Source organism: Streptomyces sp. NPDC040410 (genome assembly GCF_055595715.1).
In genome coordinates this window covers 381,665-439,335 of sequence record NZ_JBVIVK010000001.1, presented here as the reverse complement: position 1 = coordinate 439,335, position 57,671 = coordinate 381,665, and the positions used below count along the sequence as shown (strand labels likewise).

Sequence of the window (57,671 nt, the reverse complement as noted above, 5' to 3'; positions counted from 1 at the left end):
CCTCCTGCCAGGAGCGGAAGACCTCGCGCACGTCGGTGACGGAGTCGACCTTCTCCAGGAGCTCCCAGCCCTCGGCGTAGGCCTGCATCATGGCGTACTCGATGCCGTTGTGGACCATCTTGGAGAAGTGCCCGGCGCCGACCTTGCCGGCGTGGACATAGCCGTACGGTCCCTCCGGCTTGAGCGCCTCGAAGATCGGCTGGAGCCGCGCGACGTGCTCCTTGTCACCGCCGACCATCAGGGCGTACCCGTTCTCGAGTCCCCACACGCCGCCGGAGACGCCCGCGTCGACGAAGCCGATGCCCTTGGCGCCCAGCTCCTCGGCGTGCTTCTCGTCGTCGGTCCAGCGGGAGTTGCCGCCGTCGACGACGGTGTCGCCGGCCTGCAGCAGGCCGCCGAGCTCGTCCACGACGGACTGGGTGGGGGCGCCGGCCGGGACCATCACCCAGACGGTGCGCGGGGCTTCGAGCCGGTCGACCAGTTCGGCGAGGCTCTTCACGTCGGAGAGTTCGGGGTTGCTGTCGTATCCGACGACGGTGTGGCCCGCGCGGCGGATCCGCTCGCGCATGTTGCCGCCCATCTTGCCGAGGCCGATGATTCCCAGCTGCATGGTCACTTCACTTCTCCTGAGCGTTCTTCAGCGCGCGGTACGCGGCCACGAGGGCGGTGGTGGAGGGGTCGAGGCCGGGGACGTCGGCGCCCTCGGTGAGGGCGGGCTCGACACGCTTGGCGAGGACCTTGCCGAGCTCGACGCCCCACTGGTCGAAGGAGTCGATGTTCCAGATCGCGCCCTGCACGAACACCTTGTGCTCGTACAGGGCGATGAGCTGGCCGAGGACCGACGGCGTGAGCTCGGTGGCGAGAATGGTCGTGGTGGGCTTGTTGCCCTTGAAGGTGCGGTGCGGCACCTGCTCCTCGGGCACGCCCTCCGCCCGTACCTCCTCGGCGGTCTTACCGAAGGCGAGCGCCTGCCCCTGCGCGAACAGGTTGGCCATCAGCAGATCGTGCTGTGCCTTGAGGCCGTCGCTCAGCTCGGCGACGGGCCTGGCGAAGCCGATGAAGTCGGCCGGAACGAGCTCGGTGCCCTGGTGCAGGAGCTGGTAGTAGGCGTGCTGTCCGTTGGTGCCGGGCGTGCCCCACACCACCGGGCCGGTCCGCCACTCCACGGGACGTCCCGCGCGGTCCACCGACTTGCCGTTGGACTCCATGTCCAGCTGCTGCAGGTAGGCCGTGAACTTTGACAGGTAGTGGCTGTAGGGCAGCACGGCGTGCGCCTGGGCGTCGAAGAAGTTGCCGTACCAGATGCCCAGCAGTCCCAGGATCAGCGGGGCGTTGGCGTCTGCCGACGCGCGCTGGAAGTGCTCGTCGACGATGCGGAACCCGTCGAGCATCTCCCGGAAGCGGTCCGGCCCGATGGCGATCATCAACGACAGGCCGATCGCCGAGTCGTAGGAGTAGCGGCCGCCGACCCAGTCCCAGAACTCGAACATGTTGTCCGGGTCGATGCCGAACCCGGTGACCTTCTCGGCGTTGGTCGACAGGGCGACGAAGTGCGCTGCGACCGCCTTCTCCTCGCCGCCGAGGCCGTCGAGGAGCCAGGACCGGGCCGAGGTGGCGTTGGTGATGGTCTCGATGGTGGTGAAGGTCTTGGAGGCGACGATGAACAGGGTCTCCGCGGGGTCCAGGTCCCGTACGGCCTCGTGCAGGTCGGCGCCGTCGACGTTCGAGACGAACCGGAACGTCAACTCCCGTGCCGTGTAAGCGCGCAGCGCTTCGTACGCCATCGCGGGGCCCAGGTCGGAGCCGCCGATGCCGATGTTGACGATGTTGCGGATCCGCCTGCCGGTGTGGCCGGTCCACTCCCCCGAGCGGACCCGGTTCGCGAAGCGGCTCATCCTGTCCAGGACAGCGTGGACCTGAGGGACGACGTTCACGGGGTTCTCGGGGTTCTCGCCGTCGACCTCGATCACCGCGTTGGCCGGGGCGCGCAGCGCGGTGTGCAGGACCGCGCGCTGCTCGGTGACGTTGATCTTCTCGCCGCGGAACATGGCGTCACGCAGTCCGAACACGTCGGTGGCGGTGGCCAGTTCCTGGAGCAGGGCCAGCGTCTCGTCGGTGACGAGGTGCTTGGAGTAGTCGATGCGCAGGTCGCCTACGTGCACGACGTACCGCTCCGCACGCCATGGGTCCATCGCGAACAGATCGCGCAGATGCGCGGTCCACCGAGCGCGGTGGTCCTCCAGGGCGGCCCACTCAGGTCGCCGTGTGAGCTTGGGGGAGTCAGACATGAGAGGAGATCTCCTTGGTGGACTCGCCGCGCAGGGCGACGGCGTACATCTCGTCCGCGTCGAGGCGCCTGAGCTCCTCGGCGATGAGTTCGGAGGTGGAACGGACCTTCAGCGCGAGGGTGCGCGAGGGCTGGCCCGGCAGGGACAGCGTGGCCAGCGGCCCCTCGGGACGGTCGATGACGATCTCGCCCTGCTCGGTGCCGAGGCGCACGGCCGTGACGACGGGTCCCGCCGTGACGATCCGGTCGACGCCGACGCCGAGGCGGGCCTCCAGCCAGCGGGCCAGCAGTTCGGCGCTCGGGTTCTCGGCCTCGCTCTCAACGGCCGCCGAGGTGACCTTCGCGCGGGCCTGGTCCAGGGCCGCGGCCAGCATCGAGCGCCAGGGGGTGAGCCGGGTCCAGGCGAGGTCGGTGTCGCCGGGCGCGTAGGAGGCAACCCGCGCCTCCAGGGCCGTCAGCGGGCGTTCGACGGCGTACATGTCGGTGATCCTGCGCTGGGCGAGGGCGCCCAGCGGGTCCTTGGCGGGCACCGCGGGCGCGTCCACCGGCCACCACACGACGACCGGCGCGTCCGGCAGCAGCAGCGGCAGCACCACGGAGTCGGCGTGGTCGGACACCTCGCCGTAGGTGCGCAGCACCACGGTCTCGCCGGTGCCCGCCTCCGAGCCGACGCGGACCTCCGCGTCCAGCCGGGAGGCGGTGCGCTCGCGCGGGGTGCGGGCGTGCCGCTTGATGACGACCAGGGTCCGCGAGGGGTGCTCGTGCGAGGCCTCCTCGGCCGCCTTGATCGAGTCGTAGGCGTTCTCCTCGTCCGTGACGATCACCATCGTCAGGACCATGCCCACGGCGGGCGTGCCGATGGCGCGGCGGCCCTGCACCAACGCCTTGTTGATCTTGCTTGCCGTGGTGTCGGTCAGGTCGATCTTCATGGCCTGCGCCAGCTCCGTCCGTCTCGTGCGAGCATCTCGTCGGCCTCTTTCGGTCCCCAGCTGCCCGAGGCGTACTGCGCGGGCCTCCCGTGCCGTGCCCAGTACTCCTCGATCGGGTCGAGGATCTTCCAGGACTCCTCCACCTCCTGGTGACGGGGGAACAGGTTGGCGTCGCCGAGCAGCACGTCCAGGATGAGGCGTTCGTACGCCTCGGGGCTCGACTCCGTGAAGGACTCGCCGTACGCGAAGTCCATCGTGACGTCCCGGATCTCCATCGACGTGCCCGGCACCTTCGAACCGAACCGGACGGTCATGCCCTCGTCGGGCTGGACGCGGACGACGATCGCGTTCTCGCCGAGCTCCTCCGTGGCGGTGGAGTCGAAGGGGGAGTGCGGCGCCCGCTTGAAGACGACCGCGATCTCTGTGACCCGCCGGCCGAGGCGTTTGCCGGTGCGCAGGTAGAAGGGGACGCCCGCCCAGCGGCGGTTGTCCACCTCCAGCCTGACCGCCGCGTACGTGTCGGTCTTCGACTCGGGGTCGATGCCCCCCTCCTGGAGGTACCCGGCCACCTTCTCGCCGCCCTGCCAGCCCTCCGCGTACTGCGCGAGAACGGTGTGCTCACCCAGGTTCTCCGGCAGCCGCACGGACCTGAGGACCTTGAGCTTCTCGGTGAGCAGTGACTCCGCGTCGAAGGCGACGGGTTCCTCCATCGCGGTCAGCGCCATCAGCTGCAGCAGATGGTTCTGGATGACGTCACGGGCGGCGCCGATGCCGTCGTAGTAGCCGGCGCGCCCGCCGATGCCGATGTCCTCGGCCATCGTGATCTGGAGGTGGTCGACGTACGACCGGTTCCAGATCGGCTCGTACATCTCGTTGGCGAAGCGCAGCGCCAGGATGTTCTGGACGGTCTCCTTGCCGAGGTAGTGGTCGATGCGGAAGACCTGGTCGGGCTCGAACACGTCGTGCACGAGCGCGTTCAGCTCGCGGGCGCTCGCCAGGTCGTGCCCGAACGGCTTCTCGATCACCGCGCGGCGCCAGGAGCCCTCCGGTGCGTCGGCCAGTCCGTGATTCTTGAGCTGCTGGACGACCTTCGGGAAGAACTTCGGCGGCACGGAGAGGTAGAAGGCGTAGTTGCCGGCGGTGCCACGGGAGCGGTCCAGCTCGTCGACGGCCGCCCTCAGCTGCTTGAAGGCCGTGTCGTCGCCGAAGTCACCGGGGATGAACCGCATGCCCTCGGCGAGCTGCTGCCACACCTCCTCATGGAAGGGCGTGCGCGCGTGCTCGCGGACGGCGTCGTGCACGATCTGCGCGAAGTCCTCGTCCTCCCAGTCCCGGCGGGCGAACCCGACGAGCGAGAAGCCCGGCGGCAGCAGACCGCGGTTGGCCAGGTCGTACACGGCAGGCATCAGCTTCTTGCGGGACAGGTCGCCGGTGACGCCGAAGACGACCAGTCCGGACGGGCCCGCGATACGGGGCAGGCGGCGGTCGCGCGGGTCACGCAGCCGGTTGGACCAGCCGGCCGGCGGGGTGGCCGGAAGGGCCGTCACGGCCTCGGCCGCATCGGACAGTTCATTGCTCATTCGTCGTCGACCCCCTTGCGGTTCAGTGACCTCGTGACGGCGTCCAGCAGAGCGAGTGCTCCCGCGGCCGCGGTCGCTTCGGTCACTCTGATCATCTTCTTTCTGGCGTCCGGATCAACCGTGTGCGGCGGCGAGGCCCGTCTGTGGATTGAGCAGAGCCCGCGCTGGCGCGGCGACCTTCTCGGCGGTGAGGCCGAACTCGGCGAACAGGGTCTTCGCATCGGCGGAAACGCCGACGTGTTCAAGTAAGACGATGCGTCCTGCGTCACCTGTGAACCGGTACCACGTCAGACCGATCCCGGCCTCGACCGCAACGCGGGCCCGCACGGACGGCGGAAGGACACTCTCGCGGTACACCGCGACTGCTCCTCGGACCACCGCGAGGTGGAGCCGCGTGTAGAGGGTCAGCGAGGTGTCGCCGGGGGACAGGACGAAGCGGTCACGGCCGGTCCACTCGGGATCGGCCGGGTCGTACCGCATCACCTTCTGAAAGATCGTGTACGCGGCGGGGCCAGACTCATCGCGGTGCCCGGGCGACCGTTCCCGGCCTGCTGCACAGTGTCGGCCGCCAGAAGGCGGGCGGTGTCGACGGCACGCCGGTCGAGTTCGGTCCATCCGAAGCCGGCCGGTGCCTGCGTGCTCATCTTCAAGAAATCCTAGACAGGAGGGCGATAGCTGCTCTAACGCGTTCAAAAGTAAAAGTCTGACTTTTACGTGGGAAGGTCGCCGTGTGTCAGCCTGTGGTGAAAGTGGGACACGGACGGCACGGTCGAGGCGGTATGAGAAGGACATGGCAGACAGAACCACCCAAGGCGAAGACGGTGACGACGGCGTCGGCGGCGACGACGGAATCAGAACATTCCCCTTTCCGGTCGAGATGAGCGTCGGCGGCGTCGGCATACAGGTCGGCCCGATGGGAACCGGCCACACCTGGCACGCCGCCGACGCGCCGCTGCACCGCGTCCACCGCATCGACTTCCACATCGTGATGCTCTTCGACCACGGCCCCGTCCAGCACATGATCGACTTCGCCGAGTACGAGGCGGCGGCCGGCGACCTGCTGTGGATCCGCCCCGGGCAGATCCACCGCTTCCCGCGCACCAGCGAGTACCGCGGAACCGTCCTGACCATGCAGCCCGGCTTCCTGCCCCGCGCCACCGTCGAGGCCACCGGCCTGTACCGCTACGACCTGCCGCCCCTGCTCCACCCCGACGAGGCCCAGCGCACCGGCCTCCGGTCGGCCCTCGCACAGCTCCAGCACGAGTACGAGGACACGACGACACTCCCCCCGAGCCTGCACACGGCGGTACTGCGCCACACCCTGACGGCGTTTCTCCTGCGCCTGGCCCACCTCGCCGCCGACTCCGCCGAGGCCGCGCGCAGGCAGTCCGACACGACCTTCACCCGCTTCCGCGACGCGGTGGAGCAGGGCTTCGCCACCAACCACAGCGTCAGCGCCTACGCCGACGCCCTCGGCTACTCCCGCCGCACCCTGGTCCGCGCGGTCCGCGCCGCCACCGGCGAGACCCCCAAGGGCTTCATCGACAAACGCGTGATCCTGGAGGCCAAGCGCCTGCTGGCCCACACGGACCTGCCGACAGGCCGCGTCGGCGCGGCGGTCGGCTTCCCGGACGCGGCGAACTTCTCCAAGTTCTTCCACCACCACACTGAGCTGACACCGGCGGCGTTCCGGGCGGAGCTGCGCTGAGCTCCCGACGGAAGGGGCGGGCCGCCACGGGCCCGCCCCCGCGGAAGTCGACCTGCCTTTCAGTGACCGAAGTTGAACCAGTTCACGTTCACGAAGTCCGCCGGCTGGCCACTGGTGAAGGTGAGGTACACGTCGTGTGTGCCCGTCACCGGGCTGATGTTGGCCGGAACCGTCCTCCATGACTGCCAGCCGCCCGTGCCGGCCACCGCGAAGCCGCCGACGGGCGTGCTGGTACGGCTGTCCAGGCGCACCTCGACCAGGCCGCTGACGCCGCCCGCCGCACCGCTCGCCACCCGCCCGACGAACTGCGTCGCCGCGGTCGAGCCGAAGTCGATCCCCTTGTAGAGCGCCCAGTCGCCGTTGGCCAGCGAGCCGACGTTCTTGCCGCCGCCGGTGTCCGAGGTGGTCTCGGTGCTCGTGCCCGACTGGCTGTCGTAGGACTCGGCCTGGATGGCGCCGTAGGCGTCACGGTTGCCGGACGGCGGGGGAGTGGTAGCGCTCCCTCTGCTCGACTGCAGCACCTGGACGTAGTCGACGACCATCGGGTGGCCGGGCTCCGTGCCGCTGTCCGGTCCGCCGCCGAACGCGTCCGGGAAGGCGCCGCCCATCGCCACGTTCAGGATGATGAAGAAGCCGTGGTCGGTGGCGTTGGCCCATGTCGTCGCGTCGACCTGGTTCGCCGTCACCGTATGGTAGCCGGTGCCGTCCACGGAGAAGCGGATCGCCTCCGGGCTCACCGAGCGGTCCCACTCCATGGTGTAGGTGTGGAAGCCGGCCTGGCAGGCCGTGCCCGGACACACCGTGTGGTTGCCGATTCCGGAGGTCTCGTTGCAGGGGCCGCCCGGGTTGGTGCCGCAGTGCATCGTGGCCCACACGCGATTCAGGCCCTGGACGTTCTCCATGATGTCCAGCTCGCCGACACCCGGCCAGTTCTGGTGGTTGCCGCGGTAGGGCGCGCCCAGCATCCAGAACGCCGGCCAGTAGCCTTCCGCGGCGGTGCCGGTGACGTTCGGCATCTGGATACGGGCCTCCACGCGCAGCTTGCCGCCGGAGGGGGGCTGGAAGTCGGTGCGGTTGGTCTCGATGCGGCCCGAGGTCCACTTGCCGGTCGAGTCGCGCAGCGGGGTGATGCGGAGGTTGCCATTGCCGTCGAGCGAGACGTTGTTCGTGCTGGAGGTCATCGTCTCGACCTCGCCGGTACCCCAGTTGGCCGGGCCGCCGGGGTACGAAGTGCCGGTGTCGTACTGCCAGTCGGCGGTGCTGACGCCCGTGCCGGCGGCGCCGTCGAAGTCGTCGAGGAAGACCTGGGACCAACCCGTCGGGGGAGTTGGGGCGGAGGCGTTCGCCGCCGGGGAGGTGACCGTGGCGGCGGCCGCCGCCAGGCCGAGTGTGCCGAGGACGGCGACGAGCGCGTGCCGCAGCGGACGGCGTCTGCGGTGCGCGCCAGGGACGGATATGCCGGAGGTGTCGCTCATGGGGGCCTCTCGGGTACGGAGTGAGTGCGGGGGTTCCTTCGAAAGCGCCCCGCGGGTTTGAGAGCGCTCTCAAAGTGGGCCCAATGTGCTCTCAGTCACTCCGGCCGTCAAGAGGTGTAACCGAGAAATACCCACCGCCCGAGGGGAGTTCACTCGATGAACACAGGTCGGTGCGGACAGTGGGGGCGTGCGTGGAGTCGACCGACACCTGCATACCGACACCCGACGTCGAGTCCGCCGCGGGCGTGAAGTAGCCGACGTACGTCTCACCGGGCGACTTCGTGGTGGAGGTCGCCGTCTCCTCAGCGGCGCCCTCCGCCCGGGCGGCGACCGTGTACCTCGTGCCCGAGTACGAGTTCGCTGCGCTCCGTGGAGATTGGGTCAATGGTTGAGCGGGAGCGAGCAAGGAAGGATTGAAGACGGCGAGTAATGTTCACGCTGTGCCGGCAGAACGACGCCACCAACTCATCCTGCGGGCCCTGCGCTCCGGCGGCCCCGCGGCTGTGACCGACCTCTCCGAGCAGCTCGGGGTGAGCCCCGCCGCCGTCCGGCGTGATCTGCTCACATTCGAGGAGGACGGCCTGCTCGTCCTGCCCGACAGCCGTACCACCGCCTGCAGCCCGGCCAGGCAGCTGCACGGCCGCCGGTTCACCGTGATCACCGGCAACCTGGTGGTGTACGAGGAGCTCGCCGACGACGAGGGCAAAGAGCTCGTGCTGCTCGACGGCGGGGTCCGCCGCGACTACCGCTCCCTGGTCGGCTTCCTCACCGAGGACAACCTGCGCGGGCAGCGGATGGCCGCGACCGTCGTCGCGGTGCCGGCCGAACGGGCCATGATCAAGGCCGGTGACAAGGGCGTCCTGCTCGCGGACTCTGCGAAGTTCCCGGGTACGGGCATGGCGAAGGTCTGCGGTCCCGAGGACCTGGACGTTGTGGTGACGAACGCGCCGGTGGACACGGCGACGCGGACCTCCCTGGAGGAGGCGGGCGTCGAGTTGGTCGTGCCAGGCGAACCAGGAGAGGCTGGTGCAGCGTGAAGCTGACGATTCTGGGCGGTGGCGGCTTCCGGGTGCCGCTCGTGTACGGGGCGCTCCTCGGGGACCGCGGCGAGGGCCGGGTGACGGAGGTCGTTCTGCACGACCTGGATGCCGGGCGACTGTATGCAGTCGCCCGTGTGCTGAATGAACAGGCCGTTGGTGTGCCGGACGCCCCCGAGGTGGCCGCTACCACCGACCTCGACGATGCGCTGCGCGGCGCCGACTTCGTGTTCTCCGCGATCCGCGTCGGCGGCCTGGAGGGGCGTGCGAACGACGAGCGGGTGGCGCTCGCGGAGGGGGTGCTGGGCCAGGAGACGGTCGGCGCGGGCGGCATCGCATACGGTCTGCGGACGGTCCCCGTCGCTGTGGACATCGCCCGGCGCGTCGCCCGCCTCGCCCCCGACGCCTGGGTCATCAACTTCACCAACCCGGCAGGCCTCGTCACCGAGGCGATGTCCCGCCACCTCGGCGACCGCGTCATCGGCATCTGCGACTCGCCGGTCGGCCTCGGCCGTCGTATCGCGCGTGTACTCGGCGTGAACCCGAGGGAGGCGTGGATCGACTACGTCGGCCTCAACCACCTCGGCTGGGTCCGCGGCCTGCGCGTCGCCGGCCGCGACGAGCTGCCGCGTCTGCTCGCCGACCCCGACCTGCTCGGCTCCTTCGAGGAGGGCAGGCTCTTCGGCGTCGAGTGGCTGCAGTCCCTGGGGGCTGTCCCCAACGAATACCTGCACTACTACTACTTCAACCGGGAAGCCGTCCGCGCCTACCAGCAGGCCGACAAGACCCGCGGTGCCTTCCTGCGCGACCAGCAGGCCCGCTTCTACGACGAGATGAAGCGCCCCGACGCCGCGCCCCTCACCGCCTGGGACCGCACGCGCGCCGAACGCGAGGCGACCTACATGGCCGAGAACCGGGAGACGGCCGGCGCCGGTGAACGCGACGCCGAAGACCTCTCCGGCGGCTACGAGAAGGTGGCCCTCGCACTGATGCGCGCCATCGCCCGCGGCGAACGCACCACGCTGATCCTCAACGTCCGCAACCAGGGCACCCTCTCCGTGCTCGACGCGGACGCCGTCATCGAGGTCCCCTGCCTCGTCGACGCCAACGGCGCGCATCCCGCGGCCGTGGCCCCGCTGCCCGGCCATGCGACCGGTCTCGTCTGTGCGGTGAAGGCGGTCGAGCGAGAGGTGCTGGCGGCGGCCGAGTCCGGTTCCCGTGCGACGGCCGTGAAGGCGTTCGCGCTGCACCCGCTTGTTGATTCGGTCAACGTGGCACGCAGGCTGGTGGAGGGGTACACAGAGGTCCATCCCGGCCTGGCGTACCTCAAGTAAGCGCACCGGCACCGCGCTCGCCCACCGTGTCGTCGGCGACTCACGGAGCCGTCGGGGGTGCCGGAGTCGACGAGGGTATGGAGGGCCTGTCAGGTGGGGTCGTCGACGTCGGTGCGGGTCCCGGCGTGGCGTAGGTCCATACGGACCTTCGGGAAGGCAGTGCGCAGTCGGTCCAGGGTCGGTCCGTTGAGCTTGGTGTGTTGCACGTCGACGGCTTCGAGGTGCTGGAGCTGAAAGAGTGACTCGGGCAGGGTCGTGAGCTCGTTGCAGGACAGGTCCAGTCGTCGCAGGCCGGGCATGCGGGCGAACGCGTCGTCGGGCAGCGCGGTGAAGGCCGTGCGTGTGACCTGATGGCCCTTGGTCTTCTCGCCCCAGCGGTCGATCTCCAGGTGTTCCAGGGTGGTGATCGCCCAGATCCCCGCCATCAGTTCGCGATCCGGCTCCGGCTGGAACGCCCAGTTGGGTTCGCCGTTCAGCCGCAGCATCCGCAGGCGCGGCAGCTGGGCCAGGTCGGGCAGTCCGGGTAGTTCGGCTGACAGACAGCCGCGCAGGTCCAGCTCTTCCAGGGCGGTCAGGGCCAGCAGTTCGTCAGGGACTGTCCTGAGCCACACGTGGGCGAGGCTGAGGGACCGCAGGCCGGTCAGCCGTGTGATGGCCGCCGGGAAGTCGACCATGTCGGCGAGCTCGCCCGGGCGCAGGGACGACAGGTCCAGCTCCCGCAGCCCGGTCAGCTCGCCCAGGGCGTCCGGCACCGGGCAGGTCAGGCGCGCGGCGCGCAGCACCTCCAGCCGGTGCAGGTCCGCGAGCTGCTCGGGCAGAGCTTTGATGTTGTTGTCGGAGATGTCGAGGACACGCAGCTTACGCAGGCCGCCGATGGTCTCCGGCAGCACGCTCAGCCCGGTCTCGGCGAGGTTCAGCTCCTCCAGGGCGGTCAGCTCCCCGAGGCGGTCGTCGAGGTGGCCGAGAGTGTCGTTGCCCGCGAGGGAGAGGACGCGCAGGTTGGGGAAGGCGAAGAGCTGCTCGGGAAGCCGCTGCAACTTGCGTTCGGACAGGTCCAGTTCGGTGACCTCGTCGGCCTGGGGCAGCAGCGCCTGCAGCTCGTCCGGCACCGCCGCGCGGCTGGGCCGTATGCCCGGCCGCAGCACCGGCCGCCCGGCCCGCAGCGCCGCGCCGATCTTGCGCTCGTCGGCGGTGCCGTGGTCGTCGAGCAGTTCCGGCAGTACGAGGCCGTCCAGCTCGTCGGCGTCGAAGTCCACCAGGCAGTCTGTGTAGATTCCATTCACGTGGTGGGGGTCCGCGATGAGCAGGGCCTCCGGCTGCTCGGCGAAGTTCATGCGAAAGTACAGCGTGCTGATGATGAACTGCGCCCGGGTGCCGCCGTCGACGCTCAGCACTCCGCCATCGTCGCCGTAGCTGCCCTGGATACCCCCGGACACGGTCATGTCGCCCCACACCACCACGTTCGGGCAGCCGGTCAGCAGCACATTGCGTGCCTGTACGTCACCGGTGATCAGCAGAAAATTTCCGTTGGCCGAGTCCCACCACGCCAGGTCGCCGGTGACGGTCAGGTCGCCGTCCACGATGACGTTGTACCGCACCCAGTGGGCGTCGGACTCGGCCTCGAAGTCACCGGTGACGCTCAGCCCGCCTTCGTAGAGGCGGATCTCCTGCTCGTCGGCGAAGTCCTGGTACGGATATTCGATCTCGGCGGAGGCCGGGAACCTCTCCGCCATCTCGGATGCGGTGATGACGCGGTAGCCCGCCGGCGAGGTGGGTGAGGCCGTGGTGGTCATATCGCCGGATACTAGAGGCCGCCACCGACAGCCACGCGGCTCCCATTCCCGCGGCCGGGTGCGACAGCGGGAGTGCCGTTTCCGCCGCGCAGCGCGAAGTACCTGTTCAGAGGGTGGTCGACGCCTGGAATCGCCTTGCCGAGGCCAGGAAGCAGGCGGCCTGCCCAGGTACCCTGCCGTCAAATTGCGTATCGGAATACGTAGTTCTACTGGTGGCTCGACGAGGGCCGGTCCGGAAGGCACATGACGAGACCGGTTGTCGGTAGTGGAGGAGGCACGCGGCACTAGCGGGTCAGCTCACCCAGACGGCAACGGGGGCGGGGAGGAGGGCCGCACGCGGACGTCGTTCGGGTCGGCCGGTCGCTCCCCGTGACAGCGGCCGACCGACCCGATCCCCCGTTCCCCCCGTTTCCCCCGTTTCCCCCGTCCCCCGTTTCCCCCGTCCCCCGTGGGCCCTTTCCCCGTGATCCCCCGTGACCCCCCGTGATCCCCGTGGGCCCTGTGCGGTCTTTCACTCATCAGGAGCCCGGACTCCGCGCCCTGATACACCCCCAGCGAAAAAGTCCCCCCGGCTTCCGAGCCGGGGGGACGTCGTGCCTGCGATCAGCCGGTGAATCCGGCCGTGATCGAGGTGAACTGCCAGGTGCTCTGGCTGATGCCGGAGCAGTTGCTCACCACTCCGCCGCCCGGGCACGGCCGGTCGCGGTTGACCGACCAGAAGGCGAGGCGGGCGATGTGGTGGGAGTTCGCCCAGTCGCGGATCTGGGTCCAGATCGCCGGCGAGGTGAGCTCCTGCTGGTCGCTCAGGCCGTTCATGCCGGAGATGCCGATGTGCGCGTAGGCCGTCGCGTCGTCCCAGCTGAAGGTCGACTTCAGCTTGGTCTTGAGGCCCTCCGTCGCGTTCACGGTGTTGCCGTACATGTCGGAGCCGCCGCCGAAGTCGAACGGCATGATCGTGAAGACGTCGATGCCGGCGCCCAGGGCCTTGGCCTGCTCGATGAGCCGGTTGCCCCAGTACGTCGGGCCGGTCGTCGACGTGCCGAAGGTCAGGATCGTGCGCAGGCCCGGGTTGTTCGCCTTGACGATCTTAAGCGCGTTCAGGATACGGTCCTGGACCGTCGCGTTCTCGAACTCGTCCGTGTTCTCGATGTCGACGTCGATCGCCTTGAGGCCGTAGGCGTCGATCACCTTCTGGTACGCGCCGGCCAGCGCCTCTGCAGTTGAGCAGTTCGGGCCGAGTTTGTTGCCGCTCCAGCCGCCGATCGAGGGGACGATGTCGCCGCCCGCGGAGCGGATGGAGTTGATGACGGTCTGGTCGTTGCCGCCGGTCAGCGGGCGCGTCCCGTCCCAGGCGGGGTTGCAGCCGCCGGAGGAGAGGATGAACGCCATCGTGTACCACTTGATCCCGGTCGAACTCATCACCGAGCTCGCGCTCGGCGGATCGCCCCAGCCGAGGTACAGGTAGGGCGCGGCCTGCTTGAACCCGGTGCCGCCGCCGCTGCCCGCGTCGGTCGTGACGGACACCGGGTTGGAGGCCGGTGAGGTGTTCCCGGCGGCGTCCCGCGCCTTCACGGTGAAGGTGTAGCCGGTGCTCGGCGACAGCCCGCTCACCGTGGCGGTCGTACCGGAGACGCTCAGTACCTGGTTCGTGCCGCTGTAGACGTCGTACGCGGTGACCCCGACGTTGTCCGTCGAGGCGTTCCACGCCAGGGTCACGCTGGAGGAGGTCTTGGCGGTGGAGCGCAGGCTTCCGGGAGCCGTCGGCGCCTGGCTGTCCGAGCCTCCGCCCCCGCCGGGTCCGTCGAGGCTGATGTCGTCGGCGTAGTAGGTGCCCTGCGCGTACCAGCCGTGGACGTACACGGTGGCGCTGGTCTGCGAGGCGCCCGTGGTGAAGGTGGCGCTCAGCAGGCTGTACGCCGACGGGGACGTCGTCCACGTGGAGGAGCCGCCGTCCACGCCGAGGTAGACGTGGCTGCCTCGCACCCAGCCGCTCAGCGTGTAGGTGGTGTTCGGCTTGACGGAGACGGTCTGGCTGCACTTGGCGGTGTCGCTGGAACTCACCGCCCCCGCCAGGGCCTTGGAGCCGCCGTGCACGGGGGAGGAGACGACGGAGCCCAGGTTGCCGGTGCAGGACCAGGGGGAGAGGCTCCCCGACTCGAGACCGGGGTTGGGAAGGATGTTGGCCGCGTGGGCCGTACCGGGCAGGGCGACGGCTCCGGCGAGGGCGAGGGCGGCGGAGCCGAGGAGGGCCAGAAGGCGACGTCCGGGACGTCTGAGTGGGTTGCGCACGCGATCTCCCTGAAGGAATGGGGGTGTTCAGGAGGACAGAGAGGTGCTGAACGGTGCGCAACCAAGTTGGTATGGACCAATCAGGGTGTCAAGGGTTGACGCCTTGATTGGTCCATACCGGTGAGCAAAGGCGCCCCTTGGGCGCGGGGAACTGTGCGAGCAACCACCTTCGACCGCAGCCGGACCGGCAACCTAGAGCGGCAGCACCTGAGCCGCCCCGACGTCGACCGCCGCAGGCACCTGCGCAGGAACCGCCGGCAGCAGAGCCTCGGCCTTCTCCAGCCGCTGCGGCGGAAACGACAGCGCCCGCAGCGGACGCGGCCCGGACACCACCGTGTAGTCCTGGCCCAGGAACGGCGGAACCACCTCGCCCGGGTCGTCGCCGAGCGCCAGCCGCACGGCGGCCCACGGGGCGTTGAGACCGCACAGGGACAGCTGGTGCAGTCCGCCGGCCGGACGCGTGTTGACGTCCATCAGTACGGGCGTGTCGCCGAACATCCGGAACTGGATGTTGGACAGGTAGTGCAGCCCGAAGCCCTCCGCGATCCGGCGCGCCGGCTCCAGCCACTGCTCGTGGAGCGTGAACCCGCGGCGACGGCCGTTCTTGGTGCGGCCCACGGCCAGGCGCACGCGGTCGTCGGGACCCGTGAGGCAGTCCACCGACACCTCCGGCTGCTCGAGACGCGGCATCACCATCCAGTCGACCGGCTCGTGGGCCTGCTTCAGCGCCTCCACGACCACGTCCAGCGGCACGTACGGGCTGGGGAAGCCGTTGAGGTGAACGAGGGAGAAGGGAGAGCGCGTGATGACGCGGAAGCCCACCCCGCCCGCACCGGACGCGGGCTTGAAGCACGCCCTGTGGCCGTCCGCCTCCAACTCCTCGACAGCCGCGACGAGTTGATCCGCGGTCTGCACCCGATGCCACGGAGGCACCGGCACGCCGATCGCCTGCACGGCCTCGTACGCGATCACCTTGTCCTCGAAGACGGCCACCGCCTCCGGCGGCGGCGCGAGCAGCGCCGTACCGACCGCCTCGAACTCGGCGCGGTGCGCCACGATCGCCGTCTGGTGCAGCCGGGGCACGAACACGTCGATGCCGCGCCGTGCGCACTGGTCCAGCGCGTACTCCACGTACGCGGCCGGGGACAGGCCCTCCGGCTCCAGGTGGGCGGTGTCGGCGGCGGCCAGCACGGGGGAGTCGGCGTCGCCGTGCGTGGCATGGATCTCGACGGCCCGGTCGCTGGGATTTCGCCGCAGCTGATCCATGAAGAACACGTTCTCCGCGTACGTGCGGTTGAGCCAGACGCGTACGCGAGAGACCATTCAGGCCGTCCTTTCAGGGTTCGCGGGCAGGGCGAAGCAGGCCATGCCCGGCCAGGTGGTTGGAGGGACACCGAACCGCCCTGCGCGAAGGGACAGTCGTGGCGGCGGTGTTGGGGGGATCATACGGCTTCGCGAGGGTCCGGCGTGCTACGTGGGTGTTACGGATTTCCCGATCACGGCCGGCCGGTTTCCGATCCGGCGCCGCCCGGCGCGTTCCGGGTGGCGCGGCGCCGCCTTGTACAAGGACCGCGGATGTGTTGTCGTGGTCCCATTCGTGAGCGCGGAGGGGGCGAAAGGTGATGTCGACGGCCGGTGGTGCCGGACAGCTGCTGGCCATCAGCGACCTGCACATCGGTTACGAGGAGAACCGCGCCCTGGTCGAGAAGATGCGCCCTGAATCGGACGACGACTGGCTGCTCGTGGCCGGTGACGTCGCGGAGACGGTGGCCGACATCCGCTGGGCCCTGGAAACGCTCGCGGGCCGCTTCGGCCGGGTCGTCTGGGCTCCCGGCAACCACGAACTGTGGACCCACCCGAGGGACCCCGTAACCCTGCGCGGCCTCGCCCGCTACGAACACCTGGTCGCCCTGTGCCGGGAACTCGGCGTGACGACGCCGGAGGACCCGTACCCCGTCTGGGACGGTCCCGGCGGTCCGGTGGCCGTCGCACCGCTGTTCCTGCTGTACGACTACTCGTTCCTCCCGGCGGGCTGCGAAACCAAGGAACAGGGGCTGGAGTACGCGCACGGAACCGGCATCGTCTGCAACGACGAGTACCTGCTGCACCCAGACCCCTACCCGACCCGCGAAGCCTGGTGCCGGGCCCGCGTCGAGGAGACCGGACGCAGACTCGCCGAGCTGCCCGACGACCTGCCCACGGTCCTCGTCAACCACTACCCGCTGGACCGGCATCCGACGGACGTCCTGTGGCACCCCGAGTTCGCCATGTGGTGCGGCACCCGGCTCACCGCGGACTGGCACCGCAGGTTCCGCGTGGAGACCATGGTGTACGGCCACCTCCACATTCCACGGACCACCTGGCACGACGGTGTCCGCTTCGAGGAGGTGTCGGTGGGATACCCCCGGGAGTGGCGCAATCGCCCGCAGGCGCCGGGCCAACCGCGCCGCATCCTGCCGACCGAGGTCGAGGACGCGTGATCGGGGAACTGCTGCCGGACACGGTGGTGAGCGTGGAGGCGCACGGCGACGAGGCGGCCGGCGAGGCGCACCTCTACCCCGAGGAGGCGGCCGTCGTGGCCCGGGCGGTGCCCAAGCGCCGCCGCGAGTTCGCCGCCGTGCGCTCCTGCGCCCGCCGCGCGATGGAGAAGCTCGGCGTGCCGCCGCAGCCCCTGGTGCCCGGTACACGCGGCGCCCCGCGCTGGCCGGCCGGCGTGGCCGGCAGCATGACGCACTGCGACGGCTACTGCGCGGCGGCCCTGGTCCGTGCGACCGACCTGGCCTCCCTGGGCATCGACGCCGAACCGCACGAGGCGCTGCCGGAAGGGATCCTGCCCACCGTCTCCCTGCCCGGCGAACGGGACCGGCTGCGCCGGCTCGCGCACGAGCACCCCCATATCCACTGGGACCGTCTCCTGTTCAGCGCCAAGGAGTCCGTCTACAAGGCGTGGTTCCCCCTCACCGGGCTGTGGCTGGAGTTCACGGAGGCCGACATCGAGGTCTTCCCGGAACCCGGCGAACGCCCGGGCGGCGCCTTCAACGCCGAACTCCTCGTACCGGGCCCGCTGGTGGGCGGCCGGCGGCTCGCCTCCTTCGAAGGACGGTGGACGGTGCGGCAGGGCCTGGTGGCCACGGCCGTCACGGTGCCGCACCCCTGACACGCGGCGGCCGGGCGGACCGCGGACCTCGGCTTGACGACGGCCGCCGTTGGCGCGGGCCCGCCTTCGGCCGATCCACGGCCGTCGGCCCGACCACGGCGCCGGCGGCGGCCATGCGGCCGGCCCCGGCCCTGTCGGCCCGCCCTCGTCACCCCTCGGGACACCAGTCCTTCAGCAGCCTGAAGAACGCGTCCTCGTTGCCGGCCAGGCCCGCGTCCGTCAGTGCCTGTTCCGCTTCGGCGAGCACGGCGGGCGGGACGACCGGTGGCCGACGGCCCTCCCGCGGGCCGTCCACGACGTCGAAGGCGGCCCGCACGGTGTGCAGCAGCCGCAGATAGGCCTGGACGGCTGTGCGCTCACGGTCGGTCAGTACGGCGGTCTGCATCGGTCGGCTCTCCCCGTGTCGGCGTCGTCATCTCCCGCGCCCGGTCGGCGCGCACGCTCCGGCACAACGACGGGCGCACCTCCAGCTTGCCGCCTGCCACTGACAGTCAGCAGGCTTGATCTCAGCAAGCCCGTTGATGTGAGCACGCCCGCCGGTCGGAACAGGCCCGCCGGTCTGAGCAGGCCCGCCGGTCTGAGCAGGCTCGCCGGTCTGAGCAGGCTCGCCGGTCTGAGCAGGCTCGCCGGTCTGAGCAGGCTCGCCGGTCTGAGCAGGCTCGCCGGTCGGAACAGGCCCTCCGGTCGGAACAGGCTCGCCGTGTGGACAGGGCCACGCCGGCGTCAGCCCTGTGGGCCTACGTAGCCCAAAGAAGCCTCGATGCGGCCTGCCAGGTGGTCGCGCTGCACCGGGCCCCGTAGCGACGAACCGGCCAGCCAGGTTCGGCACTTGCTTGCGAGGAGCAGGCCGAAGCTCTCGGCCTCCTTCTCGTCGGCGAGGTCGAAGCGGGTGCGGGCGGCGACCTTCAGCACCGTCGCCTGGAGGTCCGCCTCGTCGTGCAGCAAGCGGGCCGCGACGGCTGCGCCCTCGACGTGGTGGCTGCAGTGGCCGGCCTTCATGTGCCACAGTTCATGGCCGAGGATCACCAGCTGATGGTCGGGGGCCGTGCGCTCCTCGACGACGACGAGGTCCTGCTCGGCCATGTCGAGCCACAGCCCGCTGGCCGTCCCGGGCGGGAAGGCGGCCGTACGGAAGTGGACGGGGCGGCCCCGGCGTCTGCTCATCGCGGTGCACAGCGCGCCGTACAGGGCCGGGGGCGGCGCAGGTGCGGGCAGGGCCAGCTCAGCGACCAGTTCGCCGCACAGGCGGCGCATTTCCTTGCCGATGCCCACAGTTCTCCCCCGGATCACGACTCGGGCCGCTTGACGCTCTCCAAGAGCATGTCGAGCCACTCCGCTACCTTGTCGCGGTGCTGGTCGGTGGGCAGCTGCGCGGCCCGCCAGGCGATCCCGCGGACGCCGTGGTCCTGCAGCAGCCGCTCCAGCGGGTCCTCGGCGGCCTGGGCCGTCTCCCGCTCCGCGAGCTTCTGGAGGAGCTCCTGCTCGGTGCGCTGGAGGGCGCCCGCGAGCGCCTCGGGGTCCTCGGCGGTGAGGAACCCGGCGTGCACGCGGAAGAAGCGCTGGATGGCGTCGCAGTGCTCCATGGTGGGCCGCCGGTCGCCGTTGATGAGCGCCCCGGCCTGCTGGCGGGACATGCCCGCGCCGTCGGCGATCTCCTGCTGGGTGTACTTGCGTCCGTTGGGCTTGAGCCGGGTGCGGCGCAGCAGGTCCAGGCGCTGCAGAAAGCGGGCCTGCACGTCCGGTTCGCCCGCGGGGCGGCCGCTCAGCAGGGCCTTGACCACGGGTTCGGGGACGCCGGAGCCGACGGAGAGGCGGCCGGTGTGGAAGACCTCCGCGGGCGGCACGCCGAGCCGGTCGGCGAGGGCGGTGACGCGGGCCACGACCGCGGGCAGGACAGCCGATACCGCGTTGCCCGGACCCTCGAAGCCACCCGACACCGACAGATCTCCTACGTCTCTCACAGGCTTCTCACAACACGAGCGTTTGTCGTGAACTTCCCGGAGAGTAGCGGGTTGTTCGAACTCACATCCAGGTCTCGCCACAACTGTGGCCAATTTCAGCCGTCAACCGGCATGAAATGCCACGATAGTTGACATGCTTTGCGCGGGGCACCAGGATCAAGGCGCCGCGTGAAGGCCGCATAGGCAAGAGGGGTGACCTCCCGATGGCATATCAGGCAGGAGGGCAGCGGTCCGCGCCGCGGCCCGTCCCCGAGAGTCTCGAGGCCCAGGCGTATCTGCAGGACTACGCCACCCTCCTGGCGGCCGTCCCCCATCCGTCCGTCGTCCTCGACCGCGGCTGGGACGTGGTCTTGACCAACACCGCTTTCCAGTCACTTTTCCGCGGTGTCGGACCGCATCCGACGGCCATGCCCGGCGACAACTTCCTCAGGTTCGTCCTGTTCCACCCCGATGCCGGCTCCGTCCTCGGCGAGCACGAGTCGCGGTGGTGCCTGCCGATGCTCGCCCACTTCGCGGCCGCCGTGGAGCGGCACGGCCACGACCACGGGCTCCAGTCGATCCGCCGGGACATCGCCCAGGACCCGATCATGGAGGCCGCCTACCGCCAGGGCCTGCCGCACTGGATCCGCGCGGTCGGCCGGCGGGCCGTGGAGCACGACGGCGCGATCCGTCCGCTGCTGCATCCCGACCCGCGCTGGGGTGCCACCGAGTGCCGTGTCGTCGACGAAACGCCCCCGACGCTGCGGGACATGGGCTACACGAGGCTGACGCTGGTGCTGCGCCCGGCCCGTAGGCCGTCGCCCGTCCCGCGCGGACCGGGGCGCGCCCGCACCGCGGGCCATCTGAGCGTCGTACCGCCGCCGAAGGCCTGACGACCTCCGGTGCTCCGGCACCGTCGGCGTTCAGGTCGCCGACGGCGCCGGAGCCGTCCCGCACATACCCGCGCGGCGTCACTTCGGGGTCGATCACGAGTACCAGCGGCACGCCGTCGCACGGCACCAGCCGCAGCCCTCCGGCGTCCGCGGGCCGCCCCTCCGCAAGCGCCCGGCCGACGTCCGGCCTCGTGCCGAGCGAACCGGCCAGGTGCCGGGGGTCGGTCGCCGCGGCGACCCGGCCACGGGCGTTGACCCGCGCGCCCGTCCCGCGAGCCGGTGGAGCATCGGCATGACCGCGTCCTCGAAGTGCCGCAGGTACACGTCCGCGGCGGCCACTCCGGCGAACCGGCCTTCGGCATGGACCGGGGCGGACGGTCAGGCTGCATTCGCCGGAACAGAGGTAGTCGCGTACGGGCCGGCGACCGCGCGTTCCCCGATGTCGCGCCACGGCGTCGAACACCGGCGACCGCGCGTTCCCCGGTGCCGCGCCACGGCGTGAAACACGGTCTCCAGAGCCGAGCGGACCCGTGCCGCGACGGCTCCTCCGGTGCCGTGCCGAGTGTTGCCTTCGCGAGGCTCATGGGTGCCCTCCAGCGGACGGGACCGGAACCGGAGCGGCTCACAGGGCCAGCCGCAGGGCTATGAGCCGTGCCGTGGACTCCCGGACGCACCGTTCGGCCAGTTCCCCGGCCGAATCGTGGGCCCCGTCCTGCACCGCCGCGATCACGGAGCGGTGACGGGGTGCGACTCCTTCACGATATTCGTCGTCGCCGAGCACAAGACACAGCAGTGCCCCGACCTCGGTCTGCAGCGTGACCTGCTCCCGGGTGAGCCGGCCGGAGTGTGCCGCCGCCGCGAGCTCCACGTGGAAGCGCCCGTACGCCCGGCTGCGCGCCGCCGCGTCCTCGGCTTGCGCCAATTCTTCAGCCGTACGGCGTAGTTGTGCGAGGTCGCCGGGTTCCGCGCGCCGCGCGGCGAGCCGGGCGGCCGCGCCGCTCAGGGCGGCCCAGTGGTCCCCGAGGTCGCGGAGGCCGTCGGTGCTCCAGCCGCGCAGGCGGGTCCTGAGCCGCTCCTCGCCGGGGAGGCCGGGCAGGGAGACGAAACTGCCGCCGCCGCGGCCCCGCCGGGTGGTGACCAGCCCCTGCTGGCGCAGCGCCATGAGCGCCTCCCGCAGGGTGACCGTGGACACGCCGAGCCGGCCGGCCAGCTCGCTCTCGCCGGGCAGTTGCTCGCCGTCGCCGAGCAGCCCGAGCTCGATGGCGTCGCCGATCCGGCGCACCACGGCCTCCACTCGCGCGCAGATGTCGACCGGCGCGAAGATGGCTTTGCGGGCGCCGAGACCCGTCTGCTGCTCCTTCACGGCCACCACCTCGTGCGTTGACTCAAGCCTCACCCTGAGGGCGCCTAGAGCTTTGAACTATGAATTCATATATTTTTAGCAAAATGTCAAACGCGCGAGGGCGCCAGAAAGGTTCCCGCCCATGGAGGGGATTGCGATCCGGCTGCAGGATCTGCGGAAGTCGTTCGGGGAGACGACGGCCGTGGCCGGGGTCGACCTGGAGATCCGGGACGGGGAGTTCTTCTCGATGCTCGGCCCGTCCGGCTCGGGCAAGACCACCGTGCTGCGCATGATCGCCGGATTCGAGGCCCCGACGGAGGGCCGGATCGAGCTCGCCGGACAGGACGTCACCGGCCTCGCCCCCTTCGAGCGGGACGTCCACACCGTCTTCCAGGACTACGCCCTCTTCCCGCACATGACCGTCGAGCAGAACGTCGCCTACCCCCTCAGGGTCCGCAAGGTGCCCAAGGCGGAGCGGCTGGTCCGGGCCCGCAAGGCGCTCGCCGAGGTGCGCCTCGAAGGCTTCGGCAAGCGGCGCCCCGGCCAGCTCTCCGGCGGCCAGCGGCAGCGCGTCGCGCTCGCCCGAGCCCTCGTCGGCCGCCCCAGTGTGCTGCTGCTCGACGAACCGCTCGGTGCCCTGGACCTCAAGCTGCGCCAGCAGATGCAGGTCGAGCTCAAGGACCTCCAGCGCGAAGTCGGCATCACCTTCGTCTTCGTCACGCACGACCAGGAGGAGGCCCTGACGATGAGCGACCGCATCGCGGTCTTCAAGCTGGGCCGCATCGAACAGGTCGGCACCCCCGCCGAGATCTACGAACGGCCGGCGAGCCCCTTCGTCGCGTCGTTCGTCGGCACCTCGAACCTGCTGGACGGGGAGTCCGCCCACCGGATCGTCGGCGCCCCGGGCACCTACAGCATCCGCCCCGAGAAGATCCGTGTCCTGAAGGAGTCCGCCGAGGCCGACGAGCCCGGACACGCCACCGCCACCGGCACCGTCGCCGAGGTCGTCTACCTCGGCGACGCGACCCGCTTCCTGGTCGACCTCGACGCGGGAGGCCGGCTCACCGCCCTCCAGCAGAACCTGGAGACCTCCTCCGAGGACGTCGCCGCCTACCGCGGCACCCGGGTGCGACTGCAGTGGCACCGCCGCCACGCCGTCGCGGTTCCCGACACCCGCCGACCCTAGCCGCAAGGCACTCACCCCCATGGAGTACGTCGTGCGCCTCACCAGAACACTCCACACCGCGGCCGCCGCCGCGGCGCTGCTCCTCGCCGCCGCCTGCGGCTCCTCCGACTCCGGCAACGGCTCCTCCGCCACCACCGGTCTCAACCCGCCCGAGCTCAAGGCGCCGACCGAACTCGGTGCGACCGAGGGCCAGGTCAACCTGATCAACTGGGCCGGCTACGTCGAGGACGGCTCCAACGACCCCAAGGTCGACTGGGTCAGCGACTTCGAGAAGCAGACGGGCTGCAAGGTCAATTCCAAGGTCGCGGCCAGCTCCGACGAGATGGTCAAGCTGATGAAGACCGGCCAGTACGACGCCGTGTCCGCGTCCGGCGACGCATCCCTGCGCCTGATCGCCTCCGGCGACGCCGCCCCAGTCAACACGGACCTCGTGCCCAACTACAAGGACGTCTTCGGCGACCTGAAGGACGGCGCCTGGAACTCCGTCGACGGCCAGATGTACGGCATCCCGCACGGCCGCGGCGCCAACCTCCTGATGTACAACACCGACAAGGTCACGCCCGCGCCGACCTCCTGGTCCGCCGTCTTCGACGACGCGGCGAAGTACAAGGGCCACGTCACCGCGTACGACTCGCCGATCTACATCGCGGACGCCGCGCTGTATCTCAAGGCCACCCAGCCGGACTTGGGCATCAAGGACCCCTACGCGCTCGACCAGAAGCAGTTCGACGCCGCCGTGGCCCTGCTGAAGAAGCAGAACGCGAACATCGGCGAGTACTGGAGCGACTACCTCAAGGAGATCTCCGCCTTCAAGAGCGGCGACTCCGTGGTCGGCACCACCTGGCAGGTCATCGCCAGCCTCGCCGCCGACGAGGGCGCCAAGGTCGAGGCCTTCGTCCCGAAGGAGGGTTCGACCGGCTGGTCCGACACCTGGATGGTCTCCTCCAAGGCCAAGCACCCCAACTGCGCCTACAAGTGGCTGGACTGGATCGTGTCGCCGAAGGCCAACGCGCAGGTAGCCGAGTACTTCGGCGAGGCGCCCGCCAACTCCAAGGCGTGCGACCTGACCAGCGACAAGAACTTCTGCACCACGTACCACGCCTCCGACGAGGACTACTGGAAGAACATCGCCTTCTGGAACACGCCCATCGAGCAGTGCCTCGACGGCCGTACGGACGTCAAGTGCGTGCCGTACGCCAAGTGGGTCCAGGCCTGGACCGAGATCAAGGGCTGACCGATGGCTTCTGCCGCGCAGACCGCCGGACGCTCTCCCGTCCGGCGGCTCGCCGGGGTCCTGCACCGCCATCCGCGGCTGCGGTTGTCCCTGCTCCTGACCGCGCCGCTGCTGTGGCTGGCGGTGCTCTATCTCGGCTCGCTGAGCGTGCTGTTCATCTCCGCGTTCTGGACGACGGACACCTTCACCTCCGAGGTCGTGAAGGTCTGGTCGACCGACAACTTCCAGGCCCTGTTCACCACCCCGGTGTTCCGCCAGGTGATCGTGCGCAGCGTCGGAGTGGCGCTGGCCGTCACGGCCCTGTGCGTCGTGATCGCCTTCCCGGTCGCCTTCTACACGGCCCGGATCGCGAAGCCCAAGTGGCGCCCGCTGCTCGTGGTCACGATCCTCACCCCGCTGTGGGCCAGCTATCTGGTGAAGGTGTACGCCTGGCGGCTGATCCTCTCGGAGGGCGGGCTCGCCGACTGGATGCTCAAGCCGTTCGGGCTCGCAGGACCGGGGTTCGGCCTTCTCGCGGCGATCATCACGCTCACCTACCTCTGGCTTCCGTACATGATCCTGCCGATCCACACGGCACTGGAGCAGCTGCCCGCCAGCCTCCTCGACGCGTCGTCCGATCTGGGCGCGCGGGCCTGGCGCACCTTCCGCTCGGTCGTGCTGCCGATGGTGCTGCCGTCCGTGGCCGCCGGGTCGATCTTCACCTTCTCGCTCAGCCTCGGCGACTACATCACCGTGCAGATCGTCGGCGGCAAGACGCAGCTGATCGGCAACCTGGTCTACTCCAACATCGAACTCAACCTGCCCATGGCCGCCGCGCTCGGCACGGTGCCGGTCGTCGTCATCGTGCTGTACCTGCTGGCGATGCGCCGCACGGGCGCGCTGAGCAGCCTCTGAGGAGCCGTCGTGCAACTCTCCCGTTCCGCGCGTATCGCGCTGCGCGTCGCCGCCGGGTTCGGCTTCGCGGTGATCTACATCCCGCTCGTGCTCGTCGTGGTCAACTCCCTCAATCCGGACCGCAGCGCGAGCTGGCCGCCGCCCGGGCTCACCCTGCACTGGTGGTCGGTCGCCTGGGAGAACGAGGGCGCCCGCGAGGCGCTGTGGGTCTCTGTCAAGGCGGGACTCGGCGCCACCGCCGTCGCCCTGGTCCTCGGCACGCTGATCGCCTTCGCCGTCGCCCGCCACCGCTTCTTCGGCCGCGACGCGATCTCCTTCGTGGTCGTCCTGCCGATCGCCCTGCCCGGCATCGTCACGGGCATCGCCCTCAACTCGGCGTTCGGCACGGTACTCGAGCCGCTCGGAGTCGGCCTCGGCCTGTTCACCGTGGTGGTCGGCCACGCCACCTTCTGCATCGTCGTCGTCTTCAACAACGTGGCCGCCCGGCTGAGGCGCACCTCAGGCTCGTACGAGGAAGCGGCGATGGACCTGGGCGCGCACACCTTCCGCGCCTTCGCCGACATCACCTTCCCGCTGGTGCGCTCCGCGCTGTTCGCGGGCGGACTGCTCGCCTTCGCCCTGTCCTTCGACGAGATCGTCGTGACCACGTTCACCGCCGGGCCGGGGGTCGAGACCCTGCCCATCTGGATCTTCAACAACATGACCCGGCCCCAGCAGGCGCCGGTCGTGAACGTGGTGGCCGCCGTCCTCGTCCTGCTCTCCGTCATTCCGATCTACGTCGCCCAGCGGCTGTCGTCGGACACGGCGAGCCAGAGCCGGGTGTGAGGGCCGCTCCCACACCCTGTCCGGAGGCTGCTCACGCCCATGTCCAGAGCCATGGATATGTGACATAGTACTGCTGTGAGTCAGCCATTGACCTGCGATGTCGTAGTCGTCGGGGCCGGCATGGTGGGTGCCGCCTGCGCCCTGTACGCGGCCCGAGCGGGCCTGGACGTCGTCCTGGTGGACCGCGGCCCGGTGGCCGGCGGCACGACCGGAGCGGGCGAGGGCAACCTCCTCGTCTCCGACAAGGAACCGGGCCCGGAACTGGACCTCGCGCTGCTGTCGAACCGCCTGTGGGGCGAGCTCGCGCAGGAGTTCGGGACGGCCGTCGAGTACGAGGCCAAGGGCGGCGTGGTGGTGGCCGGCTCACCCGGCTCCCTCGCCGGGCTGGAGCGGTTCGCGGCCCGACAGCGCGCCGCCGGAGTGGTCGCCGAGCAGGTCGGGGGCGACGCCCTGTACGGCCTCGAACCCCACCTCGCCCCGGGCCTGCCGGGCGCCGTGCACTACCCCCAGGACTGCCAGGTCATGCCGGCACTGGCCGCCGCCCACGCCGTACGGGCCTCGGGCACCCGCCTGTTCACCGGCCGGACCGTGACGGCCGTACTGCGCACCCCGGCCGGGTCGGTACGCGGAGTCCGTACGGTCCAGGGCGACATCCACGCCCCGGCAGTCGTCAACGCGGCCGGCACCTGGGGAGCCGAGGTCGCCGCCCTCGCGGGCACCACCCTGCCCGTCCTCCCGCGACGCGGGTTCGTCCTCGTGACCGAACCGCTGCCGCGCATGGTCCGCCACAAGGTGTACGCCGCCGACTACGTCGCCGACGTGGCCGGCGACTCGGCGGCCCTGCGGACGTCACCGGTCGTGGAGGGCACGGCGGCCGGGCCGGTCCTGATCGGCGCGAGCCGGGAACGGGTCGGCTTCGACCGGTCGTTCTCACTGCCCGCCCTCCGGGCCCTCGCGGCGGGCGCGACACGGCTGTTCCCGTTCCTGTCGGACGTCCGCGCCGTCCGCGCCTACCTGGGCTTCCGCCCATACATGCCGGACCACATGCCGGCCATCGGCCCCGACCCCCGGGCACCCGGGCTGTTCCACGCCTGCGGGCACGAGGGCGCGGGCATCGGACTCGCCACCGGAACCGGGCACCTCATCGCGCAGGCGCTGACCGTGCAGACCCCCGACCTCGACCTGGCACCGTTCCGGCCCGACCGGTTCACCGAGGAGGCGGCGTGAGAACCCCGTTCGACCTGGCCCGGGCCCGGCCAGGGCCGGCCTTCACCGTCACTCTGGACGGCCGCGAGATCGAGGCGCTGCCCGGCCAGACCGTCGCCGCCGCGCTCTGGGCCGCGGGCGTCACGGCCTGGCGCACCACCCGGGGCGAGGACCGCCCGCGCGGGGTCTTCTGCGGCATCGGCGTCTGCTTCGACTGCCTGGTGACCGTCAACGACCGCCCCAACCAACGCGCTTGCCTCGTGCCCCTGCACCCGGGTGACGCGATCCGAACGCAGGAGGGGACGGGCCACGATGACTGAGCGACCACACCTCGCGGTGATCGGCGCGGGTCCGGCGGGCCTCGCCGCGACCCTGGCCGCCGCCGCGCGCGGCGTCCGGGTCACGCTGTTCGACTCGGCCGCGCAGGCCGGCGGGCAGTTCTACCGCCGGCCGGCCGGGGAGTTGCGCGCCCGGCGCCCCCAGGCCCTGCACCACCGGTGGCGGACCTGGGAGCGACTGCGGGACGGACTGGACGCCCACGTAAAGGCAAGTGATGTACGGCATTTGGCGGACCATCACGTCTGGTGCGCAGAGCGCGGCGCCGACGGCTTCACCGTGCACGCGCTGCTCGGACCCGACCAGGACAGCCCGGTGTCCGTACCTGCCGACGCCGTGCTCCTCGCCACCGGCGGGTACGAGAAAGTGCTGCCCTTCCCCGGCTGGACACTCCCCGGGGTCGTCACCGCGGGCGGGGCCCAGGCCATGCTCAAGGGCGCCCTGGCCGTGTCCGGGCGCACCGCCGTGGTCGCCGGGACCGGGCCGCTGCTGCTTCCCGTGGCGGCCGGGCTCGCCGCGGCCGGGGTGGAGGTGGCCGCGCTCGTCGAGTCCGCCGATCCCAGGGCGTTCCTGCGGCGGACCCCGGCGCTGGCGGCGCAGCCGGGCAAGCTCGCCGAAGGTGCCTGGTACACGGCCCGGCTGGCCCGGCACCGAGTACGTGTCCTCGCCCACCACACCGTCGTCGAGGCGCACGGCACCGAGCGGCTGGAGGCGGTGACCGTCGCCGCGCTCGACGGCGAAGGACGGGTCCGGACCGGCACCGAGCGCCGCATCCCCTGCGACACCCTCGCCGTCGGCCACGGCATGCTGGCGCACACCGACCTGGCGGACAGCCTCGGGTGCCGCGTCGACGGGCCGGGCGTCCGCGTCGACGACGAGCAGCGCGCCGACGTGCCCGGCGTCTGGGCCGCGGGAGAGACCACCGGCATCGGAGGCGCGGCCCTCGCGCTGGCCGAGGGCCACATCGCCGGACGGTCCGCGGCTGCCCGCCTGCACGGCGGCGCACCGGACCCGCGCGCGTGGGCCGCGGCCGCGAAGGCCCGTACCCGCCTGCGGGCGTTCTCCGTCGCGCTCGACAGCGTGTACGCGCCGCCCGCGCACTGGTCCGAGCAGGTCACCGACGACACCGTGGTGTGCCGCTGCGAGGAGGTCTCCGCCGGAGCGGTCCGCGAGGCCGTCGCAGACCTCGGCGCCGGCGACGTGCGCACGGTGAAGCTGTTCACCCGGGCCGGCATGGGCTGGTGCCAGGGCCGGATGTGCGCACCCGCGGTCGCCGGACTCATCGGCTGCCAGCTCACCCCGTCCCGGCGGCCGTTCGCGAGTCCCGTACCGCTCGGCGTACTCGCAGATCAGCACACCCACCGCACCGAGAGAGGACCCTCATGACCGACCACCGACCCTGGCGCGGCGTCCTCGTCGCCACCGCGCTGCCGCTCGACGACGACCTCTGCGTCAACTACGACAGGTTTGCCGAGCACTGCGCCTGGCTCGTCGACAACGGCTGCGACGGCGTCGTCCCCAACGGTTCGCTCGGCGAATACCAGGTGCTCACCCCCGAGGAACGCGTGAAGGCCGTCGAGACGGCCGTCGCCGCCGTCGGCGGGCAGCGCGTCATGCCCGGCGTCGCCGCCTACGGCTCCGCGGAGTCCCGCCGCTGGGCCGAGCAGGCGCGCGACGCGGGCTGCCGTTCGGTGATGCTGCTGCCGCCCAACGCGTACCGCGCCGACGAGCGTTCGGTGCTCGCCCACTACGCGGAGGTCGCGAAGGCCGGCCTGCCGGTCGTGGCGTACAACAACCCGGTCGACACCAAGGTCGACCTCGTACCGCAACTCCTCGCCAAGCTCCACGGCGAGGGGTACATCCACGCCGTCAAGGAGTTCTCCGGGGACGTCCGCCGCGCCTACCGCATCGCCGAACTCGCCCCGGAACTGGACCTGTTGATCGGTGCCGACGACGTCCTGCTGGAGCTGGCGATCGCGGGTGCCAAGGGTTGGGTGGCCGGCTGTCCGAACGCCCTGCCCGCCGCGAGCGCCGAGCTGTACCACGCGGCCGTCGACGGCGACCTGGCCACGGCGAACCGCCTCTACCGGCAGCTGCATCCGCTGCTGCGGTGGGACTCCCAGGTCGAGTTCGTACAGGCGATCAAGCTGTCCATGGACGTCGTCGGCCGGCACGGCGGGCCGGTCCGGCCACCCCGTATGCCGCTGCTGCCCGAGCAGGCGGCCGCCGTCCGCGCCGCCACCGAGAAGGCCGTCGCCGCGGGGCTCGCGTGACCCGTCGCGTACCCACCACGTTTCCGGCGCGTGCCCACGCGTAGTCCACAGGGAGACCGGTCATGCGCAGCAGACTCGTCCTGCACGCCGTCGACTCGCACACCGAGGGCATGCCCACCCGCGTCATCACCGGCGGGATCGGCACCATCCCCGGCGCGACGATGAACGAACGACGGCTCCACTTCCGTGAACACCGCGACGACATCAAGCAGTTGCTGATGAACGAGCCGCGCGGGCACGCCGCGATGAGCGGCGCGATCCTCCAGCCGCCGGCCCGGCCGGACTGCGACTGGGGCGTCGTCTACATCGAGGTGTCCGGCTGTCTGCCCATGTGCGGGCACGGCACGATCGGCGTCGCCACCGTGCTGGTGGAGACCGGCATGGTCGAGGTCGCCGAACCGGTGACCACCATCCGCCTCGACACCCCGGCCGGACTCGTCGTCGCCGAGGTCGCCGTCGAGGGCGGCGCGGCGAAGGCCGTCACGCTGAGGAACGTGCCGTCCTTCGCGGTCGGCCTCGACCGCAAGGCCACCCTGCCCGACGGGAGGACGGTGACGTACGACCTCGCGTACGGCGGCAACTTCTACGCCATCCTGCCGCTGGAGGAGTTCGGGCTGCCCTTCGACCGCTCCCGCAAGGACGACATCCTCAAGGCGGGACTGGCGTTGATGGACGCCGTCAACGCCGAGGAGGAGCCGGTCCACCCCGAGGACCCGTCCATCCGCGGCTGCCACCACGTCCACCTGTACGCGCCAGGTGCCACCGCCCGCCACTCGCGGCACGCCATGGTGATCCACCCCGGCTGGTTCGACCGCTCGCCCTGCGGCACGGGGACCAGCGCACGCATGGCGCAACTGCATGCGCGGGGCGAAATCCCGCTGCACAGCGAGTTCGTCAACGAGTCCTTCATCGGTACCCGCTTCACCGGACGGCTGCTCGGCACCACCGAGGTCGCCGGCCGCCCTGCGGTCCTGCCCAGCTTCACCGGCCGCGCCTGGATCACCGGCACCGCCCAGTACCTGCTGGACCCGGAGGACCCCTTCCCGGCGGGGTTCGTGCTGTAGGGGACGTTCGCAGGACACGTCAATAATGTCCGTGACCACCAGAGGAGGACGACCGCCATGGCGCCGCAGCACAGTCCCGCCCTGCCCACACTGGGCGGCCGGAAGCCCAGTTACCGGGAGCGGGTCGCCGACGCGCTGCGGGCCGCGCTGATCGCCGGGGACCTGCGTCCCGGCGAGGTGTACTCGGCGCCCGGGCTCGCCGCCCGCTTCGGCGTCTCCGCGACGCCGGTGCGCGAGGCGATGCTCGACCTCGCCAAGGAAGGGCTGGTCGACACGGTCCCCAACAAGGGATTCCGGGTCACCGCCGTCTCGGAGCGGCAGCTCGACGAATACACCCACATCCGCTCGCTGATCGAGATCCCGACGACGGCCTCACTCGCGACCACCGCGGACCCCGCCGGCCTCGAGGCGCTGCGCCCGGTCGCCCACGAGATCGTCACCTCCGCCGCGGCCGGTGACCTCATCGCCTATGTCGAGGCCGACCTGCGCTTCCATCTCGGGCTGCTGGCACTCGCCGGCAACGGGCATCTCGTGGAGGTCGTACGGGACCTGCGGCGCCGTTCGCGGCTGTACGGGCTGACCGCGCTGGTGGAGGCGGGACGGCTGGAGGCGTCCGCCGAGGAACACCTCGAACTCCTCGACCAGCTGCTGGCACGCGACACCGACGCGGTGCGCGAGGTGATGACCCGGCACCTGGGGCATGTGCGGGGGCTCTGGGCCGGGAACTGACACGACGGCGTGCCTACCGGGCGGCCCGGCGTCCGGTTCGGCGCGGCGGAGGCGGGTCCGCGTTGGCCGTGTGCGTCCGGGTGGGCGGGGGAAGCCCACTGGCCGGGGCGAAAGGTGGAAACGGGGTATCGGCAGGCACTGCTGCCGGTACCGTTCTCGCTCTGTTCGTGTGGGTCACCAGGACCGGTGGAGGGGCAATGCAGGTGTCGGCACTGAGCCTTTGGGGGGCGGGGGCGTTCGGCCTGGTCATCGGGTGGATCGCTTACCGGACACTGCGGCGTTCCGCGGGATCGCGGGTGGGTGACCTGGTCACGGTGATCGCGGCGCTCGGCGGAGGAGCCGTCGTCAACACCCAGTTCGCCGAACCCGACTTGTTCGCCGCCTACGGTCTGGGTCTGGCCGCAGGCTTCTTCGGTTACTTCGTCGTCGCGTCGTGGGTGGACCGTTCGGAGCGCAAGGCCGACGCGGCGGCCGCACGTGAACCGGCCGGCGCCCGGGAGCAGTCCGCCGTCGGTACGGTGCCGCCGCAGACCGGGTCCCGGCCCGGTGACTGGATGGGTGATGTGCGGGAGGCCTGACGTCACACCGGCCGATCACGCGGGGGCCGGGCGGAGTCTGAGGGCGTTCGAGCAGTACGCGGTGTAGGCGAGGCCAAGGAGGTTGCCCTTGCGCAGGAGTGCCGTGCGAGCCGCGTGCAGGGCCGATCCGACGGACTGCTGCTCCAGCAGGGACTTCCAGAACAGCTCGGCCACCTCGCTCGCCAGAGCTTGCGTCACGGAGATCTCGGTACCGACGACTCCGGAAGCGCTCAGGCCGGTGAAGGCGTCGACGAAACTGAGCCAGGTGGCGGGCTCGCTGTCCACCGTGTGGCAGCCGTTGAGGAACACCAGAGGCGCCTTGGGGTCCCAGCTCGTCCATGTGCCGGCCCAGGCCGCGAGCGCCTGTGGTGTGATCCGGTCCGCCTCACCGATCTCCAGGACCGTGGTGCCGGGCGCCTCGCTGTCGGGACGGGAGCTGCGACCGTGGCAGTAGAAGTACACGCAGTCCGTGACGTCGGCCAGCGCGGTGAGCAGCGTGTCCCGTCCGTGGCAGTCGACGAGCCGGTCGTCGAACCGCGCACGGAGCTCCGTCATGTGGCGTTCCGATTCGGCGCTGTCGAGGGCGAGACTTCGGGCGACCGTCACACCGGGTGCTCCGGTGCCGCTTCCGGCCAGCAGCGTCAGGCGTTGCCCCGGAGCGCGTGACGGCGGCTGCTCGATGAAGTGCCGGTAGCCCCAGAATCCGTAGGGGCAGAGCGTGTTGAGCTGGTGCTTGCCGGCGTCGGGGCACGCACGGGTGCCGTCGGGCAGCGTGTCGTTCATGCCCTTCTCGCAGAGTGTCCACGGGGCGTCGGGGTCGACCGGAATGTCGTAGACCAGTGCCCAGGGGAAGGTCAGATCCTGCTGCTCCTGGCGGCAGATCTGGATGCTGGCCGGGCTGCCCAGCACGCTCCGCAGGGCCTCTCGTTGCGGACGTCGCGGAGCGAGCAGACAGAGCAGGTCCCAGCCCACGGTCGCGAGGTTCTCGAGGTCGTCGCGGAAGTCGTTCCAGGGCTTGCCGTTGGCGTCGTCCAGCAGGTTGCTGAGCACCCCCGGCGCCGTCACCTCGGCGTGGACGGCCATGAGCGCGTTGCGCGCCCGACGCAGCGCTCCCCTTACCTGGAACTCGGTCAGCCAGAAGGTGCTCACCGGCTCGCCCGCTCCGTCGACATCCACGGCGATCGAGCCGTTCGATGCCCGCGCGACGCGGACGTGCGCCGTCCGCGGCGGGAGAGCGGAGAGACCCACGAACCCCGGTGTGAGCGTGTAGTCGACCTGCGCCGACATGGAACCGCCCGGTCCTTCCTGCGGCGACACGCAGAAGGTGACCGACGCCGACTGGAGTTGGTTGCCGCGGTGGGCCACCAGCAGGCGCAGCCGGGCCGGACCCGGCTCCAGCGGTGCGACCACGGGAACGCGCAGATGCGCGCCGCGGTGCTCCGGCTCGCAGGTGTGTGGTTCGCCGGGCGAGCAGTGACAGACCCAGCTGTCCCCCGTCGTGGGCAGGAACAGGTGATGGTGCGCGGGGGAGACCTCGAAGTCGTCGCTGCGGACGGAGACGGTGAGCCAGTGGCCGTCGTGGGAAGGGCCCAGGAGGTCGGCGGGAAAGGGGCGGGCCTGCTGGGCCAGCAGGCTGGCGGAGGACAACGCGCCGATGTCCACGAGGAGTTCGTAGTGTCGGCCTGCACCGAGGGCGCGCTCCGCAGGCACGACCCGCTGGGACAGGGGCCAGGTGAGGCACAGGTTCAGGAACCGGTCGGCCGTCGCGTCGGCACGGGAGTCCGGGGCGTACGCGATGTCGGAGGCAGAAGTCCGCCGGCTTTCCCCGGAACGGTCCGGTCGGAGATCGTCCGGCCAGTCGTCGTCCACGTCGGGCGGTGCTCCGGTCGGCGTGGCGGAGCGTTCCTCCTGCTCGTACCGTCGCAGGAAGCGGTTCCAGAGTTCCATCGCGTTCTCGTGGTCGACCAGGATCTCGTCCAGTGCCTGCTCGAAGTCCTCAGCCGGCATGTCCGGGGCGGCCAACAGGGCTTCCAGCGCCTGGCGTGCCTCGTCCTCCAGCTCCGGGCTTGCCCACAGGTCGGAGTCCTTGAAGGCGCGCAGCCTCGCCTTGGTGGTGCGTCGCGGTTCCGGCGCGTGCGCGATGACGTTCATGTGGGGCAGCGCTCCCTGAGGACCGGCGGTCCGCCGACCGGACGGCGGCGATGGGCGGGGATGAGGGGATCATGGCATGGTTGTCGACAACACGCGCGCCATTGAGCTCTTTTGTCCCCATGGCCGACGGGGGCGCATGGGGGGCGTGGTGCCGGGGAGGAGGGGGCGTGATGGCAGAGGTACGCGAGCTGACCATCCACCTCGAGTGGGGCGAGACTCCTCGCAGGGTCACGGCCGTGGTCGCGGACGGCGGCGGCCCCGCGCCGCATCCGCCGGACGCCCCCGCGCCGGTCGGCAGGGCTCTGCGGACCGCGTGGGACTCCGACGACAACGACGTGCTTCGCACACTCCTCGCGAAGCTGTTGTTCCCGCCGAGTGTCCGTCGTCGCTTCCGGAGCGAAGTGGCGGTGCTGGGCGCGAGCCGGAAGCTGCGCATCCGGCTGCGGCTGCCGGCGCCGGTCGAGGAACAGCCCGTCTCACTGGCCGAGTTGCGCTGGGAGAGCGTTCGGGTGCCGGGACCCGACGCGGGGCCCGCCGTCTGGGACGCCTGGGTGCGCGATCTGCAGTCGGCGCCGGTTCCCTACGGCGAACTCGGCACGGACCCGCGGTTCACCCTGGTCCGGGAGGTCCTGCCCGACCGGGAGGTACCTGTTAGGGCCGACCGCGCGCCCGGACCGGTGGTGATCGCCGACGCCACCCGGGTCCACGGGGACATCCGGACGCCCAGGGGAACTCACTCCGTGCCCCCGCCTGGTGATCAGGAGACGGCGGGAGCCGACAGCCGGCTGGTGCAGTCGGCGCTGCTCGGTTCGCACCTGACGGTCGCCACGATCGACTCCCCCGCCTCGGCCGAGACGATCCGCCCGCGGCTCATCGGCGCGGGTGCGTTCTACTTCGGCGGCCACCACACGGAGGGCGGCCTGGTCGTCGCCGACCGGCCGGGGTCGACCCGGGCCACGCTGCTCGACGGCGGCCTCCTGTCCCGGTGGCTGGTGGACTGCGAGGTGCCCCTCGTCGTGCTGCTGGCCTGCGACGGCGCGGGCTCGGCCACGGGGACCGTGTCAGCGTCGATGCCGCTGTCCCTCGCCGAGCGCATGGCACGGGACGGAGTGCCCCATGTCGTGGCCGTCCAGGGCAGGGTGAGCCACGAGCGGGCGGCACGGTTCGCCGGTTTCTTCTTCGCGAGCCTGGCGCAAGGACACGAGATCGACGTGGCGCTCCGCCGGTCGTCCGAGGCCTTCGCCGGCTCCAGGGCCGTTCCGGTCCTCTACACGGGCGGCCGGGACGGCAACCGTCTGTCCGTCGGCCTGCGCCGGCGGCGGCGGCCGTCCGGGCTGTCCACCGCCGCCCACCGGATCGCCCGGGGTTCGGCTCCGCAGGCACGGGTACTGCCCGACGAGCAGTTCCGGGTCTCCCTCGACACACGGTGGTGTCTGTCCACGCCGTCGCCGGACCCCACCGGACCGCACACACCGAAGGCGCCGCCCTTCGTCTGGGACGTCCTCGCCGATCCCTCCGGCGACGACCTCACAGAACCGATGAACGACCTGGAGGAGCTGCTGCACCAGGCCAGACTCGACCAGGGTCTGGGCCCCTTCGAACCGCGGCGCTGGTACGCCTACGACCACGACGCGCATCCGGGGCGCCTGCCGCGCAACCGGGCCGGACTGGCCGGTGTCCTCGTCCCGCTCTACAGACCGCGCCACCACAGTCCGGGGACCCTCCAGCCGCCCGACCGGGGCGTCGGCCTGATCGTACGCAAGCGGGCAACGGCGGTCACGGACCACGGATTTGTCGACGACCTGAGGCAATTACGCCTCCTGGAATGGGACTTGCGCTTGATCGTGGTGCAGGTCCATGGACACGACGAGCCGTCCGACACCGTCCTGGAAGCGGCCGACGTGATCGCCCGGGACCTGGGACTCGACGAGTACGTCGTGAGGGCACGCACTCCGGGCCGATCCGAGGACCCCGTCCTGACCACCTCCCCACGGCGGAGCGAGTCGGCGCCTTCCGCCGCCGCCGAGTTGTGGCAGACGATCAGCGACGATCCTCGTTCACTGGTCACGGCGAACGCCGCGCAGTTCGACGCCGACGCCGTCGTGGACGACCTCAACCGCACCGATCGCTGGGGCGAAGTGGCGGAGGAGGCGGACCGGCTCCGTACGCTGATGCTGTCCTGGCCGGCCGCGTACCGGAAACTGTCGACCGCGCACGCCGCGTGGCGCGCCGCACCCGCCCGCCACGCCTCCCTGTGCCTCGCGGCTGTCGACGACGCGGACCTGGGCCGCTGGCTGAGTGCGGCGTCCGCAGGGCAGGGGCTGCCGGTGCCCGCCGACTTCCGGGGGCTCAGGGTGGCGTCCACCGTCATCGAAGCCGTGGCACTGGGCCTGCTCCGCAACGGCCAGTGGCGGGACCCCGCGTTCGGCGACTGGTCGAGAGAGGGATTGTCGTACGCCGTGCTGCGGGCCGCGGAAGTTGCGCGGGCGCAAGCGGAGGACGGGGCGGAGGGCGCTGCGGAGCACCTCACCGCGGCCGACCTGTGGCGTGCCGACGTGGCGATCGCCCTCGACCGAGCGGGCCTCATCCGCCGCGACGTCCGGGAACTGGACCGCGAGGGCCGGTGCCCGGGCAGCTGGGCGCTGCTGGCCCGACGTCAGCCGACGGAAGCGGACGCCAGGTGGCTGTGCGCCATGGAGCCGGCCATGCGCCGCCTCGCCGGACTCGAACCGTACGACGGCGTATACGACTACAAGCTCGAACACGGCCTGGCCGAACACCGGAGTGCACTGCGGCCGACTCTGCCGCACCCTACCGAATTCCGTGCCCCGTATGTTCAATTCGGAAGAACCAGCTGATGGACGGAAGTTCACTCCATATTCTGATCAGGTATCTCCAAAAGACATCAGCAGCCGCCCGGTAGTGGGCGCGCGTCTGAAACGCGAAGGGACACGCGTGCTCGAGAACTGGTACTTCTGCGCTGCCCTCGGTCTCTCGGCCCAGGAGACCGCCGCCCACCTCGACGTGATCGCGGCCCTGGGCGAGCCCGTCGACGCCGATCATGCCGAGGAGCTCGTCTGCGCCGCCATCGACTACCTGGGCCAGGCGGAGACGGCGACCGCGTTGCACGCCCTGCCCCATGTCCTGGCCGCGCACCGCCGCTTCGCCGGTGTCAGCAGGGAGGTCACGGACCACGCCGGCGATCTCTACCGCGACATCGCCTCCGTCCTGCCGGCCCGCCTGGCGCCCCGCACGGCGACCCTGCTGAGAACAGCGGCTTGCGGTGAGCCGGCCCAGGCGGTCGACCTGCTGGGAGACGTCCTGCGCGAGGCGGTGCCCGAGGCCGACGCCCCCACCTCCTCGGCTCAGCCGTACCACGACTTGCTGCAGCAGCCCCTGCCCACTCTGGCGCTCACCGTCGCCCGGTTCCTGGTCCGGCTCGATCCCCACGCGGTCCGGGAACCCGTGGACGGGAACGCGTCCCTGCTGGAGGGCGCTCTGGCCGGCGAGTACGGCCGACTGGCCCTGCTGCAGGCGGCGGAGCTGCGGGCGGCGCTCTCGCCCGACGAGGCCGACGCGGTGTGGGAAGCCCTGGTCCAGGCCTCGCACGGGGCCCTCGACCTGGAACCCGACCTCCTCATGACGGCCGCCCGTGTCATGTTCGCCCCTGACGCGGCGTATGCCCTTTCACCGGTCACCCCGGAAGCCGACGACGAGACCGGCGTACCGGACAGCCTCCTCGACGAGTTGGAGACCGAAGCCCTGGCCGGCACCCGGTTACTCGGGCGGCTGGAGAAGGCGAGGTCGTCGCGGCGGGCCCCCGACCGCACCGTCGCCGTCACCATGCGGCAAGCCGCCTATACGCGCCTGGGCGGCGTCGCGGGGCAGCAGCACTCGGCCATGCCGTCGGTGCTGTGGCAGGCGGCGCTGTGGTCGCTCGCCGCCGAACTCGCCCCGCGGCGGACGACGCGACGGCTCGCCCGGTGGTGGCGGGCGCCTGACGCCCCGCCCAAGAAGCAGCATCAGAACCAGCAGCGGAAGCAGTGCCGAGTGTCGGTTCCCCACGACACGTACGCCCTGGCCCTGACGCATGTGGGCAGACTGCACGGACTGCGCGCGTACCAGAAGGCGCCGAGCCTGCTGCTCTCCGACGGCCCTGCCGAGGAGACCGCACCGAGCGACGCGGCATCGGTCTGGTCGCCCTGGATGCTTCCGGCGCCCCGGCCGCACGGGGCACGTCCGGGCTCCCCGGCCGGCCGTGACATCGCGTCCGGCGACCGGCCCGCCCTCAGCGAGGAGGAAGACCGGAAGCGGCAGGAAGAGGAGGAGAACGCCCAGCTCAGACTCAGCGGAATCGAACCCGAGCAACTCGTGCGTCTGCTCGCCGCCGGACTGCTGGCGGCCAGGCTGCTGACGGTCACCACCCCGGGCGGGAGCCTTCCCGACCATCTGCTGCTGCTCGTCCTCCACATCCGTGACGTCATGAGCCGCCGCAAGCCGCTGCTCGACCTCGCGCAGTCCGATGCCCGACGCTTCGGCGAACTCACCGGACACCTCGCCCCGCTCCTGCTGCACGGCAGGAGCCAGGTTGACAGGATCGGCAAGGGCCTGCGCCCCATGGTCCCGCCCGGCGAGATCGTGCGCGTCGTCTCCACGCTGTACACGACCGAGCGGGGCGTCCCCGGGTCCGCGGCACTGCAACAGCTCCTGGTGCACAGGGGCCAAGCCCTCAACGCGGGTCTGCTGTGGGTGCTCGAATCCTCCTCGGGGGGCACCGGCCCCCACCGGACAGAGGCCGGAGGACGGTGGTTCTGCGGTGATGAACCGCCCGCCCGCACCCTGCTGTCCCTGGCCCTCGAACAGCAGGAGAACCCGTTCACCCGGACGGCCGTCGACGCATCGCTCCTCAGCCGCGAGATCTACCGCGAGGAGCGGGTCGGGCTGTTGCGCTGGGACTGGGGAGAGAACGGCCCGGAGTTCGTGATCCCCCCACGCGACATCCAGTCCGCCCTGATTCCCCGGGCGCTCGTGCTCAGCGGTCCCACCGACCCGGAACGCCATTCCTTCTCCGTGAAGGAGTGGGAGCTCATGGACAAGGGACTGCGGGACCTGGCCGCCGCGTCGGACAAGTACGGGATCACACCGGTCACGTTGAACACCCAGAGGCTGGCGGCGCTGCTCCAGCGACCGGATCACGGTGACATAGGCCACCACGAGGAATGGGTCACCGCCTGGATCGACCTGGTCGAGTCGCTCAACAGCGCGAGTCACCTGCCGCGGCCCGTACGCGGCCGGATGCTCGAGATGTTCCGGTCCCCGGTCGGCGGCCCCGCTTCCCAGCAGCGCCTGCTCAGCGTTCTCGAGCGCGTGGTGAAGGTCATCGTCGACGTCAGCGGCCGGGCGCAGTTCTTCTACGAGCGGCTCTTCGAGGAACTCGGCACCGCCACGCAACTCCCCGCGGAGAGCGCCAATCACCTGCGCCTGCTGACGATCCGCTCGCTCTACCGCAAGTGGGGGCACGGGCCGCTGACCGCGGAGCGCGGCAACCCCTTCGGCGTGTACGGGAGCCGGGTGACCGCTCGGGGAACGGAGACCGCGCTGGCCCAGTTCCTGCGCGACACGGCCGACCAGCAGGTGCAGGCGGCGGGCGTGCCCCTGGCCGACGTGATGATCCGGCTGTGGCGGCGGAGCCACCAGCCGGCGCCCCTTCCACCGCTCCGCGAGGATCTGGACGAGCTCACGGCGGACCCGCGGCTGGTGGAGGCCGCCACGGTGGACCGGCGCACCGGTCAGGCCGTGGTGTACCAGCAGCGCACGCGTCTGGACGTGGCGGTTTCCGAAGGACGGCGGGTCACAGTGCACGACCTCTTCGCCACCGGTACGGACGCCGGCCTCCCGCCCCAGGGCGCCTTCGTGCTGGGAACCGTGTGCGCCGTACGCGACACCGCCGCGCACAGGCTGCTGTGGATCAACTGCGGACTGGCCAAGCCGGTGACCGTCCGCCTCGGCCTCTCCGCACGCGACAGGGCGTGGCGCCCGGGCCAGACGCTGGCGGTCAGCATCCGCCCGGGCGACACCAAGGCATCGGGCGTCGCGCCACTCGCCGCCCCCGAGCCGGACGACGGGGAAGTGCGCTCGGCGCGGCTCCGGCCCACCGAGACGTTTCCCTTGCTGCGGCTGGATGTCACGGGCATCGCCCACGACGTCTACCCCCGTGGCGAAACGGACCGTGCCAAGACGGACCGTGCCATCACCGCACGCCGTCGCTGGGATCCGGACCTGTCCCGCGCGTTCGCGCCCGAGGGCGGAGGATGCGCGGATCACACGACGCTGGCGGTGTGGGACGCCGAGCTCCAGCACTGGCTGCCACAGGACGCCGGGTTGCCGGAGCTCGCCGTGGAAGCGGCGACGACAGGGGTGACGGACGGGCCCGCACACGGCCGGGTGCGTCTGGTGCTCTGCGGCAGCGCCGCCGACCGCTCGGGATTCGGACCGGCCCATCGTTTCGTCACCACCCCCGGCCGGTGCTTCGTGCTCGGTGCCTCCGCCTGGGAGCCGGCGGACTGGGAGCGACTCGAGGAGGCGTGTCTGCGGGATCCCGCCGGGCTGATCGTGCACGCCGAGTTCCGGCCGGGCGGGAGCCGGCTGCGGCTGGCGGCGCCCTGTGACGGCGGCGAACCGTTCGACCGCCGCAACGTCCGGTGGCTCGCGGCGTTCGAGGGCGGCACCGGCGGGACGGAGGGCGACCCGGACGACGAGCCGGCAGCGGGCGCCGATCCCTATCAGCTGGCGCACCTGAGGGAGACCTCGGCGGGCAAACCCGTCTGGCAGATCGAGGTCCCCGCGATCGACGGCTTCCCCCGGTGGGTGACCGCGAGCCTGCAGAGCACCCGGCAACGCCACGACTCACCGTTGCTGTGCAGCATGCAGGGCTGGAAGGAACCCCAGGCCCGCAGCGGCGAGGTACAGGTCGAGCCGTTCCGGGAGGAGGGCATCACCCACAAGCCGGACGTCCAGCGGTACGCGGAGCTGGCGCGCCTCCCTCGCGGCACTGCGGTGGACCTCGTGTGGACGGACACCAAGGACTCCCGGGGGGAGAACTTCGCCCGGCTGTCCTCAGGGCTCGTCGGCTTCGCCGCCACCGACTCGCTGTCCCTGACCGGGCGTTTCCCGCAGTGCACGACGACAGCGCGTCGCCGGGCCGTCGTGATCGACGACCCCTGGCCGAAACCGCAACGGCGCCCCCGGCAGGAGCCGGTCCCCCTCGCGCCGCAGCAACTCGCCGAGGGCTGCACGGACCTGGCCGATCCAGCGGTTCTCGACCGGCACGACCTGACCGGCATGGTCACCGCCCGCATCAGGGACTCCGGCCGGATCGTCCGCCTGCGGGTCTGGCTGCATCTCGACACGCGGATCGTCCCGGCCGTCGTTCCCGTCCACTGCTTCGACCACGACATGCCCTCGGTCGGCGACCACGTGGCGGGACGGCGTACGGCGCAGGGGTGGACCTTCACGGTGCTGTCCCGAAGACTGAAACTGCGCGCACTGTGGGAGTTGACGGGCACGCGTCCCGACCTCAGCACGTGGGTGCCGGTGGGACAGTACGAGGACGAGCACGGCCACCGGGAGCTCTACCAGCATCCCCACCTCGCCAGACTGGCCGAGGGACCGGCGGCCGGTTCCCAGGCCACGGGGAAGGCTCAGGCCAAAGCCGACCAGTACTCCGGACGGCGCGAGGACGGCGTGAGGGCAGTCGTACACCACGACGGGAACCATTTCGTGGGAAGGGCCTCCGGCGTCGACCTGACAGACGACTTCCAGCCGGTGCATCTGGAACGGACCTGGCTGGAGCCGTACGACCGCGGGGACGCCCTGCCGCACGGTGACGGTGGGCCCGCGCGTGGCGGTCTGCTGGACCTCCACCGGAGGTTCCTCCTGTCGCCGACGTCGCGTTCGCGGCCCCCGGCCCGGCCGCCGGCGCCTCGGCGTTCCCTCGACCCAGCGGCCGAGTGGCAGCTGTTCATGGCGGGTCGGGCGCCCACGTTGACCGGCTCGCTCACCCCTCACCATCGCGTGGAGCCGAACACCCCCCGCCTCGCCCCCGACGACGAGGGCCGCTACCAGCCCTGGCTGGAACTGCTCGACGAACCGCGGACCCTGGTCGCCGGGCGGAGTCCCTTCGACCACTTCCCCGACCGCGTCCGTGCCGTGCCGGTGCCGCACGGAAGTGGCGTCAGGGCCTCCTTCCTGAGAGTGCCCCCGGTTCCTCTGACGGAGTTCATCAAGGAGGTGATGCCGCACGCCCGCGTGGACGGGCGCGTCTACGAGATCAGGGACCAGCAGGGCAGGAAACGCCTCCCCTTCTACGTCGGCACACAGGACGAGGGCCACGGTCCCGTGCACCGCTTCGAGTTCGGATACGGCTGGTTCCTCGACATTCCGGACGAGGCACTGACGGTCGGCGGGAAACACGTCGACCCGACCGGTATCACCCTCTTTCACGGCGACCGCGTCAAGGCGATGTCCTTCCACGCCGGCGACGACCCGGCGACAACTGCCGGGATCACCGTGGCCATCGCGCCCGCCGACGTCATCAAGGGCGAGGAGAGGCGCCTCTACCTCGAGGGGACGGACCCGGACCAACGGGTCGTCCACGTGCTGGACGTCGACATCGACCACGTCACGCGCCGTGTCTCGGTACTTCGCGCCCACACCTCGCGCCGGGAACTGTCCCGGCGCGGGGAGGGGGTCCGTGTGGAAGGCGTCAGGGTCAGCGCGTCGCTCGACGAGGACAGCGAGAAGGCGCTGCTGGCGATGTTCGGTCCCGGCGCCCGCGAGCAGCGGGTCCTCGGCAGGGTCCGGCGCGGGCAGGCGGGCGGGGGCGTCCACCAGCGTCTCAGCTTCGCCCTCGTTCCCCCGCGTGCCGCGCCGGAGGACGGCAGCGGGCCCGGTCTGTGCGCCGGCGACAGCCTGTACCTCGTCGCGGGAAAGATCGTTCAGACGGCGAACGACCGTCTTCTGCCCTTCACCCTCCCCGGTGTCGGCGCCTCGGACGGCGAGGCACTGCAGGTGACCGTGAGCCGGCGGTACTTCTCCCACCGGGAGAGCGCCTTGCGGCTCGCCGCGCAGGACCAGTACGAACAGGCGAAGATGCTGGTGCGTCTCACGGGCCAGAAGCCCGGGAGCGACAACCACTGGTTCGGCGTGACGAAGCACGCCCCGGAACGCGGCCTCGCGACGCTGCGCAGCTATCTGGAGAGCCGCGGCGGGGACTGCTTCGCAGTGGTGACCGACTCCGGAACGCACGTCGAGGTCCGTCCCGGGGTGCTGTTCCCGGTGGCCGGCCTCCAGACGCGGCAGCGTCTCGCTCCCCGCTCCGTGGTGCGCCTGCGGCCCCACGGGCCGCAAGGGGTGATGGCACGTCAGGCGATCGCCGCGGAAGCCAGCTACCTCGACGACCGGCCGCGCCCCGCAGTCGTCTTCCCCAAGGACGACTTCAAGACCGAGCAGGACGTCCTGCAGTCCGCACGGCGCCGGGGCGGCTTCACCGTCGCCGGGCTGCCCGGCATCAGTGCCACCGCGCGCCAGGGGATGGGGAAGGTGCTGCTGTGCAGCGACCATCCCAAGATCGTGGGCGTGGTCCGGGCGCCGCAGGACGGCGGCCGTACCGAGGTGCAGTTGGTGCCCTTGGGCCAGGGACAGGGAGGAGTCGTCTCCTGCCGGACCGGGCAGGCCGTCCTGGGCGCGAGGGTGCTGTGGCGGGGGGCCGCCGGCACGCAGCCGGCCGTCTCGGACGCGGTGGTGCCCTGGGCGCAGCTGTCCTTCATGGACGCCACCGCGGAGGACATCGCTCTCGCCTGCCATGAACGGGGCTGGCTCTACCACGACACCTGGACGAGAACCTGGGTGCCGGCCACGAAGAAGTTCCGCCGTACTCCGCTCAGGCAGCCCGCCCGATCCGTCGAGGAACCGGTCTTCTTCTCACGGACCGAAGCCGGCTGGACCCTGCGTCACCGAAGGAACACACTGCGCCGGTTCGGCTTCCCCGCCGCCGAACTCCTGGAGGACACCCACCAGGACAGCGCCTCGCGGACGAACGGACACTGGGTGGTCGCCGGGGCCGGCCGGCACAGCCTCTGGCTGGAACTTGCGCCGGGCAGGATCGCCGAAGTGTCCGCCGAACTCCTTCAGTTCACCGACGGCCGTTCCCTCGCCGACCTCGACTGCTCCTTCTTCAGCCCGGGCGACCTCGTCCACGGCCGGGTGGAGGGAGGGGTGAACGAGTGCGGTCACCTGGTACTCACCCGATGGCACCCCGGCCCTCGCGGAGCCCTCGCCCCGCCCGCTGCCCGCAGGATGCTGCTGCCGGTCGAGAACGCGGACGAGGTCAGGGGAGCCCTCTACCTGGGCGAGGGCAACACCAGCTTCCCCTACCCCGCCGCCCGGGACGTCCTGGACGCCCACCCGATCTGCAGCGCCGTCTGGCTCGACGACTGCAACGCGCTGACGCCGCATGACGAGGCTCCGGTGCGCACGGGCGACGTTGTGTTCGTTGCTTCCTCAGGCACACCCGGTGAGCTGCGCGTGCTCGGACTGCCCAAAGCCCGCGTGCGGCTGGCCGAGGAGTCGGCGGAGGGTGCCTGGCCCCGCTCCGCCTGGCTGCGTCAGGAGTTGGTGGCAGCCGCCGCCGGGAACAGCCGTCTGCTCGCGAAGCTGGGCAGCATTCCTGTGACGGTGGAACACGTCGAAGCCGGGCCCGAGCCGGTCCTCACGGTCTCCCGGCGGGCACAGCCGCGCAGTACCTGGCCCGAGGGCTCCGTGCTGATCGAGCCCGTGGCCGATCTGGGAAAGGGGTACATGGCGGTACGGTCGGGGGCCGCCCTGATCCGTCTCCACGCGCGCACCATCCTTCCCGGCCTGCCCGAACAACCCGCGGCGGCGCCGTCCGCCGTGGCGGCGCTCGTGGCGCACGGTGGGCTGCTTCGCCTGCACTGGAACGCTCAGACGGCCACGCTCCTGAGCGGACCCGAAACGGAGCCCGGAGCACAGGACCAGCGCGAGACCAGCGTCCGCCCGCTGGTCGCGGTGAGTGACCCGCAGGAACGTTGCCTGGGACTGATCTGCCGTGACGAGCAGACCCAGCAGCTGTGCTGGCTGTCGGCCGACGAGGCGGCCTGGACACACCGCATCCCCGGTGACGTCCTGCTCGGCCATCTGCAGGGCGTACGCCGACTGGCCGCACTGCGCGGCGGGCCGGGGACCGTGACGTTGTGCGGGCATCCGATGGTGGCCCGTGAGTACGACAGGCTGGCGCCCGGTCAGCTGCGACACGTCCGAGTGGTCCACGCCGCCGCCGGCCAGGAAGGGGACACGGGGCTTTCCGGCTCGTCGCGGGCTCATGACCGCTGTCTGGTCTCCGTCGAGCCCCTCGGCATGCTCGCCGACTACGCGCCCGCGGACGGAAGTGCCCTGCCGGACATCGACGACGCGTTCATGGCCGAGGTGTCACGACTCGAGCGCGGCCGCGGCCGTACCAGCCTCAAGCTCGTCGAACAGGGCAGCCGGCTGACGGTGGTGGACCTGCCCGAGTGGATGTGCGACTCCCTGGGGCGGCTGCACATTCCGACCTTCCTCACCCCGCTGGAACCGGTGCCCGGACTGATCCCGCAGCGGTTCGCCGAATACCGGGCCGGCTGGGAGAGCGGCCTGCGGGGGACAGCTCTCGAACATCCCTCACCCACGGCGGCTGACCGCGTGCTGCACGCCCTGGGTGCGACGGAAACCATTCCCGCCACTGCGGAGGACACCGAGGGGGAGCCGCGGGCCGACGCCGTCCGCCGGAACGCCGTCCAGGCCGTCTACGGCTGGCTCTGCTCCCGGGAGGGCAGGGACTTCGTCCTGCAGCGCGACGCGGCCGTGGATCTCACTCCGGCGCTCATGGTGTGCCATCTGAGCAGCCTCGTCGATCAGCAGGCCGTTCAGCTGCGAGCGGGGTGGCTGGCGTACCTCCTCGGCCGACTCGGCGATCGCGCCGTGAGCTCGCTGCATGTCGAAGCGCTGGTCACCGAATGGCTGACGCGCCCCAAGCGCCACCTCATGCACGGTGACTGGCACCGGCTCCGCACCGTGGAGATCCATCCGAAGCTGACACACAACCAATTGGGGAACGTGCTCGACTACGGCCAGGCCGTCGCCGGAGGCGCGGTGGTCGGGCAGCACGAGGAGAGCGGGGCGGCGCCGGTCGCCCGCGCGCTGCTCGCCGCCGTCGGCCGGCTGCCGTCGGCGGACAGGCTGGCCTTCGACACGCGCCACAAGCCGGTGGACGCCCCCCTGCTGCGTGCCCTGGCGGATCTCGGCGCCGGACTCCGGCCCCCGCACGGCCAGGCCGTCCCACGCTGGCGGCCCCGGGCCGAACAGCTCGACACGCTGCACACGGTGGCCCGCACAGTCCTCCGCGACGACCTCCCGCTGACCCTCCTTCCCGCGTACGAGCCCCTCACCCCTGAAGCGCGGCGATACGGCTTCAACCTGCTCAAGGAGGCCCGGCGGCAACTCGACGACGCATGAGACCCCTCCGCGCACGGCCGGCAGCGGGAAGACGCGTGTCCGCGCCGGCCGCACCGCCGGACCCGAGGTCACCGCTCGGCACTGCGGCGACGACATCGAGCTGACCTTCACCAACAACGGCTCGGGGACGGTCCGGTTGAAGGTCACGAGCGGATACGGCGGCCGCCCCTCGGCCGTCGCGGTGCGGGCCGGTGCCACCGTCAAGCGCACCGTCGGCCTCGCGGCGAGCCGGCGCCGGTACGACCTGACGGTCACGTCGGACGCCGACCCGGCGTCTGCGGCGATTCGCCGGACATGTCGAGAACGGGCGTCCGGGGGTGAGCGACCCGGCCCTCATCACCGGGTGAAAGGCGGAGTAAAGGGCTGATGAACGCGGTATCGCGGGGGCTGGCCAGGTGCCGGTGGGCTCGGGGTAGTGTGCCCCGGTGACCACGCAATCGAACACACCTGCAGGCTGGTACCCCGATCCGCACGGGGCGCCCCAGACGCTCCGTTACTGGGACGGCGTGCAGTGGACCGAGCACACCGACAATCAGCAGCAGGGCGCCCCGCAGGTGCCGCAGCAGCAGGCGGCCGCCCCGGACGCGCGCGTTCAGCGTCAGGTGCAGCAGCAGGCCGGGGTCGCGCCGAGCGGCCGCGGCGGCGGAACCCTGTTCACCGAGCCGGTTCTGGTGGTGAACCAGAAGGCCAAGCTGATCGAGCTGACCAACGAGTACAAGGTCATGGATCAGGCCGGCAACCAGATCGGCTCGGTCGTCCAGGTCGGCCAGAGCGCGCTGCGCAAGGTGGTGCGCTTCCTCGCCAGCATCGACCAGTTCCTCACGCACAAGCTGGAGATCCGGGACGCCTACGGCCAGCCGCAGTTGCTGCTGACGCGGCCCGCGAAGTTCCTCAAGTCGCGGGTGATCGTGGCGCGTCCGGACGGTCAGCCGGTCGGTGAGATCGTCCAGCAGAACGTGATCGGCAAGATCAACTTCGCCATGAACGTGAACGGCCAGCAGGTCGGTGCGATCAAGGCGGAGAACTGGCGGGCGTGGAACTTCGCGATCGTCGACCACGCGGACAACGAGGTCGCCCGGATCACCAAGACCTGGGAGGGCCTCGCCAAGACGATGTTCACGACCGCGGACAACTACGTCCTGCAGATCCACTACCAGCTGCCCGAGCCGCTGCTGAGCCTCGTGGTGGCGACGGCGCTGACCGTCGACACGGCCCTCAAGCAGGACTCGCGAGGGCTCGGCTGACCTCTCGGGCGGCGTGAACGGCGCGTGAACGGCGGCGTGAAAGGTGGCGTGGGGGCCGGTGTGGGGGCCGGCGTGAGGGCCGGTGTGAAAGTCGGGTTCACGCCACGGACTTGGGCGTCCCGGCGGCGTACTGGGCAACCGCGGGCCGGGGCAGCAACGCCGGTTCGGCCGAGGCCGATCCCGGCTCCAGCGCGAGTACGGCGGCCACGGGATGTTCCTCGTGGCCGTCGGTGCTCCGGACGAGCTGAGCGGGTGTCACCCGCGACAGCAGCACCACGCCCCAGGACGCCACCCCCGCTCCGGCCAGGGCGAGCAGCACGCCCGCCGCGCCACCCTGCAGCCGCTCGCCGAGCAGCGAGAGCCCGATCACCGCGGCGGCCGTCGGATTGGCCAGCGTCACCACCGCGAGCGGCGCGCCGAGTCCGCCCCGGTAGGCCGTCTGCGACAGCAGCAGTCCGCCCGCGGCGAAGGCCGCGACCAGCAGCGCCACCCCGATCACCTGTGCGCTGAGCAGCGGGCCCGTCCGGTCCGTCGCGGCCACCGTCACCGTCTGAGTGAGCGCCGAGGCGACACCGGACGCGAAACCGGACGCCGTCGCGTGCCGCAGACCGGGCCGCGCGCCCGGCCGTGCCAGCAGGCCGATCAGCGCCGCCGTCGCCCCGGCGACCGCCAGCGCCTCAGGGACGCTCAGCACGGCGTCGGGCGCGGACCCGGACGCCGTCACGAGGATCGCGGCAAGGCCCGCGAGGGTGTACGCGGTGCCCCGCCACTCGGTCGCGCTGACCTTCCGCCCCGCGATCCGCGCGCCGAGCGGCACCGCCGCGACCAGGGTGAGCGCACCCAGCGGCTGGACCACGGTGAGCGGGCCGTACCTGAGAGCCACGACGTGCAGCAGTGCGGCCGACGAGTTCAGCGCGACCGACCACCACCACGCGCCGCTGCCGAGCAGCCGCACGATGCCCGGGCCGGCGGTGCGGGAGGCCAGCCGCTCCTGGGCGACGGCCGCGGCCGCGTAGGCGACGGCGGAGCAGAGGGACAGGGCGACGGTGAGGAGGGTGGCGTTCATCGGCCCGCCCCCACGAGAACGCGGTCGCCGGCCGGGACGAGCCCTTCCTGGGCCCGTCCCGCCGTCGTGGCCGTCCGGTGCGGCAGGTGGATCACCGCGAGCGCGAGCCCGAGCAGGGCCGTCGCCACGATGGCGTCGAGCCAGTAGTGGTTCGCCGTCCCGACGATCACCAGCAGTGTCAGCAGGGGATGCAGCAGCCACAGCCGCCGCCACCGGGACCTGGTGGCCGCGATGAGGCCGAGCGCCACCATCAGGGCCCAGCCGAAGTGCAGCGAGGGCATCGCGGCGAACTGGTTCGAGAGGTGGTCGGTCTGCGGCGGGCCGTACACGGACGGGCCGTACACGCGCGCGGTGTCCAGCAGGCCGGTCGCGGCGAGCATGCGCGGCGGGGCCAGCGGGAACGCGAGGTGCAGCACGAGGGCGGCGGCGGTCATCGCGGCGAGGATCCGGCGGGCCCACACGTAGTGGGCCGGGCGCCGCAGGTAGAGCCAGACCAGAAAGGCCACGGTGGCCGGGAAGTGGGCGGTCGCGTAATAGGTGTTCGCGACGCGCGCGAAGGTGTCGCCCTGCAGCAGCAGCGACTGCACCGAGCCCTCGCCGGGAAGGTGGACGGCCCTTTCCAGGTCCCATACGCGGTGCGCGTTGCGGAAGGCCTCGCCGGTGTGGCCCGTGACCAGTTGCCGGCCCGACTTGTAGACGAGGAAGAGCCCTGCGACGAGCAGGAGCTCACGGACGAGCGGCGGCCGCGCGGTCGCGCCCGGCTGCGCTTGTTCAGGCTCGGTGCGGGCATTCATCCCCCGGCCCTTTCGCTGACGGTGGTGCGTGCGGGTGGTGCTGGCTGAGCTGGTGACTCGTCGCGCTGGTGAAACTCATCGGTACGAGAGCGTTCCGGTACGGCACTGTACCGATACTCCACTGTACCGAAACGACTCGGTACCGATACGGTAGTGTACCGATACGGCTCGGTACCGGTACGCTGGCGTACCGATTGACGTGGGACACACTTCGCCAGGCGTACGACACACTGGAGAGCGGTCCTTGGTCACCGGAGAAGAGCGAGGAGCAGAGCCCATGACGTCGCAGGCCGCGGACGGACCGGAGTGCCCCGCCTCGCGCCGCTCCAAGATCACGCCGGAGCGTGAGCGGGAGTTCTTCGACGCCGTGCTCGAACAGATCCGCGAATGCGGATACGACTCCTTCACGATGGAGGCCATCGCCGCCAGCACCCGCTGCAGCAAGTCCACGCTCTACCGGCAGTGGAAGACGAAGCCCCAGTTCGTCGCGGCCGCCCTGCGTGCCAGCCGGCGGGTGCCGTTCGCCGGCATCGACACCGGCTCGCTCGCCGAGGACCTGCGCCAGGCCGCGCGGGCCGCGGGCGAGTGGTCGGGCAAGGACACCAAGCTGATCGAGGCGCTCGGACACGCCGTCACCCAGGACCGGGAACTCGCGCAGGCCCTGCGCGAGGCGCTCGTCGACCCGGAGGTCGCCGCGCTCAAGGAGGTCCTCCGCCGCGGTGTCGAGCGGGGAGAGGTCCCCGCCGACCATCCGGCGCTGGAGTACGTCCCGGCGCAGATGTTCGGCATCCTGCGCGTACGCCCCGTCCTGGAGGGGGAGTACGCCGACTCGGACTACGTCCTGCGCTTCGTGGAGGCCGCGGTCCTGCCCTCACTCGGGCTCACCTGAGACCCAGGCCGCCGTCCACGGGATGACTGGACGGTGACCTGATCGCGCCGCACCGTGGGGACGGGGGCGGCGCGCACCCCCGGCCGGGTGGGCTCCTCTTGAGCGGAGAGGAGCCCACCCGGCCGTCCGACGGGCGCGGCGGATCAGACGTTCTGCCCGCTGCCGCCGCCCGTCGACACCTTGATGCCCTTGGTGATGTCGTCGATGACGGTCTGCTTCTCGCCGACGTCGACACCGAAGCGGACCACGGTGATCTGCTGCGGGTTCGCGGGCGAGGGGAAGGCGAGCGACTGCACGTAGCCGTCCGCGCCCTTGCTCGTGACCGCCTTCCAGCGGACCAGATAGCCCTTCTGTCCGGCCACGGTCACGGCCTTGGAGGCCAGCACGTCGTGCGAGGTGATCGAACCGTAGGTCGTGCCGCCGTAGGACTGCTCGGCGTTCGCCGCGATGTCCGCCTTCGCGACCTGCTCGGCCGTGCTGCCCTTGGTGCCGATTGTCAGCGCGGGCGCCGAGTACGCGCCGCCCTTCGTGCACCTCTTGGAGGTGTCGCCGGGGCAGTCGTAGGAGTCGTCGGACGTGACCTGCGCGCCCCCCGCGAACTCCTGGCCGTACCAGCCGTCCGGGATCGGGATGCTGATCCCGTCGACCGAGTCGGTCACCGAACCGCTCTCGATCTTCGGAGCTTCGGACTGGTCGGGGGAGGGGGAGGCACCGCCGGAGCCGCCGGGACCCCCCGGGCCGCCCGGACCCCCCGAGCCGCCGGAGCCGCCGTCGGGTCCGCCCTGGCCTCCCGAGGAACCGTCCTGGCCGCCGGGTCCGCCCTGGCCGCCCGGTCCCTGCTGCGAGTCGGCGGCGCTGCGGCCCCCGCCGTCGTCCCTGGACAGCGCGTACACGCCGACACCGATGGCGGCGAGCACGGCGACAGCCGCCGCGACGGCTATGCCCGTGTGCAGACCGCGCCGTGAACCCGCCACCGGCGGGGCGGGATACGCCGGGTACCCCGGGTACCCCGGGTAGGCCGGGAAGGCCCCCGCAGCCGGCGGCTGCGTCGGGGAACCCCATACGGCGGCCGATCCCGCGGGGCGGGTCTGGTCCGTCCATGCCCTGCCGTCCCACCAGCGCTCGGCGGCGGGACCGTCACTTGTCTGCCCTGGGTCGGGGTACCACCCGGGAGGAGTCACCTGCGTCATGCCCCCACCGTATGAGGCCTCGGTGAAAGAGGGATGAGAGGGGAGGGGGCAAATCCGGGGCGGAACCGGCTCGTTTCGGTCACTTCGGTGCGAGTCGTACCGTTCGCTCTTGCTCTTGCCCGACTTTTGACTGCCAGTCAGTTTGGTGAGGGCTGGTCGCGGGCAAGGGGCGTCGACCGCCCGAACCCGCGGTCACCCGTCACGGCAACAGGTACCCCGACCGGCCTCCACTTCGGCAGCGGGACGGCTACGCTCAAGGTCTGTACGTCATTCGGGCGACTTGGGGAGGTAGCGGGATGACGGAGGTACGGCCCATGGCGGCCGTCTCGGCTGCTTCCCTGTGGGAGCGCGACCAGGAAGTCGCCGCCGTGGAGCGGGCGGTCGAGACCCTCTGCGCGGACCGCTCCTCCACGGGCAGCCTGCTGGTGCTCCGGGGCGAGGCGGGCTTCGGCAAGACCGCGCTGCTGGCCGAGACGCGCCGCATCGCCGAACGGCGCGGCTGCACGGTCTGGTCGGCCCGCGGCGGCGAGACCCTCAGATCCGTCCCCTTCAACGTGGTACGGCAGCTGTTACAGCCCGCGCTCGTGTCCCTGATGCCGGAGGAGGCCCGCGAGTACCTCGGCGACTGGTACGACATCGCCGGCCCCGCGCTCGGCATCGCGGACCCCGGCGAGCGGCAGGCCGACCCGCAGGGTGTGTGCGACGGCCTGGTCGCCGCGGTGCGCCGGCTGGCCAAGCGCGACTGGCCGCTCGTGCTGCTGGTCGACGACGCCCACTGGGCCGACCAGGAGACCCTGCGCTGGCTCGCCGCCTTCGCCGAACGAATCGGCGACCTGTCCGTCCTGGTCGTCGTCGCCCGCCGGATCGGTGAGGTGTCCGGCGAGAGCGCCCGGCTGCTCGACGCGGTCGCCGCCGCCGGGGACCGCCCCGTCGCCACCCTGAGCGCCCTGACCCCGGACGCGACCGCCGGGCTCACCCGCGCCACCCTGGGCGCGCACGCCGACGCCCCTTTCTGCCGCGAGGTCTGGGCCGTCACCGGCGGCAACCCTTACGAGACGGTCGAACTCCTCGCCAAGGTGCGCGACAGCGGGCTGACGCCGACCGAGCTGGCGGCGGCCGAACTGCGCGACCTGAACCGCTCGGCCCGCGGCGGCGGACTCGTCGCCCGCCTGGAGGAACTCGGCATCGACGCCACCCGGTTCGCCTGGGCGGCCGCGATCCTCGGCACCGGCATCTCGGTCGGCCTGGTGGCCCGCCTGGCCACCCTGGGCCGCGACGACGCGGTGCGCTGTGCCGAACTCCTGCGCGCCGCCCGCATCCTCACCGCGCCCGACCCCGCGAACGGCCCGGCGGACGAGGGCGACCTGGAGTTCGTCCACCCCCTGATCGCCACCGCCGTCTACGACTCCATCCCCGACGCCCTGCGCACCGCCATGCACGGCATCGCCGCCCAGGTCGTCACCGACTCCGGGCGCGGCGCCGCGGCAGCCTCCCGCCACCTGCTCCAGGTCCACCCGGACGACGACGAGGAACTCGTGGAGCAGCTGCGCGAGGCCGCCCGCGAACACCTCGCCGTCGGCGCCCCGGACGCGGCCCGCCGCTGCCTCGAACGCGCCCTGCTGGAACCGCCCGATCCGGCGGTCCACGCGCGCGTGCTCTACGAACTCGGCTGCGCCACGCTGCTGACCGCGCCCGCCAAGACCATCGGCCATCTGCAGACCGCGCTCGCCGGGCCCGGCCTCGACGACGACGAGCGCGTGGACGCCGTCGTCCGCCTCTCCCAGGCCCTGCTCCACAACAACCAGCTGGAGGAGGCCGTCCGCACCGTCGAGGCGGAAGCCGCCAGGCAGGAACCCGGGCCCGCGAAGCTGCGGCTTCAGGCCGTGCACTACATGTGGGAAGGCGTCCACGCCCAGGAATCCACCTCACCCGGCCGCTCCGAGAACCTCGCCGAACTCGCCCGCACCTGCACCGGCCGCGACAACTCCGAGCGCGCCCTGCTCATCCTGCGCGGCTTCGACGCCGTGACCCACGGCGAGAACGCCGAGGAGGTCGTCGAAATGTGCGACCGCGCCCTCGTCAACGGCCGTCTCGCGCCCGGACTCGGCTGGACCGACACCGAATGGGGCATCGAACTCCTGCTGATGCTGGCCACCGCCTACGCCTACACCGACCGGCTCGACCGCGCCGAGGCCCTCTACAACGAAGGCCTGCGCACCTACGAGTCGGCCGGCTGGAGCGGCGGCCATCTCGCCCTGGCCCACGCCTACGTCGGCCTCGGCCACCGCAGGCGCGGCCGGCTCAGGGAGGCGGAGACGTCGCTGCGCGAGTCGCTGCGGCTGGCCGAGCGCGTCGGCCGGGGCCTGCCCCTGTACTGGACCGCGACCTGCAACCTCGTCGACACGCTGCTCGCCCGCGGCCACGTCGACGAGGCCTGGGCGATCGCCGAGCAGTACGGCTTCGCGCCGCCGTACCCCTCGACCATCGTGCTGCCCGACCCGCGGTCCGTGCGCGGCCGGCTGCTGCTCGCCGTGGGCCGCGCCAAGGACGGCGTCAACGAACTGGAGGCCGCGGAGAAGGCGGCGGCCGCCCGCGGCCATCACAACCCGGTCCTCGTCCCCTGGGCCGTCGACCTCGCCCGCGCCCTGGCCACCGAGGACCCCGTGCGGGCCGCCCAGCTCGCCACCGACGCCCGCCGGCGCGCCGAGCGCTTCGGCACCGACACGGCCATCGGCGAGGCCCTGCGCTGCGCCGCGGCCCTGGAGACCGGCCAGCGCGCGGTACGGCTGGCCGCCCAGGCGGTCGCCTATCTGGAGGCCTCGCCGTGCCAGTACGAGCACGCGGCGGCCCGGGTCGAGTACGGCATCGCCGCCCGCTCCACATCCGAACTCAACCGGGGCCTGGCGCTGGCGCGTTCCTGCGGAGCGGACGGCCTGGTGGCCCAGGCAAGGGAGGTGCTGCAGGCGTCCGGAGGGTGAGCCGAAAAGGCGCGCCCGTGTCGAGACGGTGAGCGTGCGGAGGCCCGAAGGGCTGAGGACGGTCGCGGTCTCGACACCGGCTGGAGCGCCCCGGAGGCGAACGGCGCCTCCAGAAAGATGGGGAGCGCGGGCTGCGGTGACTCAGGTGTTCAGCAGTTGCTCCGTTACCGCCGCCAGCCGCCTGTGCACCTCGGGGTCGTACGCCGCCTCGTGCGCCCGCGCGGGACGCGTGCCGTCGAAGTAGCCGCCCGAGCCCAGGTCCCGCGTGGCCAGGGCCAGCACCCCCGGGGCGCCGTCGGCGACCGTGTTGCAGGGGGTGATGCCGTTCTCGCGGACCATCGTGGTGTCCATGTAGGTCGCCGGGTGCAGCACGTTCACCGCGACGCCGGTGCCCCGCAACTCCTCTGAGAGGGCGAAGGTGTGGGCCGCGAGCGCGAGCTTGCTGCGGCAGTACGCCGACACTCCGCTGTAGCCGCGGGTGAGTTCGGGGTCGTCGAAGTCGAGGGGTTCCTGTCCGGCCGAGCCGACGTTGACGATCCGCGCCGGCGGATTCGCGCGCAGTACGGGCAGCAGGACCCTGGTCAGCGCGACCGGCGCCAAGTAGTTCACCGCGAGCCGCAGTTCGTGCCCGTCGGCGCTCACCTCTCGCCCCGAGCCGCGCGGCCCGAAGCCCACGCCCGCGTTGTTGACCAGCACGCCGAGCTCGGGGTGCGCCTCCGCGACCCGGGCGCCCAGCTCGCGCACGTCGGCGAGCGAGGCGAGATCGGCGACGAACCCCGCGGCCGCGCCTTCGGTGCGCAGCTCGTCGACGAGTCTCCCCGTACGCCCCTGGTCGCGGCCGTGCGCGAGCACGAGGTGACCGGAGCGGACCAGCTCGAAGGCGACGTACCGGCCGAGGCCGGAGGTGGCACCGGTGATCAGAATCGTGGACATGCCTCCACCGTAGGCACGAGGCGCGGCCATGTCAGTGCTGCCGCTGAAGCCACGACCGGGCAGGGCCACCCTTCTTCTTCCGCCGGTACCCGCTGGGCCATCGCGAACACCGATTCGCCGCCGGGACCCCGCATTACACGGCCGTCCGCGGCAGTGCGGCGCCGATCTCCCCCGGCTTGAGCCCGTTGCGCCGAGCCGCCCGCACGTGCACGGCCAGCTCGTCGCAGCGGCCGTGCGCGACCAGTGCGGTCAGGGTGATCATGCTGCGCTCACGGGCGGATGCTCGACGCGAGTCGTCAGTCGCGCGGCCACCGCTTCCTGCTGCGCCTCACGGACGAGGGGACGCGCACTCACCGCAAGCTGACCGTGCGCACGGCCCGCAGGAACCCGGTCTTCCCGGCCCGCTCCCGGCCGCGGAGCAGAGGCAGTTCCTCGACCACATCCGGCGTGTCTCGGACGCGGCCGAGGGGCACCGCGATCCGGCGGAACCCCTCGTCACCCAGCGCTGAACCCAGGCCCGGCGCCGCCGTCCCGCGGGACCCTGTCAGGGCTTCTTCGCGAAGACCACCCACACCTGGCCCTTCGCGAAGTTCAGCGGGGTGCCGTCCCGGGTTGTGAACTCCGTTCCGTCCGTTGCCCGTTCGCGCGACCAGCCGGCGTCGTACACCCGCCCGTCGCGCAGCACCTTCGCCTTCCCCGAGCCGACGGTCTCCGTGTACGGCGTGTTGTTGCCGAGGAAGTCGTGGAAGGAGGACTTGCGCACCTTCACGTACTGCACGACGACCGTCGCCGCGGCCACCCGCTTCCCGGCCGTGGTCACGGCCGGTGTCCCGTCCATCGACACCAGCCAGCGGTCGCGGCCCCCGGACCAGGTGAAGGTGAAGCGGGCCGCCGGGTAGCGGACGGTCCGCGAGGCCTCCGGCCTGCCGCCCGCGGGCGCGGCCCCGTAGCGGAATCCGGTCGTCAGGGCGCCCGGGCCCGGCGCGGCGGGTGTCAGCCGGTTCGGGAGCAGATAGAGGTTGTGCGGCGAGGGTTTGTCCGTGCCGCGGAAGTAGGCGTCGGACGCCTCGCCCGGCGGCTCCGCGCGCAGGGGTGCCTGGTCGATCAGCGGCAGCAGTTTGTGCTGCGCCCCGGAGAACGCCAGCGTCGGCTCGTTGAACTGGCGCAGCAGCTCCAGGTCGGACTCGCGTGCGCTGCGCACCGGCCCGACCGCCTTCGGGAACCTGGTCGCGTACACCGCCATGAGCCGGCTCAGCCCGCCCTCGACCTGCTCCGCGTACACGACGTCCGCGGAGTCGAGGCCCGTATGGGGACGGGCCGCGCGCGCGTTGTCGATCTTCACGGCGAGCACCGAGCCGCTCGGGGTGGCACTGGGCGCGCTGCTTGGGGTGCCGGTTCCGGTCTCACTGTGGCTCGGGGCCGGCGTCCGCAGCCGGCCGCGCCCGTCGTCGACCGGGCCGGGCCCTCCTGTGCAGCCTGCCGCGACGGACACCGCAGCCGTGGCGGCCAGCAGCGCCAGTGTCGTCGCGGCGCGCGGTCTGCGCGCGTTCCGTCCCATGCTCACCGTGGCACCACATCCCGTGTCTTCGATTGTGCGGTACTAAGTTCATCCATGGACATACCCGCTCGGTTCTGATTGGGCTCGTTCACTACGCTGATCAGACCTCCTCCTCGCGGTTCGGCGCGGGGGGGGGGGGGGGGGGGGGGGGGGGGGGGGGGGAAAGGGGAAACGAAAAAAGAAGAAAAGAGGAGAGAAAGAAAGAAGGGAAA

Annotated in this window: 42 protein-coding genes and 5 pseudogenes (1 of these 47 cut by a window edge); 24 read left to right on the top strand and 23 right to left on the bottom strand. The window is 71.4% G+C overall.

Annotated elements, in window-relative coordinates; all coding sequences use genetic code 11:
* From gnd to ACZ562_RS01915, 6 genes and pseudogenes are all read right to left on the bottom strand, one after another.
* A protein-coding gene (gene gnd / locus ACZ562_RS01940; protein ID WP_471173953.1) for a phosphogluconate dehydrogenase (NAD(+)-dependent, decarboxylating) crosses the window boundary here: on the bottom strand, positions 1-610 show its 5' portion. It extends 266 nt beyond the left edge of the window; the window shows 610 of its 876 coding nt (coding positions 1-610); its start codon is at positions 608-610; its stop codon lies beyond the left edge, outside the window.
* Between the two features lie 7 nt (positions 611-617).
* Positions 618-2,288, bottom strand: coding sequence for a glucose-6-phosphate isomerase (gene pgi, locus ACZ562_RS01935; RefSeq protein ID WP_471173152.1), 1,671 nt, complete (start codon positions 2,286-2,288; stop codon positions 618-620).
* Positions 2,281-3,216, bottom strand: coding sequence for a glucose-6-phosphate dehydrogenase assembly protein OpcA (gene opcA / locus ACZ562_RS01930; protein WP_471173150.1), 936 nt, complete (start codon positions 3,214-3,216; stop codon positions 2,281-2,283). The genes pgi and opcA overlap by 8 nt, the downstream gene beginning before the upstream one ends.
* Positions 3,213-4,796, bottom strand: a complete 1,584-nt coding sequence (gene zwf, locus ACZ562_RS01925) for a glucose-6-phosphate dehydrogenase (protein ID WP_471173148.1) — start codon at positions 4,794-4,796, stop codon at positions 3,213-3,215. Before zwf ends, opcA begins: the two co-directional genes overlap by 4 nt.
* A 114-nt stretch (positions 4,797-4,910) precedes the next feature.
* Positions 4,911-5,153 carry a transketolase-like TK C-terminal-containing protein gene (locus ACZ562_RS01920; protein WP_471173952.1) on the bottom strand — a complete coding sequence of 81 codons (243 nt, stop codon included), beginning with the start codon at positions 5,151-5,153 and terminating at the stop codon, positions 4,911-4,913.
* Between the two features lie 81 nt (positions 5,154-5,234).
* Positions 5,235-5,440 (bottom strand): annotated as a pseudogene (locus tag ACZ562_RS01915) (transketolase); the annotation flags it as partial.
* A 146-nt stretch (positions 5,441-5,586) separates the two neighbouring features.
* Here ACZ562_RS01915 and ACZ562_RS01910 point away from each other — a divergent pair.
* Positions 5,587-6,504 carry a helix-turn-helix domain-containing protein gene (locus ACZ562_RS01910; RefSeq protein WP_471173146.1) on the top strand — a complete coding sequence of 306 codons (918 nt, stop codon included), beginning with the start codon at positions 5,587-5,589 and terminating at the stop codon, positions 6,502-6,504.
* Positions 6,505-6,563: 59 nt separating this feature from the next.
* On the opposite strand, the gene ACZ562_RS01905 is transcribed toward ACZ562_RS01910, so the two are convergent.
* Positions 6,564-7,979 carry a glycoside hydrolase family 16 protein gene (locus tag ACZ562_RS01905; RefSeq protein ID WP_471173145.1) on the bottom strand — a complete coding sequence of 472 codons (1,416 nt, stop codon included), beginning with the start codon at positions 7,977-7,979 and terminating at the stop codon, positions 6,564-6,566.
* A gap of 91 nt (positions 7,980-8,070) precedes the next feature.
* Positions 8,071-8,364, bottom strand: a complete 294-nt coding sequence (locus ACZ562_RS01900; protein ID WP_471173143.1) for an Ig-like domain-containing protein — start codon at positions 8,362-8,364, stop codon at positions 8,071-8,073.
* A gap of 55 nt (positions 8,365-8,419) precedes the next feature.
* Here ACZ562_RS01900 and ACZ562_RS01895 point away from each other — a divergent pair, with 55 nt between their 5' ends.
* Complete coding sequence (locus ACZ562_RS01895) at positions 8,420-9,016, top strand: DeoR/GlpR family DNA-binding transcription regulator (protein WP_471173141.1); 597 nt, start codon at positions 8,420-8,422, stop codon at positions 9,014-9,016.
* Complete coding sequence (locus ACZ562_RS01890) at positions 9,013-10,350, top strand: 6-phospho-beta-glucosidase (RefSeq protein WP_471173139.1); 1,338 nt, start codon at positions 9,013-9,015, stop codon at positions 10,348-10,350. Before ACZ562_RS01895 ends, ACZ562_RS01890 begins: the two co-directional genes overlap by 4 nt.
* 89 nt (positions 10,351-10,439) lie before the next feature.
* Here the strand turns inward: ACZ562_RS01890 and ACZ562_RS01885 are convergent, their stop codons facing one another.
* The 3 genes from ACZ562_RS01885 to ACZ562_RS01875 all read right to left on the bottom strand — a co-directional run bounded on the left by ACZ562_RS01885 (position 10,440) and on the right by ACZ562_RS01875 (position 15,755).
* A complete protein-coding gene (locus tag ACZ562_RS01885; protein ID WP_471173137.1) occupies positions 10,440-12,143 on the bottom strand; it encodes a leucine-rich repeat domain-containing protein in 1,704 nt (567 codons plus the stop codon).
* Positions 12,144-12,746: 603 nt separating this feature from the next.
* Entirely contained in the window at positions 12,747-14,432 is a 1,686-nt protein-coding gene (locus tag ACZ562_RS01880) for a carbohydrate binding domain-containing protein (protein WP_471173136.1), read from the bottom strand.
* Positions 14,433-14,624: 192 nt separating this feature from the next.
* Positions 14,625-15,755, bottom strand: coding sequence for an ATP-grasp domain-containing protein (locus tag ACZ562_RS01875; RefSeq protein WP_471173132.1), 1,131 nt, complete (start codon positions 15,753-15,755; stop codon positions 14,625-14,627).
* Between the two features lie 296 nt (positions 15,756-16,051).
* On the opposite strand from ACZ562_RS01875, the gene ACZ562_RS01870 reads away from it, so the two are divergent.
* Together ACZ562_RS01870 and ACZ562_RS01865 are read left to right on the top strand one after the other, a co-directional pair.
* Positions 16,052-16,912: a metallophosphoesterase family protein gene (locus ACZ562_RS01870; RefSeq protein WP_471173129.1), complete on the top strand. Its 861-nt coding sequence runs from the start codon at positions 16,052-16,054 to the stop codon at positions 16,910-16,912.
* Entirely contained in the window at positions 16,909-17,589 is a 681-nt protein-coding gene (locus ACZ562_RS01865; protein ID WP_471173126.1) for a 4'-phosphopantetheinyl transferase family protein, read from the top strand. The genes ACZ562_RS01870 and ACZ562_RS01865 overlap by 4 nt, the downstream gene beginning before the upstream one ends.
* A gap of 148 nt (positions 17,590-17,737) precedes the next feature.
* Here the strand turns inward: ACZ562_RS01865 and ACZ562_RS01860 are convergent, their stop codons facing one another.
* The 3 genes from ACZ562_RS01860 to ACZ562_RS01850 form a co-directional block, all read right to left on the bottom strand.
* Positions 17,738-17,974, bottom strand: coding sequence for a hypothetical protein (locus ACZ562_RS01860; RefSeq protein WP_471173123.1), 237 nt, complete (start codon positions 17,972-17,974; stop codon positions 17,738-17,740).
* Positions 17,975-18,312: 338 nt separating this feature from the next.
* Positions 18,313-18,843, bottom strand: coding sequence for a toxin-antitoxin system, toxin component (locus ACZ562_RS01855; protein ID WP_471173950.1), 531 nt, complete (start codon positions 18,841-18,843; stop codon positions 18,313-18,315).
* Positions 18,844-18,875: 32 nt separating this feature from the next.
* Entirely contained in the window at positions 18,876-19,526 is a 651-nt protein-coding gene (locus tag ACZ562_RS01850; protein WP_471173948.1) for a helix-turn-helix domain-containing protein, read from the bottom strand.
* A gap of 227 nt (positions 19,527-19,753) precedes the next feature.
* Between ACZ562_RS01850 and ACZ562_RS01845 the strand changes: the two genes are divergently transcribed.
* Positions 19,754-20,422, top strand: a complete 669-nt coding sequence (locus ACZ562_RS01845; RefSeq protein WP_471173120.1) for an MmyB family transcriptional regulator — start codon at positions 19,754-19,756, stop codon at positions 20,420-20,422.
* 91 nt (positions 20,423-20,513) lie between these two features.
* On the opposite strand, the pseudogene ACZ562_RS01840 reads toward ACZ562_RS01845, so the two are convergent.
* Both ACZ562_RS01840 and ACZ562_RS01835 read right to left on the bottom strand, forming a co-directional pair.
* Positions 20,514-20,869: pseudogene (locus tag ACZ562_RS01840) on the bottom strand (hypothetical protein); the annotation flags it as partial.
* A gap of 175 nt (positions 20,870-21,044) precedes the next feature.
* Positions 21,045-21,785, bottom strand: a complete 741-nt coding sequence (locus ACZ562_RS01835) for a FadR/GntR family transcriptional regulator (protein ID WP_471173117.1) — start codon at positions 21,783-21,785, stop codon at positions 21,045-21,047.
* Between the two features lie 121 nt (positions 21,786-21,906).
* Between ACZ562_RS01835 and ACZ562_RS01830 the strand changes: the two genes are divergently transcribed.
* The 11 genes from ACZ562_RS01830 to ACZ562_RS01780 all read left to right on the top strand — a co-directional run bounded on the left by ACZ562_RS01830 (position 21,907) and on the right by ACZ562_RS01780 (position 32,089).
* On the top strand, positions 21,907-22,950 hold the full coding sequence (locus tag ACZ562_RS01830; RefSeq protein WP_471173114.1) for an ABC transporter ATP-binding protein: 1,044 nt from the start codon (positions 21,907-21,909) through the stop codon (positions 22,948-22,950).
* A 31-nt stretch (positions 22,951-22,981) separates the two neighbouring features.
* Complete coding sequence (locus ACZ562_RS01825) at positions 22,982-24,184, top strand: ABC transporter substrate-binding protein (RefSeq protein ID WP_471173112.1); 1,203 nt, start codon at positions 22,982-22,984, stop codon at positions 24,182-24,184.
* Positions 24,185-24,187: 3 nt separating this feature from the next.
* Positions 24,188-25,078, top strand: coding sequence for an ABC transporter permease (locus ACZ562_RS01820; protein WP_471173110.1), 891 nt, complete (start codon positions 24,188-24,190; stop codon positions 25,076-25,078).
* A 9-nt stretch (positions 25,079-25,087) separates the two neighbouring features.
* Positions 25,088-25,903 carry an ABC transporter permease gene (locus ACZ562_RS01815; protein ID WP_471173106.1) on the top strand — a complete coding sequence of 272 codons (816 nt, stop codon included), beginning with the start codon at positions 25,088-25,090 and terminating at the stop codon, positions 25,901-25,903.
* Between the two features lie 75 nt (positions 25,904-25,978).
* Positions 25,979-27,130, top strand: a complete 1,152-nt coding sequence (locus ACZ562_RS01810; RefSeq protein ID WP_471173102.1) for an NAD(P)/FAD-dependent oxidoreductase — start codon at positions 25,979-25,981, stop codon at positions 27,128-27,130.
* Positions 27,127-27,429, top strand: coding sequence for a (2Fe-2S)-binding protein (locus ACZ562_RS01805; RefSeq protein ID WP_471173100.1), 303 nt, complete (start codon positions 27,127-27,129; stop codon positions 27,427-27,429). The genes ACZ562_RS01810 and ACZ562_RS01805 overlap by 4 nt, the downstream gene beginning before the upstream one ends.
* Positions 27,422-28,831 (top strand): FAD-dependent oxidoreductase, encoded by a 1,410-nt coding sequence (locus tag ACZ562_RS01800; protein WP_471173096.1) that lies wholly within the window; start codon positions 27,422-27,424, stop codon positions 28,829-28,831. Before ACZ562_RS01805 ends, ACZ562_RS01800 begins: the two co-directional genes overlap by 8 nt.
* Complete coding sequence (locus ACZ562_RS01795; RefSeq protein WP_471173092.1) at positions 28,828-29,718, top strand: dihydrodipicolinate synthase family protein; 891 nt, start codon at positions 28,828-28,830, stop codon at positions 29,716-29,718. The genes ACZ562_RS01800 and ACZ562_RS01795 overlap by 4 nt, the downstream gene beginning before the upstream one ends.
* A 62-nt stretch (positions 29,719-29,780) precedes the next feature.
* A complete protein-coding gene (locus ACZ562_RS01790; RefSeq protein WP_471173087.1) occupies positions 29,781-30,782 on the top strand; it encodes a proline racemase family protein in 1,002 nt (333 codons plus the stop codon).
* Positions 30,783-30,839: 57 nt separating this feature from the next.
* A complete protein-coding gene (locus tag ACZ562_RS01785; RefSeq protein WP_471173084.1) occupies positions 30,840-31,511 on the top strand; it encodes a GntR family transcriptional regulator in 672 nt (223 codons plus the stop codon).
* A 197-nt stretch (positions 31,512-31,708) separates the two neighbouring features.
* A complete protein-coding gene (locus ACZ562_RS01780) occupies positions 31,709-32,089 on the top strand; it encodes a hypothetical protein (protein WP_471173079.1) in 381 nt (126 codons plus the stop codon).
* 15 nt (positions 32,090-32,104) lie between these two features.
* Here ACZ562_RS01780 and ACZ562_RS01775 read toward each other — a convergent pair whose 3' ends face one another.
* Positions 32,105-34,240: a CHAT domain-containing protein gene (locus ACZ562_RS01775; protein ID WP_471173075.1), complete on the bottom strand. Its 2,136-nt coding sequence runs from the start codon at positions 34,238-34,240 to the stop codon at positions 32,105-32,107.
* A 170-nt stretch (positions 34,241-34,410) separates the two neighbouring features.
* Here ACZ562_RS01775 and ACZ562_RS01770 point away from each other — a divergent pair, with 170 nt between their 5' ends.
* The 4 genes and pseudogenes from ACZ562_RS01770 (at position 34,411) to ACZ562_RS01755 (ending at position 48,051) form a co-directional block, all read left to right on the top strand.
* Entirely contained in the window at positions 34,411-37,098 is a 2,688-nt protein-coding gene (locus ACZ562_RS01770) for a CHAT domain-containing protein (protein WP_471173073.1), read from the top strand.
* 97 nt (positions 37,099-37,195) lie between these two features.
* A complete protein-coding gene (locus tag ACZ562_RS01765) occupies positions 37,196-46,807 on the top strand; it encodes a hypothetical protein (RefSeq protein WP_471173070.1) in 9,612 nt (3,203 codons plus the stop codon).
* 46 nt (positions 46,808-46,853) lie between these two features.
* Positions 46,854-47,154, top strand: a pseudogene (locus tag ACZ562_RS01760) (phospholipase domain-containing protein); the annotation flags it as partial.
* A 78-nt stretch (positions 47,155-47,232) separates the two neighbouring features.
* Complete coding sequence (locus ACZ562_RS01755) at positions 47,233-48,051, top strand: LURP-one-related family protein (RefSeq protein ID WP_471173068.1); 819 nt, start codon at positions 47,233-47,235, stop codon at positions 48,049-48,051.
* 97 nt (positions 48,052-48,148) lie between these two features.
* On the opposite strand, the gene ACZ562_RS01750 is transcribed toward ACZ562_RS01755, so the two are convergent.
* Together ACZ562_RS01750 and ACZ562_RS01745 are read right to left on the bottom strand one after the other, a co-directional pair.
* On the bottom strand, positions 48,149-49,117 hold the full coding sequence (locus ACZ562_RS01750; RefSeq protein ID WP_471173063.1) for a DMT family protein: 969 nt from the start codon (positions 49,115-49,117) through the stop codon (positions 48,149-48,151).
* The gene (locus ACZ562_RS01745) at positions 49,114-49,911 is read right to left on the bottom strand and encodes a phosphatase PAP2 family protein (RefSeq protein WP_471173061.1); all 798 of its coding nucleotides are present in this window, start codon (positions 49,909-49,911) and stop codon (positions 49,114-49,116) included. The genes ACZ562_RS01750 and ACZ562_RS01745 overlap by 4 nt, the downstream gene beginning before the upstream one ends.
* 277 nt (positions 49,912-50,188) lie before the next feature.
* On the opposite strand from ACZ562_RS01745, the gene ACZ562_RS01740 reads away from it, so the two are divergent.
* A complete protein-coding gene (locus ACZ562_RS01740; RefSeq protein ID WP_471173058.1) occupies positions 50,189-50,800 on the top strand; it encodes a TetR/AcrR family transcriptional regulator in 612 nt (203 codons plus the stop codon).
* Positions 50,801-50,943: 143 nt separating this feature from the next.
* Here the strand turns inward: ACZ562_RS01740 and ACZ562_RS01735 are convergent, their stop codons facing one another.
* The gene (locus ACZ562_RS01735; RefSeq protein WP_471173055.1) at positions 50,944-51,990 is read right to left on the bottom strand and encodes a DUF2510 domain-containing protein; all 1,047 of its coding nucleotides are present in this window, start codon (positions 51,988-51,990) and stop codon (positions 50,944-50,946) included.
* A gap of 296 nt (positions 51,991-52,286) precedes the next feature.
* Between ACZ562_RS01735 and ACZ562_RS01730 the strand changes: the two genes are divergently transcribed.
* Complete coding sequence (locus ACZ562_RS01730; RefSeq protein WP_471173053.1) at positions 52,287-54,968, top strand: ATP-binding protein; 2,682 nt, start codon at positions 52,287-52,289, stop codon at positions 54,966-54,968.
* Positions 54,969-55,109: 141 nt separating this feature from the next.
* On the opposite strand, the gene ACZ562_RS01725 is transcribed toward ACZ562_RS01730, so the two are convergent.
* Both ACZ562_RS01725 and ACZ562_RS01720 read right to left on the bottom strand, forming a co-directional pair.
* Positions 55,110-55,901, bottom strand: coding sequence for an SDR family NAD(P)-dependent oxidoreductase (locus ACZ562_RS01725; protein WP_471173049.1), 792 nt, complete (start codon positions 55,899-55,901; stop codon positions 55,110-55,112).
* Between the two features lie 71 nt (positions 55,902-55,972).
* Positions 55,973-56,181: pseudogene (locus tag ACZ562_RS01720) on the bottom strand (carboxymuconolactone decarboxylase family protein); the annotation flags it as partial.
* On the opposite strand from ACZ562_RS01720, the pseudogene ACZ562_RS01715 reads away from it, so the two are divergent.
* Positions 56,181-56,410, top strand: a pseudogene (locus ACZ562_RS01715) (MarR family winged helix-turn-helix transcriptional regulator); the annotation flags it as partial. The pseudogenes ACZ562_RS01720 and ACZ562_RS01715 overlap by 1 nt on opposite strands.
* Positions 56,411-56,445: 35 nt before the next feature.
* Here the strand turns inward: ACZ562_RS01715 and ACZ562_RS01710 are convergent.
* A complete protein-coding gene (locus ACZ562_RS01710; RefSeq protein WP_471173046.1) occupies positions 56,446-57,459 on the bottom strand; it encodes a DUF3048 domain-containing protein in 1,014 nt (337 codons plus the stop codon).
* Positions 57,460-57,671: the final 212 nt, after the last annotated feature.

Bases quoted from the DNA above. Each gene is read 5' to 3' on its own strand.
- pgi (WP_471173152.1), bottom strand. From the start codon at position 2,288: ATGTCTGACTCCCCCAAGCTCACACGGCGACCTGAGTGGGCCGCCCTG.
- opcA (WP_471173150.1), bottom strand. From the start codon at position 3,216: ATGAAGATCGACCTGACCGACACCACGGCAAGCAAGATCAACAAGGCG.
- zwf (WP_471173148.1), bottom strand. From the start codon at position 4,796: ATGAGCAATGAACTGTCCGATGCGGCCGAGGCCGTGACGGCCCTTCCG.
- ACZ562_RS01910 (WP_471173146.1), top strand. From the start codon at position 5,587: ATGGCAGACAGAACCACCCAAGGCGAAGACGGTGACGACGGCGTCGGC.
- ACZ562_RS01905 (WP_471173145.1), bottom strand. From the start codon at position 7,979: ATGAGCGACACCTCCGGCATATCCGTCCCTGGCGCGCACCGCAGACGC.
- ACZ562_RS01885 (WP_471173137.1), bottom strand. From the start codon at position 12,143: ATGACCACCACGGCCTCACCCACCTCGCCGGCGGGCTACCGCGTCATC.
- ACZ562_RS01875 (WP_471173132.1), bottom strand. From the start codon at position 15,755: ATGGTCTCTCGCGTACGCGTCTGGCTCAACCGCACGTACGCGGAGAAC.
- ACZ562_RS01860 (WP_471173123.1), bottom strand. From the start codon at position 17,974: ATGCAGACCGCCGTACTGACCGACCGTGAGCGCACAGCCGTCCAGGCC.
- ACZ562_RS01855 (WP_471173950.1), bottom strand. From the start codon at position 18,843: ATGCGCCGCCTGTGCGGCGAACTGGTCGCTGAGCTGGCCCTGCCCGCA.
- ACZ562_RS01845 (WP_471173120.1), top strand. From the start codon at position 19,754: ATGGCATATCAGGCAGGAGGGCAGCGGTCCGCGCCGCGGCCCGTCCCC.
- ACZ562_RS01830 (WP_471173114.1), top strand. From the start codon at position 21,907: ATGGAGGGGATTGCGATCCGGCTGCAGGATCTGCGGAAGTCGTTCGGG.
- ACZ562_RS01820 (WP_471173110.1), top strand. From the start codon at position 24,188: ATGGCTTCTGCCGCGCAGACCGCCGGACGCTCTCCCGTCCGGCGGCTC.
- ACZ562_RS01800 (WP_471173096.1), top strand. From the start codon at position 27,422: ATGACTGAGCGACCACACCTCGCGGTGATCGGCGCGGGTCCGGCGGGC.
- ACZ562_RS01795 (WP_471173092.1), top strand. From the start codon at position 28,828: ATGACCGACCACCGACCCTGGCGCGGCGTCCTCGTCGCCACCGCGCTG.
- ACZ562_RS01790 (WP_471173087.1), top strand. From the start codon at position 29,781: ATGCGCAGCAGACTCGTCCTGCACGCCGTCGACTCGCACACCGAGGGC.
- ACZ562_RS01785 (WP_471173084.1), top strand. From the start codon at position 30,840: ATGGCGCCGCAGCACAGTCCCGCCCTGCCCACACTGGGCGGCCGGAAG.
- ACZ562_RS01780 (WP_471173079.1), top strand. From the start codon at position 31,709: ATGCAGGTGTCGGCACTGAGCCTTTGGGGGGCGGGGGCGTTCGGCCTG.
- ACZ562_RS01775 (WP_471173075.1), bottom strand. From the start codon at position 34,240: ATGAACGTCATCGCGCACGCGCCGGAACCGCGACGCACCACCAAGGCG.
- ACZ562_RS01770 (WP_471173073.1), top strand. From the start codon at position 34,411: ATGGCAGAGGTACGCGAGCTGACCATCCACCTCGAGTGGGGCGAGACT.
- ACZ562_RS01750 (WP_471173063.1), bottom strand. From the start codon at position 49,117: ATGAACGCCACCCTCCTCACCGTCGCCCTGTCCCTCTGCTCCGCCGTC.
- ACZ562_RS01745 (WP_471173061.1), bottom strand. From the start codon at position 49,911: ATGAATGCCCGCACCGAGCCTGAACAAGCGCAGCCGGGCGCGACCGCG.
- ACZ562_RS01740 (WP_471173058.1), top strand. From the start codon at position 50,189: ATGACGTCGCAGGCCGCGGACGGACCGGAGTGCCCCGCCTCGCGCCGC.
- ACZ562_RS01735 (WP_471173055.1), bottom strand. From the start codon at position 51,990: ATGACGCAGGTGACTCCTCCCGGGTGGTACCCCGACCCAGGGCAGACA.
- ACZ562_RS01730 (WP_471173053.1), top strand. From the start codon at position 52,287: ATGACGGAGGTACGGCCCATGGCGGCCGTCTCGGCTGCTTCCCTGTGG.
- ACZ562_RS01725 (WP_471173049.1), bottom strand. From the start codon at position 55,901: ATGTCCACGATTCTGATCACCGGTGCCACCTCCGGCCTCGGCCGGTAC.
- ACZ562_RS01710 (WP_471173046.1), bottom strand. From the start codon at position 57,459: ATGGGACGGAACGCGCGCAGACCGCGCGCCGCGACGACACTGGCGCTG.